The following is a 54,869-nucleotide window of genomic DNA, read 5'->3' on the forward strand; positions in this document are numbered from 1 at the left end:
CTTACTGAGTAGGTGCGTTATAGAGTCGAAATCTACATACACAAAACCGTTCGAATCCGAGGTTGGGAAAAGCGATTGGTAATGCAGGAAGCGGCATTTGGCAGGCTCTCGCTCTTGATATTTTTCATTGCATTCAGCTTGAGACATGTTTAAAACTAAGTTGGCTTGCTTTTCGTCCAGAAAACCCACAATAACAAAGTCTTGAAGTAGCTGCCAAGTTAAGGGCTTTGTATCATCTTCAGTGAGTTGTAGTACTTTATATAGAAAGCCTCTAAATCCTGCATAGTCGTCAAGGCACATAGTATGTGGGTGGAAGCCGGTAAGGGTCATATATGCATCGAACATTTGCAAGACTTGAAGCATGCTTCGTTTAATATCGATATCATCGGAATGGCGAAGAATGGGAAGATTTTCCGCTACCTCGGTTTGAATGCTGAAAAAACCCCGTAGTTGAATTCCGCCCAGAGTCAACATGGTTGCTACCTGTGGTTTAGGTAAAAACCTCAGTGTAGGTCGGCAGTCGGTGTAGTGCGAATGCCGGATCTTGAATGTTAAAAATCAACGTCTCTCGTAATGTCCGCTTTTGGGAACATTATGAGGATAAAAGGGCTTTGATGTTCCCAAATGGGGGCATTATATCGAGCATTCCTTTTTTGCTTTTCACCTTCGGGTGGGGCTGTCGTGAACCGACCTCTTATCAGAGCCAGGTTGCGGCCCGAGCGCTTCCATCCTCAGCGTCTGGCTCTGCGTGCTCGGCTTGCGATTCTGATATGAGCCATCAACCTGAATGGTCGAGCGGCTCTTAGGCATTCACAAAGCCTTAGCACCGAAGCCACCAGTAGTCTTCGAGCTCGCGGAGGGCGAAGACCTACCCTTCTAGGAAGGGCTGAATCGTGGGCACAAAAAATCGTGTTGAGGAGCGGCTTCTTTGAAGATGTGAGATTCGCAGGAGCCGGCATTAGCCGTGTTTGCTACAGCTAGCTCCTGAAAGGCATCTACACTCGATTTTCCAGCCGGTGACCGAGATCAGAACGATGCCCACCCTTCCTCCGCTCGGGGCCAGTGAAGAAGAATGGCGCGCCTTTGCCGAAGAACGCTGTGAGGAGCTCAAGCCTCATGTAGCGGAGTTCATCCTGGAGCGGTTCACGTATAAGCCCAGGTATGTCCAACAGCGGGTCTGGCGAACCTTCGCGACCGTGTCAGCCCTGAGCACGCAGTTCGACATCTACATCCGCATGTTTGTGAAGCCAAATGACTACTGGCCAAGGGAGTGCCTTGTCCTGGCTCGGATCGGCTTCACGAAGGAACGTGCTGGACATGGTCGAGCGCTAGTGCAGCGCCTGGTGGAGCTGGCTCCAACATTCGGCTATCGCTACCTCGCTATCGAGTCAGCCAATGCCAACGCATCAGCTTTCGCCGAGAGGCTGGGCTTCAGCCCTCGCGACAATGGCCGTCACTGGATAGGTATGGTCGACGCCGTGCAGGAAGCCTTGAATCGCTGATAGGTGGGACGTGGTCGGGCCAGCGGCTCAATGGTCTTTTTCAGTCAACTGCCCAAAGGCCCGCAGCTGGTAATCCGTCACTACTTGAAAACCATGCTCTGCCAGCATCCTGAGAAGCTCCAGCTCAGCCCCCACGACTCCGTCAGCCTGGGCCTGGTGATACCGCTTCAGTGCCTCGATGGCCTGGCTGTACAGAGGGTCATCAGGCAGCAACACTTTGCTGAGATCTTTCTTCATTACCCTCTCCAATTTTGCCGGGACGATCCCGCTTTCTCGGGTGTGCGGTTCGCGAGCTCAATCAGGTGGGCGTGATGCTCCCGGACAACCTTGTCCAACGTCTCCTGGTTTAGAAACCGTGGGCGTTGACGAACCATCTTGCGTTCGTAGGAGTTCGAAGCAGTCTTCGTTGGCTCTGGGCAGCTTTGTCGAGTCATTCCGAAGGATCTCAGGCAGATTGGTTGAGGCTAGGATACATCGACATCCCTTCACCATGGCTATCCCGCACTGTTCAGTGCCAGCATTGTGCGATCCAGAATCCGTAACCAGGGAAAGATAGTCGATGAAGAATGTGAGGATGGTACGCCACGGCGAGAGTGCTGCGAACGCAGGCCGGCCCACCAAGGATCACGCGAGTATCCCCCTCACAGCAAAAGGGCTGGAGCAAGCCCATATGGTCGCCCGGTCTTTCACGAACGCCCCAGGCCTAATCGTTGCTTCGCCGTTCCTTCGCGCCCAGGCAACCGCGCAGGTGACGGCAGCCCGATACCCTGCTGTCGCTTTCGAAACCTGGCCGATTCAGGAATACACGTACCTAGCGCCGGCACGTTGTGTTGATACAACCCTGGCGCAACGGCGTGGTTGGGTTGAGGCGTACTGGCAAAGAGCAGACCCCGCCTACCGTGATGGTGAGGGCGCAGAGTCGTTCCAGGAACTGGTAGGTAGAGCGCGGTCATTCCTTCACCGACTTGGTAAACATCCAGCTACTGACATAGCCGTGTTTTCGCATGGTCAGCTCATCAACACGGTGGCTTGGCTACTCGAGCATGAGCCACAGGAAATTGATGGCCTGGCGATGCAGGACTGGCGAGAGTATGAGATCGCCAATCACATTGAAAATGGTCAGGGCTTTTTCATTGCCTGGGAGTCGGGCAAATGGGGAACTGGCCAACGAAAGGGCTCCTCCTAAAGCGTTCTGCGTGTCGAGCGTCCACCAAACACGTAGAACGATGCCTATCAGTTGCAGGATGCACCAACCTTCGTGTTGAATTGCTTCACATCAACGACCTCGTCCTCGCACTTACCGTCGGTGATGCTTCCCCATCCGTTCTCGGAGGCCTGCTGCAATAGCAGTTCTTCGATGACAGAGTTTACCTCTGAGCACATCACAATTACAGGATGTTTTGAATGACAGACCAATCGATTTTGAACGAAAGTTTCTTCGAGCAAGGCTTTATATCCAGAAACATTGATGAAACAATCGCACGCATAACTTCAGAAAACGAAGAGTGGTTTACACTGCTGAGGGATATAAATAAACTTCTGCAGGCAGCTGTAGTGTCTGGCTTTGAAAAGCATCACGGTAGAACCATGGACTTAGAAGTTCTAGCCATGTTTTCGGCTTTGCGGTCTTTAAGTAATTTTCAATCGGTTTTCATAAACCTCGAGCGAGGTATGATTGTTGAAGCCAGGATTTTGATACGATGCCTTTTTGAAAATGCATTTTGCGTGGGTGCGTTAGCAGAAAGTCCTGAGAAATTTATCCCCTTGCTCCATAAAGATAACGTTGCTGCCAAGCGCGGCCAAGCCAAAGCCTTGAAGCAAGGTAACTACTCTCTAGATCAAGACGTTGCTGCGGCCATGGACGAGATCTTGGCTGGCGATAAAGGCCGCCACTTGAACTGGCAAGAAGTTGCAGAGATGTCTTCGCTTGGGCATCAATACTTATTTTATAAGCATCTTTCTGATGATGCGATGCATTATTCAGCTTCTTCGCTTAAGCGCTACATTGTGTCAAATAAGGAAACTAATAGCTGGAGCGGCTACAAATTTGGGCCAGGCAAGAAAGCGGAAGTCGCTCTGTCGGCTAACCTGGCTGCATCAGCAGCTTTAGGTATCCTGATTGGATTTCTTCAGGCGACCAAAGATTCTTCCCGCGACAAAGAGGCGAATGAGCTTCTGGATAGATTCGGATCACTCAGCTCCTTAAAGCCAGAGTGATCGATTTTCTATTTTTCTGGTTCTGGTTCTGGTTCTGGTTCTGGTTCGTAGGATGTTACGAATACCTTGATGCCTGATTCATTCCTCAAGACGGTGCCTCCATCTCTAAAGATCAGGGCATCGTCAATTTTTTCCAGCAGTTCTTCCTGCTTGTTTTGATTTGATTTATAAATTGTCCGCACCGATTTCCTATATGTGCCATCATATATATCACACATCAACGTTAAGTGCTCGCGCAATGCGTCTATTAAATCAACCTCTGTATGCTCCAAGGTTGTGTTGTTATAGTAGTCGCATCGCATTCCTGATAAAGTAATACGAACCGGAACGAAGCTTTCAGTTTGACCAGACTCTCTATTTGAATAGTCGACGCTGTGCGCTCCAAGTTTGTTTCTAGCCTCTCGCACCTTCAAGGCTGCAACCCTTCCTTCCAACTCTCGGATGTTAGGCACATTCGCGATTCTGTGGAGATTAAGCAAAGCTTGCTGCTGTATATATGTTGCATTCAATACACCATAAAGCCTGATGTATTTTTCGCCGAAATCATCATATTTTGTCGGCCCATCAACGCCATACTTACAGAAGTGCTCAATCCCTAGCAGGCTGTCATTTATTATATCCATGGATGAGCATATAAATCCCCAGTCTTCCGGTTTTGTAAGCTTTAGTGACGACTGGATAAAATCTACAAAGTCGCCACGTGCTGGCGTATGCCGCATTGCCTTTTCATTGATTAGCTCACGATACTCGTCGTTGTAGTGATGCAGGGCTTTAAAAAGCGGTTCAAGCATTTTTGTGCTCCATTTTATAAAAGGGTCAGATTACACTACGTTTCAGGGGCGACCAACATAATTACCAACCGTCGAAGGAGAGTGCATTGATTGAGCCGAAGCTATAGGAGCTAGTTTTTATGCGATGGGTTGGCAACCAGGCTGTTTTCCAGGAGCAAAAGACACGTCACGATGAGTCCATTCCTCTACCTGAAAGCTGCCAAGGCGTGATCGCCAAGTATGCGCGGGCCAGTAAGCTCTCCGAAGGAGACCTACTCTTCCACTCTCACAAAGATCGAAAGCGCCCTATGCCACCGACAGCTCTGAGCTGAATGCTGACCGCCTTGGCCCACAAAGCAGACGTCAAGCTTGAGCGTGTAACGGCTACCCAGATTCGACACACCGTGTTCAAGATTGGCATTCCGAGATGACAGGACATCGTTCACGTACCACCGCGTTGGACTACATAGTCAAGGATGGGGACAGGATCAAGCCGACTGAAAAGAGCCGCGCGCCTAGAGGTGAATCCATCTATCAGTGGACTGACTGCCCAAGCGTGCCGGCCTTGTGCAATTGGTAGTCGATGACGGTCTGGTACAGGTGATCAGCCTCCAGGCGGAGCCTTTCTACCTCGTCGGCTGGTTTCCCCTCGTCCACGGCTTGGTGATGGGCACGTATCGCTTGGAGAGTTTGCTGCAATAGCAGCTCTCCTGCCTCAGCCATTCCCAAGATCGTCCTCTTCACTTCGAGCCCTGCCGGCTCGCACGGTGTGCTTCCAAGTGCGCCATTTCAGCGCCCCAGGTCAGAACGAATTTCTCGAAATCGTGGAAGTACGGCCCTGCAGCCACGCGGGTAGAGCCAATGCTCGCAGCCGCAAATCGCTGCCGCCAAGGCTCGGGAATGCTGTCTTCAATAACCAGGCGAACGCCGTTATGGGACTGCGTTGTGATGGAATCGACGAGCTCCTGGCTCGAGAGCTCATTACCGCTCATTAATGCCTTCAGGGCCTGGTCAACCTCATCGATCTCCAACAGCGGGAGTTCAGCGCGAGAGTCTCCAGGCTGCAGATCAGCAAGCGCCCACAAGGCTCTGCGCTTCGCGATTTCCAGGCTGCGCAGCTGGTGATGAGTCACCACGTCTCGCCCCTCCTTCTGTTATCAAAAACATCTCACGCGGCCATCTGACCTTTCCGAATAGGCGTGGTAGCTAGAGCTCGATCATCTTGCTCTCGATCTCCTGCCAGAAGTGTTCGGGCATGTTGTTGCCGATGTTGAAATCCACTGGTACGCCGATCAGTACCTGGAGCTCATCTTCAAGGTCGGCGATGTCGAAAAGCGAGATTGTGCCGGTCTTGCTGGAGGGAATGGTGGCGAGGATGTCGAGGTCGCTACCTTCTTGATCATCACCTCGCACAGTCGAGCCAAACAGCTGTGGGGATACGAAGCCGTAGGATTCGACCAGGCGCTTTATGGCTCCTTCTTTGCCACGGATCGCATCGCTAGGCTTCATGGGGTTTACTGGCCTTCGAGCGCGCCTCAAGCTGAAGTTCTTCACTCAGCTTTTGCAGATGAAGCTGATGCTCGCGAGCAACGCTATCAAGCGTTTCCTGATTCAAGAATACAGGGCGACGGCGAGCCATCTTTTGATCATAAGCGTCAGGAGAAGCTTTTTCCGGATCGGTTCGAGCACAACGAGTCACCTTGTCCACCTATCGGTTTGTCAGCTGTTGTCACAAGTGGATTGTAGGAGGCAAAGTGCAAGTTTTGCACCTTGCATGTTGGCGACCGATCTCCAAGGCCGGTTGCTAATGGCCTTTCGCTGCCGGCCCGCCAAGGGCTTGGAGCTGGTAATCAGTGACGGCTTGAAAGCGATGTTCGGCCATCAGCTTGAGGCGCTCCAGCTCCGCTCCAACTACCCCTTCAGCCTGGGCTTGGTGGTACAGCTTCAGCGCTTCCACAGCCTCGCTGTACAGGGGGTGGTCAGGCATGAGCACCTTGCTCAGATCTCTTTTCACGATCACTCCCTTTCGCCATAGCTAGCCGCCATAGTCGCCTCCATGGCTACATCGTTCAAGGTCGGTGATGTTAGCTCTCCGGCTCGTTGATCAAAGGCAGCTCGCTCGGGCCTTGACCTGCTAGTTCTTCGACTTCGGCTGCATCACGAATCCTCTATGTGATGCCATGTGCAGGCCGGTCTCGTATCGATGTTTCAGTTTCGTCGAGCAACACAAGTCCCTTATCAGCCCTCGGCGCAGAACGCAGGCCGGCGAATCCTTCAAGCGCTAACGCCGCGCATCTTCCCACCTGAAACTTGGCCAGCTTCTCCCTGATAGCCATTGACTCAATGAGCTTACCGCTCAGCCGAAAAAACCAAAGACAGCAAGTCGAGCGCCAAAAAACGCTTGAAAACGACAATCTTGCGGGGTTAGTCTGCGGAAACCGGAAAACAATAGCCCAACGGGAGTCAAAAAATGAAGATCAGTCTGTTGCAAGAAGGCGAAACCATCCAAGGCGTCAGCGTTCCGCAGCGTTATCAGGAAATGATCGCCGAAGCCTGTCTCGCTGATAAGCTCGGTTTCTACGCCTGGGGCACCTCTGAGCAGCACTTCAACCCACCGAAATTTACTGTCTCCGCGCCTGAGGTGCTGTACGCAGCTATCGCCGCACAGACCAAGGACATCAAATTGCGCACCATGTGTGCAGTGATGCTGCAGTGGAACCACCCAATCCTCGTCGCTGAACGAACCTCGACCTTGGACATTGTCTCCAATGGCCGAGCAGAAATCGCCACTGCGCGTTCGAACAACCTGGTGACTCTCGAAGCCTTCGGCGTCGACCCGAGCACTACTCGTGCGCAGTGGGAAGATGGTATGGAAGTGCTCATCAAAGCCTTCGCAGACGAAACGCTGCAGCATGAAGGCCCAATCTGGAGTATTCCACCCCGCACCATTGTTCCACGCCCGGTTCAGACCCCGCATCCACCAATCTACGTATCGGCCTCCAGCGTGCAGACGCATAGCAATGCCGGCGAGCGTGGGATTGGCGTGCTCAGTTTCGAAAACTACTTCGGCTTCGATTACCTCCAAGAGTGCATCGACGCCTATCGTGCGGGCCTAGCCACGCACAAGAGCTCCGTACCGCGCCGTACCGAGCAAGCAGGCCTCTACGTCGCCACTGCGTTCTGCGATACCACTCGAGCTCGAGCAATTGATATCGCTCGCGACGTCACCACCAGCTACTTCAAATTCATCATCGACCTCTACGCCCCGCTCGGCAAAAAAGGGTCGTATGAGTATCTGGATGGTCGAATGCTTCGCCTGCTCGATCACGAGGGCGACATGGACTTCCTCGTTTCGGAAACACCGTCCGTGATGGTCGGCGATCCAGACGACTTCATTAAGCGCATTCGCAAGCTACAGCAGATGGGCATCGACGAGATCCTGCTCCGAATCGATGGTATCCCTCACGAAGACATCATGCGCTCCATCGAGCTGATCGGTCGTGAAGTTATGCCTGTCATCAATGGGGGTGCCAAATGAGCCAGGTGCAGATGAAAGCGCCTCTCGAGGCGCCAGAGATCGACGTGCAGATCTTCAAAGAGGCTATGGCCGACTTCCCAGCAGCAGTCACGATCATCACTACCTGGGACAATGAGGGCCGCCCTGTTGGGGCGACTCTCTCGGCGGTCTCATCCCTGTCGGCGTCTCCTCCCATGATGCTGGCCTGCTTTGATCGCAAATCCAAAACCCTCGAATGCCTCACTCAGGGCAAGCCTTTCCTGATCCATGTGCTTGGTGAAGGCCAAGAACATTTGGCGATGCTGTTCGCAGGAAAGTGCGCCGACAAGTTTGAGGGCATCGAGTGGAAGCGCGGAAAGCTCGGCCTTCCCACGATTTGTAATGCAGCATGCGCTCTGGCCTGTGAGGTAGCAGAGGTTCTGCCGGGTGGCGACCACCTCATCGTAACCGGGCATATCCGCCACATCGACCACAACAACCAGCAGACACCGCTTCTCTACCATCGCAGGAAAATGTTCGCCGTACCCGCTGCTGGAGCGCCTGTATGAAGCAGGTGGTGGTGGTTTACGGAACTCCTGCGGATACCCAAGCGTTCGAACGTCACTACCGGGAAGTGCATGTGCCGCTCGTGAAGCAAATGCCGAACCTCGCGAAGTTCGAAGCCAGCATTACCAGCACTGCAACCGCCCAAAAAGACTGGCATGCGATTGCGGTACTGAGTTTCCGTAATCAGGAAGAAATGGACGCATCGCTGAGCTCCCATGCTGGTGTTGCAGCCGTGGAGGACGTATCGAACTTCGCCAGCGGTGGCTGCCAGATCTACACCTGCGAATTCGAAAGCTTTTAAGAATAACTAGAGCGAGGCCTTGCTATGAATCTACCACTGGATCCTTTGAAGCACCTGAGCGCGAATGTTCAGGCCTTTCTGAAGCAACCAATGAAACTGATGATCGACAATCAGTTCGTAGAAGCTTGCGAAGGTAAGGTGTTCCCAACGTATGACCCGGCTACCAGTCAGCTGATCGCGAATGTGTCCGAAGCTGGAATCGCCGATGTGGAGGTGGCGGTCGCTTCTGCCAACCGTGCGCTGGTCGGGCCGTGGGCGAAAATGCTGCCATCTGAACGTGAGGCTGTGATTCGCAGGCTCGCCGACCTCATAGAAAAGCACGGCGATGATTTGGCCCAAATTGAGAGCCTGGATAGCGGCAAGCCTGCTGCGCAGATTCGAGCTGTGGACATCGAGCTGTCCATCGGGGCGCTTCGCTACAACGCCGGCTGGCCGACGAAGCTCCATGGCCAGACGATCCCGGTGAGCGCGCCAGATATGCACGTCTACACTCGCCGAGAGCCTCTCGGGGTCATCGCTGCAATCGTGCCGTGGAACTTCCCGCTCTGCCAGGCTTGCTTCAAACTTGCACCCGCACTGGCTGCTGGTTGCACTGTCGTGCTGAAGCCTGCAGAGCAAACGCCTCTCTCGGCGCTGTATCTCGCCAAGCTGGCAATTGAGGCGGGTCTGCCTTCTGGAGTTCTGAATGTCCTCCCAGGCTTTGGCAAGGTTGCCGGCCAGGCTCTAGTCGAACACCCAGGCATCGCGAAAATCGCTTTCACTGGCTCCGAGGCAGTTGGCAAACACATTGTCCGAACTGCGGCCAGCGACCTCAAACACGTCTCCATGGAGCTTGGGGGCAAGAACCCGAACGTAATCTTCGCCGACGCCGATCTCGATCAAGCTGCCGCAACCGCAGCAATGGCCATCTTCTTCTACTCAGGCCAAGTCTGCGCTGCGGGTTCCCGCTTGATGGTGGAGCGCAAGGTTTACGAACGCGTCCTGGAAACGGTAATGGGGGAAACCGCAAGGCTGAAAGTTGGCCACGGTCTCTCGCCAGACACCTCTCTGGGCCCACTGATCTCTGCAGATCAGTTCGCCAGGGTCAGCGGATTTGTCGAGCGCGCCAAAGCTGATGGGATCGAATGCGTCATGGGTGGCAAAAAAGCGGGTGGGGCTCTCTCTGATGGCCACTTCCTTGAGCCAACGATCCTGTTGAATGCGTCTGACAATCAGGAAGTGGTAGCCGATGAAATTTTCGGCCCCGTCCTGGTAGTTCAAACATTCGAATCGATTGACGAGCTCACCACCCGAGCGAACAACACCGGCTTTGGTCTGTCAGCTGGCGTGTGGACACGCGACGTAGGCAAGGCACATAAGGTAGCCGCAGCACTCCAGGCTGGTACAGTGTGGATCAATACTTACGGAAACTTCGATTGCGCTGCACCATGGGGTGGCTACAAGCAGTCCGGGTATGGTCGTGACAATGGCGCTGAAGGCATCGAAAAATTCCTTCAGACCAAGACAGTCTGGACGAACTGCAACTGATCCTCGAGTGACGCCGTCTACATGATGGCGTCAGCTCAGCGTAACCGTCCGGCCAACTCACCTTCCTGACCCCGACGCCAAAGGCGATGGTGTCCACCTAATTTAAGTGGACACCATTTCTAGCCTTTTAAGCGGGTCTTTCCATGCAGTCACAACGCCGTTCCTATTCAAAATCCTTCAAGGCCCAAGTTGTCCAAGAGTGCGCCCAGCCCGGCGCATCGATTGCCAGCGTCGCGCAGAAGCACAGCCTTAACGCGAACCTCGTACATAAATGGATTAGGGTACTCACGAACAAAACTATGGCGCTGCAACCTGCTTTCATTCCAGTGCCCTTGCCGCTAGCCGGAGGACATTCGCAGGCAGCTTCATCAAGTATCTGCATTGAAATCCAGCACCCGCGTGGCACCGTCAAAGTGAACTGGCCGACCGAAAGCGCTGTCGCCTGTGCCACCTTTCTGCGAGACCTGTTGGAATGATTCGGATCGATGCCATCTGGCTTGCCACCGAGCCTATGGACATGCGCGCCGGTACCGAGACCGCGCTGGCCAGGGTGATCGCGGTGTTCGGTGTGGCGAAGCCGCACTGCGCATACCTCTTCGCTAATCGCCGTGCCAACCGAATGAAAGTCTTGGTGCATGACGGTGTGGGCATTTGGCTGGCAGCGCGACGATTGAACCAAGGCAAGTTTCATTGGCCCGGCATCCGTCACGGATCGGAAGTCGAACTCGATAACGAGCAACTTCAAGCCTTGGTACTGGGTTTGCCGTGGCAGCGGGTCGGCGCAGGCAGCGCGATCACAGTGCTTTAGCCCCTGCCATTAGCCCGTCGGTTTATCGCTGTTGACGACCTGCTCTGACACAATCAGCGGCATGACTTCCTCGCCCAATCTCGACCAGATGACACCGGAACAGCTGCGCGGCTTGGCCGAACAGGCTATGCAGTTGCTGTCCCAGGTCGACTCCATGAGCCAGAAAATCCAACGCCTCGAAACGGTCAACGAGCAACTGGCTCATGAAATCGCCATCCTCAAGCGACACAAGTTCGCCAAGCGCAGCGAGCAACTGAGCCCCGACCAAGGCAGTCTGCTTGATGATCTGCTCGATACCGATATCGCAGCTATCGAAGCCGAGCTGAAGGCAGCCAATCCGCCGGCCGCACCGGCCGAGCCACGTCATAAGCCCAAGCGTGCACCACTGCCGCCGCAGTTTCCGCGAACCGTGATCCGTCACGAACCAGAGAATACTCAGTGCGTGTGCGGCTGCCAGCTTCAGCGAATCGGCGAAGACGTCAGCGAGAAGCTCGATTACACTCCGGGCGTGTTCACAGTTGAGCGGCATGTGCGTGGAAAATGGACGTGCCGTCAGTGTGAAACACTGATCCAGGCGCCTGTACCGGCCCAAGTGATCGACAAGGGCATCCCGACCGCAGGCCTTTTGGCCCACGTGATGGTGGCGAAGTTCGCCGACCATTTACCGCTGTACCGGCAGGAGAAGATTTTTGGTCGGGCCGGACTGCCCATCGCCCGTTCGACACTGGCGCAATGGATCGGACAGACCGGTGTGCAGCTCCAGCCTCTGGTCGATGCGCTGCGTGAGCATGTGTTGGCCCAGGGCGTGATCCACGCCGATGAGACCCCGGTTCAGATGCTCGCACCAGGCGAAAAGAAAACCCACCGCGCTTACGTGTGGGCCTATAGCACCACGCCTTTCTCGGCCCTAAAGGCCGTGGTCTACGACTTCAGCCCCAGCCGTGCCGGCGAACATGCGCGTAACTTCCTGGGCACGTGGAACGGTAAGCTGGTCTGCGATGACTTCGCCGGCTACAAGGCCAGCTTCGAGCTGGGCATCACCGAAATCGGCTGCATGGCCCATGCACGCCGCAAATTCTTCGACCTGCATGCAGCCAATAAAAGCCAGTTGGCGGAGCAGGCGCTTCACTCGATTGGCGGGTTGTATGAAGTCGAGCGACACGCCAAGGAAATGAGCGACGAAGCCCGCTGGCGATTACGTCAGGAAACAGCGGTGCCCATCGCTGAAAAACTGCATGAGTGGATGTTGGCCCAACGCGAACTTGTGCCCGAGGGTTCGGCCACGGCCAAGGCCCTGGATTACAGCCTTAAACGCTGGGTAGCGCTGACGCGCTACCTGGAAGATGGTGCTGTGCCCATCGACAATAACCAGATCGAGAATTTGATCCGGCCGTGGGCGCTTGGGCGCTCGAACTGGTTATTTGCCGGGTCGCTGCGCAGTGGAAAAAGGGCGGCGGCAATCATGAGCCTGATCCAGTCGGCGCGTATGAATGGGCACGATCCGTATGCCTATCTCAAGGATGTACTGATGCGGCTTCCGACACAGCGGGCGAGCGAAATCACGCAATTACTCCCGCAGCATTGGATGCTTGCCTGAGGCAGGCTAAGTGGACTTCGCCAAATAGTCAGCTCAAAGGCTGATTGGCATCAACAATTCGGAAGCGACTTTTCTCAGCATGTAGGTTTCGCGCAGAATTGACTGCCCCATCGAAGACTCGTGACGCTGCATGACGGCTTCATTGTGTGCGATGGCTTCATGCAGGTTGATCCAGACAGGCCGCATACCATTAGCGATTTCGTGGCTTTCCATTCTCACCGGCTCTAGCTGGGGCGCTACTTCGCATTGATAAAAATGCGAGGTCATGTGCATCAGATCGTACTGTGGCTTTTGGTAGGGCCGGTACTCCTCGATGTAACCGTAGTGCTGGAGCACCTGTATTTCACGAGCACCAGTCTCTTCCTCAAGCTCACGCTTCAGGCCTGCGACAATGTCCTCGTCACCATCAAGGCCGCCTCCAGGAAAGCTGAAATCGTTATAGCGCTCGGTGAACAGCAACAGGATCTGTTCACCCCGCATCACGATGCCGCGAGCTGCATGTCGACGGAATACTCTGCCCTGCTTGGATTTCAGCTCGGGGTGAACAATTTCAGTTATGAGTTGCATGTGGTCTCGTAGCGGCAAGATCAGTTAGTCATCGTCCAGGGTGGCCACGGTATTTCCTCAGTTCTGGAAATACTGTGGCCAGTGGAACTGGCTCAGCGAAGCAGCAATAAGGGTACAGTGGATGTACGCAGCATCGTCGTGGTCGTGCTGCCTATCAGAAACTGCCTGATGCGTGAGTGCCCGTACGCCCCCATGACCAAGAGGTCAATGCCGTGCTCTGCCTGATACGCATGCAGTGTGGACTCTACTTCGCCTGGGCGGATCTCGGAATGCACCAGCGAGCCGGAAGACGCAAGCGTGGTTCGTGCCTTCTCCAGCGCGTTCTGGTTGTCTTCAGAATCCGTTCCAACCATGACGATATGAATTGGCAGGCCTTCGCACAGCGGGCTTGAAGCAAGCATCTGTAAGGTCTTGTGGCCTGTTGCGCTGCCGTCAAATGCCACCATGACCGTTTCAGGTTTCCTGAAATGGCTGGTTGTAATCAGGGTGGGGCGGTGGATAGTTCGGACTATCGCTTCAATCTGGCTGCCAAGACTTTGGGCACTGCGCGTGCTGTCCTCACCGACTCTTCCAATCACCAGTAACCGAATATCGTCTTGGAGATCGCTCAGGCTCTCGACGAGATGGCCATGGCGCTGCTTCATATCAGGTGACATGGCGCCAGAGTGAACTGTTCGCTCGCGAGCTTTTTCAAGCATGTGCTGCCCATGCTCCAACGCCAGTTTTGCCCGCTGCGCATCCAGCATGGCCAACTCTTCCAGCAGATGTTCTCTGCTACCGAGACCGATATTGCCGCTGAGGTCAGCGGATGCAGGATATTTCTCCTTATCCAGCACATGAAGCAAGGTCAGGGGAGCGCTGAGTCGTTGCGAGGCCCATGCTGCGTAATCGCAGACCGCCAATGAGGATTGTGAGTTATCAATGCATGCCATTACGCGGGTCATTGTCGTTCTCCTTAGTGGCTCATGAGCTTGTCGATGGCACCGGGTTTGTCATGCACGCCGAAGCGGTCAACGATTGTCGCGCTGGCTTCATTGAGACCGAGCACTTCAACCTCAGCGCCTTCGCGTCGGAACTTGATCACGACCTTATCCAGCGCTGCGACGGCGGTGATATCCCAGAAATGCGCCTGTGTGAGATCGATGGTGACCTTGTTGAGCGCCTCCTTGAAGTCAAAAACCTCAGTGAACTTGTCCGCAGAGCTAAAGAACACCTGGCCCACGACGCGGTAAGTCCGATGCGATTTCGTCTCTTCAAGAGTGCTCTTGATATCCAGGTAGTGCCCGACCTTGTTTGCGAAGAACAGGGAGGCCAGCAGCACACCTACCAGTACGCCGTAAGCCAGATTGTGAGTGGCCACGACGACCACGACGGTCGCCACCATGACGAGGTTGGTCGACAGCGGATGCTCTTTCAGATTACGCAAGGAATCCCAGCTAAAGGTGCCGATGGACACCATGATCATCACAGCCACGAGTGCCGCCATAGGGATTTTGGAGAGCCACTCGCCAAGAAATACCACCATCAGCAGCAGGAAAACGCCGGCACACAATGTCGAGAGACGGGTGCGGCCACCAGATTTCACGTTGATGATCGACTGGCCGATCATGGCGCAACCTGCCATGCCGCCAAGCATGCCGGCAGCGATGTTGGCCACACCCTGGCCTTTGCACTCGCGGTTTTTGTTGCTGGTGGTGTCGGTAAGGTCGTCGACGATGGTCGCGGTCATCATTGATTCGAGTAGACCCACTACTGCCAACGCAGCCGAGTACGGGAAAATGATGCGCAGGGTTTCAAAATTCAGCGGAACTTCAGGCCAGAGGAAGATCGGGAGCGTATCAGGCAGTTGGCCCATGTCACCGACGGTGCGGATATCCAAACCGAGGTAAATGGCGATGGCAGTCAGCGTCAGAATGCACACCAATGGAGAGGGAATCACCTTGCCGATTTTCGGTACATACGGGAACAGGTAGATGATTCCCAGGCCCGCAGCGGTCATGGCATAGACATGCCAGGTGACATTGGTCAGCTCAGGCAATTGCGCCATAAAAATCAGAATCGCTAATGCGTTTACGAAGCCGGTGACTACCGAGCGTGAAACAAAGCGCATCAACGAGCCGAGCTTCAGGTAGCCGGCAAGGATTTGAAGTACGCCACATAGTAGCGTCGCGGCCAGCAGGTACTGGAGTCCATGCTCTTTTACCAGCGTAACCATCAGCAGTGCCATGGCGCCTGTCGCCGCCGAGATCATTCCGGGGCGCCCGCCGACAAAGGCGATGACAGCACAGATACAGAAGGAGGCGTAGAGACCGACTTTGGGATCTACCCCGGCGATGATGGAAAAGGCGATGGCTTCCGGGATCAGCGCGAGTGCGACCACCAGCCCCGCGAGCACGTCGGCACGGACGTTGGAAAACCACGTTTGTCTAAGTTTTTGCAGCATATAAATATCCAAGGCAAAGCATCGCGCACGCCAAGGGAGTGGCGAGCGAATCGATACAAATTCAAATTTTGAGGATTTTTTGCTGTGTGCTTAAGGTGTAAAACCAGGCGTACAGCAGTGAGCACCCGCGAGCGAGGCTAGCGGAAGCAGGTTGTTGCGAGGGGGCGTAGCGCTAAGGCGGCGTAGGCTGCCAGTAGATCGTTTGGAGTACAGTCATGCTGATGTTCCTGTAGCTCAAGGGGTATGCGGAGCCGAAGTATACAATGAAGCCATCGTCGATTGCGACCCGCTGGCAGGCTCTGCATGACCTACGTCAGATACAGGCTTATTCAATGGGTATACCTGCGGGCAAGGCTTTGTTTTCCACCCGTTCTTGTCCGAGCTGGTCTGTGTGCTGAGGGGTGAGTTGGCCAGACGGTTACAGCTCAGCTTCGTTGGGCACCGCTTCATCCTCTTTAGCCGACTACCAGGTCGGCTTTTTTTCAGGAGCGGCCAGGGCCCAAGCGCTTATAGAGCAGATCGATGTATGGGAAACTCTCAATGCGCTCGATCCCTTCAACCATCCGAAGCTTGTCATCGATCAGGTCGAAAAGCGCGATCCTAGATTCGCATACCACCTCGACAAACAGGTCGAATCGACCGGCGCATATGGTGATGTAAGACACCTTCTCAAAGCCGCGCAGACGGTCAGCTACGTCCTTTACCCGAACACCTGGACGTACAGTCACCGCTACCCAAGCAAGAGCTCGATTTTCCAAGTTCATTGGGCTAGTGATGGCCATAATGTTGAGCAGCCCAGATTCGAGCAAAGCATTCAAACGCCCCCGCACCTGGGACTCGGAAATATCTAAAGCGTTTGCGATGTTTTTCAATGGCGCCCGACCATCAAAGCTCAGTTCATGGACGATCTTCCTGTCCACATCGTCCATTTCCTTGCTCAAAACTCCCTGCGACTGAGCCGCAGGAGCGCGACCGAAGAACTGCGCTCTCTGGTAGAACACGCTGTAGTAAGGAAAAACCTCGATCCCTTTGACCCCCTTCAGTACAGCGACCTCATGATTGAGGACGTACTGCATGCGGGCCATGTCAGAGCAAATGATCTCCACGAAGAGCGAGAAACGACCAGTCGTGGTGACGACATAATCGACATCAGCGAGGCCTATCAGAGATTCCGCAACGTCGGAAACTGGGGAGCTGAGATCAAGGGTAATGCCCACCAAAGCCCCTGCTTGATAGCCCAGGGAAGCAGGGTCTGTCAGAGCAACGATCTGGATAACATTCTGCTCAAGGAGCTGGTGCACTCTGTTACGCACGGTGCGCTCAGAAATATCTAGCTCGCGTGCTATGGCCACAAAAGGTCGACGACCATCCTCTTGGAGGTGGGCAATAATCTCCCGGTCGGTAGCTGACAAGGGCTGCTCTGAAAGCGGGCCATGGCCATTCGGATGGAGGCGAGTTACAGCGGGCGCTTCTTTCAGATCAGCTGTATTCATGTCGATGCGGTCAAGGAGGCGAATCGTCGTATTATCCACCCCCTCCCAGTTTGGGCAAGCGTTAAACTACACCTTCAGCCGGTAAGATCTCGACAACTTCCAGGTCATACCCTGCCAAACCGATGAACTTAGCGGGAGAGCCCATGTTCCGAATTTTCTTTACCCCCAGATCCTGCAAAATCTGAGCCCCCGTGCCTAGCTCAGCATAAGTGCGGGAATGAGCCCGCTGGCATTTACGACTAGGCGTGGTTAATTGAGGCACACGCTCAAGCAAAGCTTGAGACGTTTCATGTGTGGCGAGTATCACCACTACACCATGCCCTACCGAAGCGACTTTCTCCAAAGCCCCCCATAGCGTCCAGCTACTGGGGATGGTGCATTCGGCTCCAACCAGGTCGCATAGAGGATCTATGGCATGCACTCTTACCAAAGTGGGTTCATCGCCATGTAATCGCCCCATGACCATGGCCATGTGAACACCACCCTCTATGACGTCCTCATAGGTCACCAAGCGAAAGATGCCATGTACCGTTGGTAATTCCCGCTCGCCGATACGCACAACCGTGCGCTCTGTCGTCAGGCGGTGATGGATCAGGTCAGCGATAGTTCCGATTTTGATGCCATGCCTCTCGGCGAATGCTTCAAGATCACCTCGGCGCGCCATGCTCCCATCATCGTTCATCACTTCCACAATTACGGAGGCAGGCGTCAGTCCGGCCAAGCGCGCAAGGTCACACCCCGCCTCGGTATGGCCAGCCCTTGTAAGCACACCTCCCTCACGGGCTCGTAAAGGAAAAATATGGCCAGGCTGGACTAGATCATCAGCGGTAGAGTCAGGATGCACAGCAGTCAAAACGGTGTGAGCTCGATCTGCTGCCGAGATACCCGTCGTGACACCGTGGGCGGCCTCAATCGAGACTGTAAAAGCGGTCGTGAAGGCGCCCCGATTACTGGGCACCATCTGCTCCAGGCCCAAGCGGACACAATGATCATCAGTCAGAGTAAGGCAGATGAGACCTCGCGCTTCTCGTGCCATGAAATTGATGATGTCCGGAGTACATTTTTCAGCAGCGATCAGCAGATCACCTTCGTTTTCCCGGTCTTCGTCATCCACCAGAAGGACAAGCTTGCCCTGACGAAAGTCATCGATGATTTCTTCGATTGTGTTGAAAGGCATATTGTTATTGGTCGCCTAAGAGTGGAGTACGGAGTTAACGAAGGCAGGCTTCAAATGAGCTGCGTAGCGCTTCAGATTCAAGATTGCGGCCAATGAAGACGAGCTTGCTAACACGTGGCTCGCCGTCAGCCCAAAGCCGCTGGACATCACCGTCAGCCATCGCCTGAACACCTTGAAATACGAAGCGGCGCGGCTCATTGGTAAAAGCCAAAATCCCTTTGTATCGAAGAAGGTCTTCACCGTACTCGCGCTGCAGGGTCTGGATGAACCCCATGAATCGGTCTGGTACAACTTCCTTCTCAGTCGTCAGAGAAACGCTCACAACTTCGTCATCATGACGGTGGAGAAGAATGGGCTTTGACTGCCCCCCATTTTCCAATCGAAGAGTCTCCAGGGTAAAAGACCCACGCCCGGTGAGTATGGAGACGTCCAGATCACAATGGCGTGTTCGGAAGTGTTCGGCTTGGGGGCTCAATCTGCGCAAGAGACCTTCGACGGCGTCAGCCTGGCTTCCGGTAAGCGTCTCGACTTTGTTCAGCAAGACCGTATCCGCAAACGCCAGTTGCTGGACGATCTCGGGGTGCCGCTTCCAGTAGCTTTCGATGTGTGCTCCATCGACAACACACACCACTGAATCCAATACCAGGTCGTCGTTCAAATCATCATCGAGCATGAAGGTTTGAGCTATTGGTGCTGGGTTGGCCAATCCTGTTGTCTCGATGACGAGGGCATCGAACCCACCCTTCTCGAGCAGGATTTCTAGACTGTGCAAAAGATCGCCGCGAACAGAACAGCACAGGCATCCATTGCTGAGCTGAATGACCTGCTCATCTCTGTTCTCAATCAGCTCTGAGTCGATCCCAAGCTCTGCAAATTCGTTGACGATGACTGCATAGCGCCTACCGCCAGGTGCGGTAAGCATCCGCCTGAGAAGCGTTGTCTTTCCGGCCCCCAAGTACCCGGTTAGCACAGTGACTGGGATTTTCATAGCGATGACTCCGACGGCAGATCCTGACATCTACTCCGCTCAAACAGCCGTTGAGCGACCCGTGGAAAAAGGCGTTGACAACCAATTTCTTTGCTGATTATGTATCAATTCGCTAAGAAAAAAAACAAAAGCGGAATCCCGCAGGTCGGAAATCACGTTTTCCGTAGCTAGCGAGTCTGGTGCGACGGCCAATCCGTCCTCCAGCATCCTGAGGCTCCGCGCTGGAGAAGCAACGATGATCGAAAGAGATGCGCCATCCGAGAGAATTCTCCTCGGCGGCAAGGTGATTACCATGAGCCAGGATGCTGACCAGCATGCTCAAGGTATCGTCATTCGAGGCGACCGAATTGTGAGGCTGATCCGACGCGATCAGGTTGAGCAGTTCCGCACCCCCTCCACCGTCATCACCGACCTTGGTGATCGAACCCTGATGCCAGGATTCGTGGACGTCCACGCCCATGCTGAAGTGGTATGCCGCACAACGTTCAACACCATCGATTGTCGAGCACCGGAGTGCTCTTCAATTGAAGATGTGTCCGCCTTGCTCGCCAAAGCCCGAGACGAGAAAGCCCCTGGGGAATGGATTGTCGGCCAAGGAAACCTGTTCTTTGACCGCAAGCTGCGGGAGGGACGACTCCCCACCAGAGAAGAGCTCGATTCGGTAAGCCTTGAACATCCGATAGCCATCCGCGCCGGCGGACACATCACCGTGCTGAACAGCAAAGCCCTTGAAGTCGCGGGTATAGATCGCGATTACGTACCACCAGAGTTCAGTGTCACGGGGCTTCCTATCGTTGAACGCGATGAAAACGGCGACCCAACCGGAGTGGTCAAGGAGATGGACACGTTGCTTCCTCTCCCAGGTTGCGACCGTTCAACCCTGAAAAGCGCCTTGAAAGCGGGCCTTTTCGAGTATTTTACGCGATTCGGTGTGACCACGATTGGCGAAATCTCGGAGACCGTCGAAGGCATCCAGTGCATGGACGAGATGGCATGTGAAGGTACTCTGCCGGTCGCTATGAGGGTCTACATTTGGGCGCCAGGCACTATGGAGCTGGATGAGGCATGCAACTGGCAGGAAAAAATCCAGCTCAATGCCTCTGAGCATATGATCCGCATGCAGGGGATAAAGCTGTTTGCCGATGGGGGGTTCTCCGCGAAAAGCGCTGCGGTGAGTTGCCCTTATCTGGGCCTGAATGGCCAGTGCGGAGAGATCGCATTCCCCAAATACTTTTTCCGCCGAGCTTACGAACAGTCTCAGAAAAGCGGGCTTCAACTTGCAGTCCACGCTAACGGTGACCGTGCCCAGGAGTGGCTCTGTGAACTCGTTGAGTCGATGGGCGGGGCCAGTAGTGGCCGTACCCGCATGCGTATCGAGCACGCTGGCAATTTCATGCCCCGCCAAAAGACCATGGAAGCGTGGGCTGCAGCGGGCATCATCCCTGTCCCTCAGCCGGTGTTCATCTATACCTTCGGTGAATACTTCCCCGATTACCTCGGAGACACAGGACGCATCGGTCGTTTCCCATTCAAAGACCTCCTTGCCCAAGGTTGGAAGCTTTCCGGCAGTTCGGACGTCTGGATCGGTTCTGAACGTGAAGCGACGAACCCCCTCTTCAGTGTCTGGTGCTGCGTAAAGCGTCAAACCTACTCTGGCAGCTTCATCGATCCCGAGCAGGCGATCACCTTGGAGCAGGCACTGCGCATGCATACCCTGGATGCAGCAGCCACAATGGGAGAAGAAGACATTCGAGGCAGCATCACTCCTGGGAAGCTCGCCGATATCATTGCACTGGACAGAGACCCATTTGCTGTACCAGTTGATGAACTTAGAAATATAAAAGTGGAATACGTACTCACACAAGGACGTGCGGCTCTTAACCTTACCTGTTAACTGCCAATTCAGCCGGTTGTCAAAGACCGGCCCTCACAAGAAAAGGTTGCAGGAGATAATAAAATGCGTGCTTTACCGCTCGAACTTGAACAAAGAATAGCTCTGCTCGAAGAAGAACAAAATCAAGGAGCTGATTTTGACACCGCAACATGGTTCTGGCTCATTATTCTGGGGGTTATTATCCCAGTCGCCGTGGCTGTATGGGGGTGGGCATGACTAAGCACAATGTGGCCGAAGCCGTTGCCGACACCTCGGCCTGGCCTCTGCTTCCAGCAGAACGTGTTTGGGGAAGCTGGCAACTCCTCATCGCCCTTACAACGGCAGGAGCTGCTACCTGGTGTTACATCATTGGTGAGTACGTAGGTTATTACCTTAATTTCCGTCAAGGATTTGCGGCCCTTACTGCAGGATGTATGTTCGGGATGCTGATCACCGTATTGGCAGCATTGCCCATTTGCTGCCGTTTCGGTGTTGACTCCATTGCCTCGAGCAAGCCTGCTTTTGGCACCAAGGGGTGGGTTATCCCCGCAAGCTTACAATTCCTATCCATCCTTGGCTGGAACTGTCTGCTGCTAATTTTCTTCGGAAAATCCACAGCCCAATTCTTAGTCGCCGTTGGCCTCACTACCCCCGCACACAGTGGTATCGTTGAGCCGTGCGCTACGCTCTTCGCTTGCGTCTTGGTAATGCTACTGCTACTCAGAGGTTCTGGCGGTGTAGATCGAGTTGCGAAAATTTTGGTAGCCCATGTTTTCGTTGGCCTCTGGATGCTGTACATCATCGTGAACGAGCGCTGGGACGATTTGGCGATGGCAAAGCCAGCGCAGGCCTCGGCTGACCCTGTATGGAATTTCGTGACGGGCCTGGAACTAGGCATCGCAGCATCGCTGTCTTGGTGGCCATACATAGGGGCGATGTCCCGAATGGTTCCTAACGGCAAAAAAGCCGCTGTGCCGGCGATGCTAGGGCTGGGTGGTTCAGTCGCAGCGTTGAGTTTGATTGGGGTGGCAGGTGTTCTGGTTCTGAAAGTTTCAGACCCATCAGAATGGCTTCGAACGGTAGGCGGGCCGACCTACGCCATTATCTCGTTGGCCTTCGTCACTGCAGCAAACCTGGGCACAGCAGTAGCCGGTATCTACTGCTCCGCTCTGGGCTTGCGCCACTACAAAGTATTCGAAGAGATTTCGTGGAAGGTACTCCTGGTTATAATCATCACGCCTATCGCGATTATTGGTCTGGCAATACCGAACCTGTTCTTCAATAACTTCTCTGCGTTCCTCGGCTTTATTGGAGTTGGCTTCGCTCCGCTTTGTGGCATTCAGATTACTGATTACTATCTCTTGAGGAGAGGGAAAATCAATGTGCGGGGTCTGTTTGACGAAAGCGAGCCAATCTATCGTTATTGGAAAGGCGTGAACCCGGCAGCAGTCTTGGCTATGGTTGCTGGTGTTGCATCTTATATTTACGTTCTAAACCCACTGACCTTTGCTTCCAACGCTCCATACCCGTTGATACCTGCTTCCATTTTGGCGGCGGTGGTAGCGAGCGTAGTATTCCTGCTCGTTACTCGACTCGTAGTGATTCCGTCTGGTAAAGGTGGCTACCCAAAGACTGAAAAGGTCTATCAGCCTGAAGAGCACAGTACCCCACCTATCTGAAACAAGCCCGCCAGCTAAATCTGGCGGGCATCACCTTTAATGAATCCAGGTATCGGAATGACCACACTGACAACAGAACTTTTAGACGACATCGTTGCCGCCTTCAACGAGCATGACGCCGAGAAAGTCGTTAGCTTTTTTCACACAGAAGGTGAGCTGATAAGCGCGAGCGGTGGCAATGGCCGAGGCACTCTCACGAAGGGCAGAGACGCCATTAGGGAGGCCCTCAAGGCAAGGTTCACCGCCAGCCCTGATATCCAGTGGATGGAAGGCATGAGCTGGATCGCTGCAAATCAAGCGGTGACTGAATTTCGAGTGGTCGCGACCTTGCCAGATGGTGGGAAACTGGACGTTCTGGGGTGCGACGTCTGGGAGTTTTCCGGAGATAAAATTCTCCGCAAAAACACCTACTACAAACAGTAGATCTGGTGGCCAAGCTCTACCTACTAATGAGCAGACCAGTTACGCCCTCTGGCAACCCGGATCACGAGTAGAAAAAAACGCCAGGGTTGGCGGTTTTTCAAAGTCTTGCTCGGGGTTGCCGGCTGTCCATGACGGGGTTTAGAGTGTCGTGAAGAGGTCTTTTCCTCAGAGAGGTATCGGTGCCGGATACGTACCAGATGAGGCTAACTAGAGGGCCGTCATCACGTCAAGGCGCTGTGCTTACTGCAGCCACGATTCCACGGTCTCAGCGCCATGCTCAGCTTTCCATGCCTTCAGAACGGCGTGGTTGCCGCCTTTAGTCTGCACGACTTCACCGTTGTGCGGGTTTTTGTAGACCTTCACTTCACGCGGCTTGCGAGTCGACTTCTCTTGGGCCTGGGGGGCCTGACGGCGAGTGCCTGCTTGTGGGTCAAGAATGTTGACTACCTCGCGGAGGCTGTAGCCGTACTCACCAAGCAATGCACGGAGTTTGTCTTCAAACTCCATTTCAGCCTGGATAGCGCCGTCACTTTTCATGGCTTCCAACTCAGCGAGTTGCTGGGCAAGCTGCTGCTCAAGGCGACGGAATTCTGCGAGACGAGACATTGTTAGCTTCCTAAATGGTCGGTCGTGCAAGAGTACATTCTGACCACACCGACCGCTACTCAGAAACGAGCGAAGCAATAATGCTATGTGCCGAGCAAAGCGTGCTGACCCACGCTGTGCCCACCCGTTTTCCTGGGGAGCTACAGAACGAGCAGGTCTTCAGCGATAGCTCGATGGCCACATCAACGGCGCCTCGGCAGTACGCGTCCCCGCCATCGTAGAAAAGTGCAGCTCGCCTAATTTGGATTTGATCTGCGAGACGGTAACGGGCATCACCTCTGGGTGCCGAACCAAGTGAACCTGCAATGTGTCGCAAAGCGCGAGGAGGATGTTCTTCCCACCTGGGCCACAGCAAATCTCATCGACGCCAAGATCAGAGAACATCTGAGGGTAGCGCTGACGAAACTCCCCAATATCGATCTCGGGAAGGGCTTCCGGGGACTGACTCATAGTGCTCAAGGCTTTCCAGAAGGAGTAGAGGCCCCGGCCATGGTGTGATTTGCGATCAAAATGGCAAGCAGAGCGCGCCGGCCAGGGATGGCCGAGAGGCGTGAGGATGGACGCCCCCAACGGGGCCGAGACCGGCAAAGCCGGGCTCGGTTTACGACAGCCGGCCCCAGAGGGGCACGCCCAGGACTTAGCGGTGCATTTTGCTGAGCCGCTCGACCAGTCTAGCGGGTGGGTACAGCTCAGCGTGACCAAGCTCGATTTTATAAATCACTGGAGACGGTTGGGTGTTGGCATATAGCGATCACCTGCCAAACGCCGAAACTCTTGAAGGCTTCGCCGCCCCCCATCTTTCCTAAACGTAGCCACCACGTACCTGGAGTTAAGGGTCGTGATAACCCAGAACCTCCCTTCTTTGGCCACAGACTGAATGTCAGATGTGCGGATCAGGTGGCCGTCTGCGAACCTACCAGTCGGGTGCTCAAGTAGGTGGCCAAATACAATGCCCACGGCGCTGCACGCGTGAATCTGGACGTTTACAAGATAGGCAGTTACCAGGGACTCATAGTCCTGGTTCACCGCTCGAGCAATCCGTAGCAGATCGAAGTCGCTAAAGCGCTTCACATGGAAGTCGACCGCGACAGTGTTGATATCTGTCACGAGTGAGAACTCCGAGGTTCAGCCCCGGCATTCGGCTTTGTGGCACGACGTCGGTACAGCTCCTTCACGCCGGTCAGGGACTCGACATCAAGCCTAGGCTCGTGCGTATCGACGTATACGGCGCCGCTCTCGACCTCAAGCACACAGATGGGCACTTCTGCACGGTCGTAGCCCATCGACAACGACTTGAGCTTCTCCATCTTCCAACCAGTGCCCTTGTTCATCCAGCCGGGAGTCATGACTTGAACATCCTGTACCACCAGGCACTCGTTCTGAGCCAACAGCAACTCCATGAGTCGCGGCTCATCGTTGAGCATCTCTTCATAGTCGACGAACCGATCCTCGTGCTGGCGCTTGAGGCTGACGTGATACCAGTGCGTCGCCAGGGATCGGGTGACTGCATGAAAGTGAGCGAGGCCATCCCCAAACATACCCACGGGGCCAGCCTGGTCTTGCGTGCTAATGCGGAACATCGTGAATCTCATCTGGGCAAGTCCGCCAGGCGGAGCTTGCGGGTCAAAATAATCCGAATATTGTCTTGAGCGAGGCAGTTTGCTCGCGACCTTGGCCGATCAACACATACACCGTGTTCCGTGTCTCAAACATGCATACGCCGTCATAGGTCTTGCACAGCGTCGACCGCACCCATCCGCCAGGCGGGAACCGCCCCTGGCTGTCGTAGGTGACGCAATGGGAGTACAGGAACATCGGCTGCAGGCCTGCAGATCGAACCCTCGCGAGCGACTCAGGCGGCTCATCGACGTGGAAAAGAAGCCAGTCCTCAACAAGGCAGTACGGTCTACGGGGGAAGCGTTCGGCGAGCAGTGCCTCAATCTCAGGTCGAGACAGGGATGTGCCAGCGGAAGAGATTTTTCCTTCCTGGAGCAACTCGTGCTCAACAGAGCTATCAGTCACCAAGTACCTCGGTATCCAAAACGACGAGGTGATGTGCGAACGGGATCGTAGCGGCAGATCGCCATTCGACTCACTCGAACCAATATATCTGTTTGAGCGAGTCGAGGCAAACGAGGCATACCGTCTCATTTTGCGGAGGCAGAAATGCCGCTACGCCATTCTCTCGCCGCCGTGCTTCAGTCGCTGCGAACGCAGCAAGGCCTGTCTCAGCAGGAGATCTCCGGCCTGGTTCGTCAACAAACGATCAGCGAGCTGGAAGCTGCTCGCTTCACGGCCACCATTGATACCGTGAGGGATCTGGCCATTTCGTTGAACATCAGCCCAGCCACCCTGTTCGCCATGGTGATTGCTGCTGAGAATCAGCAGACAACACACCAGGTGCTGATCGACGCAATTGTGGAAGCGGAGGCCTTGGGCAGAGCCAACGAGATCATGGAACGACGGCCTCGCGAGATTGAGCATCCACGAGTCACGGCTGCCAGAGAGAAGTGGAAGGCAGTTCAAGCGCTGAAAAAAGACGGCCTCACCCAGGCTGAGGTGTCCCGTGCTCTGGGGTACTCGAAGGGCACTGTGTGGCGGCTTTGGGAGCGGGAGCCAGGCAGCTGCGGCTGAGAGGCTCAGGGCGATACGAGAGCTGAAGGAGGCCGGCCTCTCTCTGGCCGAGGTCTTCAAGAAGCGGGTTGCCGAGTAGCACGGTTGGGCGTGGCACGCAGGTTAGTAATAACCGAGCGCTCTTGTTGGAGCACTATTCATTACACGGCATCTTAGGGAGAAATCACGACGCGGCGGCTGATGCGGCTACGGAGAGGGCGTCTCCACGAAATCCTTGTCTTTGCCCGTAAAGAACATCATGGCCGTTCGGGACTGCAAGCAGTTTTCCGCTTCCTCACTGAACAGTGATCGTTCAACAGGATCAGCCCAAATTTGAGCCACCCCCTCTTTGCGGAATACCTCCAACGGGAGAGGAATCGACGCATACGGATTGTGATAGATCCTCAGCCCATCGGTGATCTTTTCCGAGCATTCATCGCCCTTAGAAACAACGTGCTCCAAGCCGCTCGGTGATGACCAGATCGAACGAATGATCGCAGTCGGGCAACCGGACATCGCATCTACTTTCCCCCAAGTGCCCAGGTGGCTGAACACCACTGCGCTGATGTGGCTGAAGCGCGGACAGTCGAAGAAACCCAGCTCGATCTCTGCGCCATTGTCTTTTTGCACGCTCCCCAAGGTTTTCCCTTCAAGACCATTGGGGAAGCGCCCAGGATTGGCTATGTATTCGGACTCATCCACGTAGTAGTCGAACAGCAAGGCTTCGATTGGTCGAAAAGCTTGCAGTTGAAAACCGGGTTGCTCAAACGGGGCAAGGGCGAGGACAAAGGGTCGGTCTTTGACATGGTCATGGTGGGCATATTTGTCATCGAATTTTCGCGACTTGCTCATAAAGGCATTAGCCAAGCGAATGATGGCAACCCGATTGAGTTCGTTGAAATCGACGTCCTTGTAAAACTCGGGCGTCATTCCCAACCCCCATTCGGGCGTTGCGTCAGCGGCATGGTTGGCCGTGGTAGCCTCGACGGTGAACGTCACTTCACCCGCTGTGAGCAGAAAGTCGGGTGCAGGGTGAGTCCAGTCAAATGAGAAGCCATAGTCGCGAAAAGTCGCGTGAAGGTAGATCTCCCAGAAGCTTGAGTTGAAGGTCGTCTGAAACTCCTTCACAAACTTATTATCCCTGTCGGGGAACCCCTCAAGCCAACGCAGAAGCTCCTCTCTCTGATAGTGCCGGCCTTTACGCCCGTCGGTGATCGTTTTGAAATGAGGATGGAGCTTGTCGGTATGGTAGAGAGGCGTAAGCAAGTCCACTGGAGCCACCGTCGCTGCAGAATGATGACATAAGGTAGTGCCTGTCATCGTATCTAGGAAGGGCTAGACCTAGAGCATGTCAGCGTGATGCAGAGGCCCCAACCATTGCGCTTCACGCCCGTCGTAAATTTCCCCACCTGCCCGGCAAAAAAAAGTCAGTTGGCCGAACAAGCGCTCGATCAGCGTGGGTTATAACCACTACGGGCCAGGGCATCCTGCAGCTTTCCGACAGCAGCTCGGATTGAATAGGCTTCGTGATCATCTATTGCGCACCCACGAAACTCGCTCCAGTGGGCCCGCTTAAAGAATTGGGCAAGTGCCATAGTCTCTCCGTGGCTCAACTCGGCGTCCGCCTGGCAGCCATCGATCTCGAAAATCACTCTGACATTGCTGTACTGGGTCAGCTTGCTCATGGGGGTGCTCCTCTTGGGGCATTTTGGCGGATTGTGGACGAATTGCTTCATTTGTTCTCGTGACGCTATCACCTGATCACGAATCTCTTCGGGATCGATGGCCATGCCACCTCCAGGTGTCGTTCTCAGCGTCTTCAATGAGTTCACCGCGTCGATGAACGCCCGCTCTCTGGCTTTCTCAAGCTCAGAGCGATTATCTCCAATGGCGTGGTTCCACAGGCGTCTGACGAAGCTTACGGCAGCCCGCCTCGAGCAACGGTACATAGATTTTGCTATCACAATTCGCGCTCGCGCCGGCGAGTGGCTGCATTCGACCTATCCATCCAGTCGTCATGCTCCTCATCATCAATAAGCGTCGACAAAGCGTTAAGAAGACGATCTCGGATTACACGCTGCTGTTCCCAGAGTGAATCCAGGTCGGGAGCATCACTCATCGCGTCAATCGCTTCCTCGACCGCCTCCAGTTCGTCAGCACGAGCTTTCTCAAATTCTGAATTCATCTGGCACATCTCCTATCCACCCATTCGGCCTTGCAGCTGCTGAATCTCATCCTGGAGAACCACGATTGTGTGCTCCAGCTTGCGGATGTTGACTCGCATTTGATTGATGACCCTCAGGGCTTCCTGATGATCGTCCATGTACATATCGCGAGCCTTCTCCGTCTCCCTGAGGTTGTTGAGCAATTCGGTGTTGGCAGCTCGAGCGTCTTGAACCTGGGTGAACCAATAGACGATCTCAACCCTGCTGAGCTCCAGCAACTCCTCAGGTGTGCGCGTCTGAGCTTTCGCGGCTGCCTCGTCGTTTTTTTGCTGAGCACGCTCGGCCTTGATTTCTTGCAGACGCTCAAGCGGCCAGACGCGATGGTAGATGGTGTTCCGATGTACTCCAGCCAGCTTGGCCAACTGGGTTGCGTTGGCCGAGATTGAAGAGTCTTTTTCCATTTTCTTCAGTGCAGCATCAAGCGCCAACGTAACAGCCTCGAAGTTCTCCTCATTCTTGGCGTCATAGGCGGCTGTACTCACACAGATACCTCAATGCCGAGTTGCGTGAGCACGCCTTTGGCCTCGGCTATCACGAGCTTCATTTGCTCGATGGACAAGGCAACGTCATCCAGATCTCTCAGTTCTGCAAAGGCCGCAGCCGGATCCGTTTCGTAGCGCCTGAGCGCCAGGGTGTTTTGAACATAGATCTCTTGCCACTTGGGTGCATTGGCCTCTGTCACCACCGCGTTCTGGCACCGGTTGGGGTTGCACCGCAGTGAGCCGATGCAGGGAATGGACGGATCATCCAGATCCGTCGCATTGCCGTAGCAATATCCTTGACCGACGTTGATGACCGCGAAATTAAGCTCAACCATCCGCTCAAAAATTTCGTCGTTCGAATAGCCTGCCTCGAGATAGCCCCTGAAGTATTTCTTGAGCCGAGCACGGTGCGCGGGTGCATTGTCGCCGGCATAACCCCCGTCGGGGTCTAAGGAATTCATGATGAACTCCTTCTCGGCATCCCTTCGACCGGGGGCATCTGAGCCACCACCTGAACTTAGGGCTTCACCGATGCCGCCGTAGTCAATCGTAACGGTGCCGACCCGGTTGTGACGCCTATCTTGGCCGATGGTACTGGCATGGTGACCAAAGTGCTTAAGCTGGTAGGAAATGAACGGCAGTCCTACAGCAGCCCTGAACATCTGGTTGGAGAGTGAGTGCCTCAGTGTGTAGGGCGATACATCCAGCTCTTCGAGTTCGTCGAAGGTCACGGTGTTGGCCAAGAAAGTACAGAGTTGATGGGTTAACCCAGACCCGCTCAACGAGTTGGCCTCATGTTGCATGCCTGGCTTCACGGTGTTCATGTTGGCGAACAGGTAGGGGTTCTGCTTGAACCGGTTCAGGATCCGCAGCACTTGGACTGCATCCTTGACGATTGGGATCGCAACCCACTTGTCATCGAAAAGCTTCCTGAGGACTTCCTGATGTTTGATGACACCGCTGATGATGAGGTCGTGCCCGAATTCATCAACTGTCAGGCAGCTATCAACCAGACAACCGGCTAGCTCTGATGGCCTCATTCCAGTGTACTGACCAATGATGTAGCAGGCGCTGTTGTTGATGTGGGTGAGGTACTCATACAGCTCGTTGTCCATTGGAGCTCGTGTCAATTTACACAGCGCTTCCTTGTCCTTCAGCATCCCAGGGTTTTGGGGTGACCAGTATTCAGGCTCCAGCTTGTAGAGGAAGGGCTTGATCTGGAGGCCCGTGTAGCCCCTTGAGGTCATCCGGTATGCAACGTAGATGTCGTAATTTCTCCGCGTGATATTGGCGCTCCTGGCCTTCTGATATTCAGCCAAATCGAGCCGGCTCAGCGTGTACTGATCGCAGATGTCTTCCTTCAGCGCTCTGAGGAAATCGACAACGGCGAACGAGCCCTCACGGGAGCACTTTTCGAAAATATGATTACTGAACCATTTTTTTCTGGTGCGGTTTTTTTTGTTGGTAAAGCTGTTGTACTTCCACTTCAAGGCCTCCAGATCCACATAGGCCAAAGGCTTAGAAAATAGGTTTTCGACCAGGAAGTGAGATCGTAATACCTGGAAACCTTGAAGGGTTGGCCCCCTGAAGGCTCGGTCAAAGTGTTCAGCCCCCGCCCGATAGTCTTGTTCGGTGAAGTCGGCCAAGCTGAAGTGCGATCTTTCGAAGAAGTGATCCCCATGTTCCGCTCGCTTACGAGCACACATTTGATCGATAAACGGAATCACGGATTTGAACATGTCCAAGACTGAGTGAGGTTTGCGGCTCTTAGATTTTCGACTGAAGTGAAGAGCCCCTGGAATCTCCAGCACGCACAGCATGGCCATCTTCAGCTCGAACAGGATAGTGCTGTTAAGGCTCTCATAGACCCCGAAATCGATGCGCGATTTGGCGCCCTGGATGTCCCTCGCAAGTGCGTGAGGCTCACCGTTGAAATCCCAGAGCATATCCTTTACGAGGCTCAATTTGCTGGCTGGGAGGTTCATCAGTGCTGCGAGCAGCTCAAGTGCGTTCACCCCATCGTTGGAGTGGGAGGTGACTGCGATGAGCTCGTTGCCCAAGTAGCCCAAGAACCGCTCGCGCACGGCTTTGATTTTGTAAATGAGGCTATCGAACCCGAGGATCACAGGGAGACCGTCTCAATCAGAGGGCTAGGGATGATGTGCTCTGCCAGACGACGAGCCTCATCCAGTTGCTCCGCTGTGAAGCCGTGGTCAGACGGCGTGAGGATACTTTCCAGTACCTCAAGGTTCTCGCGGATGACAGCGCCATAGGGTGTTTCTGCCACGTTGCTTGTGGACATAATCGAGGTGTAGTCCCACTGCATGGCAAAAAGGTCGGGCAGATTCGACACAGTGATGATGGAGTTGCTACAGGACAGGCACTTGTTGAGCAGCGAGCACTTACTGCCTTTTTTGTAGCTCGGCAGCCTTTTAATTTCATCAGGAGGGTTAAGCGCATCCTTGCAACTGACGAGGCCCGTCCGAATGATGATCGGCGATGAGGTTGCCGCAGGGGGAGTTGGCTTGACCTGCTGGCTATCGCGAATAATCGTGCCTTTGTGAATTTGGGTGAGCGCTTTGGTGTTGACCTCACGAGCTGTTTTGTTGAATTCGAGCTTGTCGAGATAGCTCTGGGTGGCTTGTATCGACTTGTGCCCAAGTATTACCTGGATTTCCCTGACCGATAGGCCTAGCGCTACGAGGTCGGCCACGAGGCTCGGGCGCAGTCGAGAAGCCGAGATATTCAGCGGCTGCCCGTCCTCAGTTTTGAGGTCGTGATCCATGGCTAACTGGTTCATCACATTGTTGATGACAGTTGAGTCCTCGAACGACTTCACCTTCCGGAATTCGGATTGCTTCTGCGACTCGTAGATGAACAGCCTCTCTTTGATTGGCCCTTCAGCGCGCTCGCGAATGTGGTGGGTCAGGTAGATGACCTCGTCGAAGATCTTCTTGATCTCAATGCTTTGTGCCCGTGAGTACCATGTCCAATCCGCGTGCATCATGTCGAGATGAAGAACCTTCCCCCCACCTGAGCGCACTTTCCAGTAACGCAGGTATGGGCGATGGGTCACCTCGTGGCGCTCGACGAAATCATCGATGTCCAAGCTTTTGAGAGAGTCCGCGTTCAACCCCGTCACCTGCGCAAGGCGTGTGATGTATGGCGCCAGCATCCTCGAGGTAACATGGTAAATAACACCCCAGCTGGCATACGTCTCAGCGATTCCTAGCCCGCCGATCTTCAGCAACCGCACAAAGGCTTGCTCATATTTGTCATCAGGATCAGCCGACCACCGGCTAATCATCCTGCCGTTGAGCTTGTTCTCAAATATCCAGCGAGCGTTCTCTAAGGTGGCCATACCTCTCACAAGGTATCCGTCCTCACCCAACGGATCACTGCCACCATGGAAGGGTACATAGTCCTTTGCTAGCTCGTTAGTCTGTAGCCGCTCCATGTCACAAGCTTGCTGGATCGCCGTTCGTGCGTACTTCGGGTATGGGCGATATTCATCCGTCTCTCGAGCGGTGTTGAATCCTTCCACATCAATAAATGATGTGAGGCCCATTCCGCGAATCTTCACTGCTCGCTTGAGCATCGAACGGACTGCCGACAAGACACCCTGTGAGTAGAGTGACGTAAGTATGTTGGCCTCCATTTGATCGGTGAGGTACTTCCTGAAACGCGTCAGGTAGTGTGCTGTAACGTACTCCCGAGGATCCTCATTTCCCGTGAAGCCAACCTCACTCAGATGCAGGGTCACCAGTCGGAAACCATCACTATAATTCTGCTGGCCGGATGCGGATTTCGACTTCAGCGACGCCGCAGCAAACATGTGCAGGAGCTTGCTGAAGGGCCTATTGGGATCCTCCACCAGGTCTTCGTACTTTGAGAGTCCGATGAGCCTGAGCTCAGCGAGCGCCTTAGTCAGGGAGTCCTTTGGCGCGGCCTGCTGTTTTTTAAGCTCGGCTTCGACCTCTCGTTCCTTACAGTTTTTGTAGTCTGCCTTGATGACGCCAAGCCGCGTGAGGTCAGTGAGGATGTCTTGGAAGGTCTGCTCAACGATGACGAATTTGGAGCGGGCCCACTTCAGGTTTTTCATCCCGTCGACCTGGAACAAGCTGGCCTTCGACGAGATGGTATTGCCGAATACTGGGACGTTTTGCTTCTCTGCCTCTGTCAGGCCTTCGTACCAGCAGAGAAGCTTCCGGCGCCACTCATTCGCGATTGAGGGCTGGTCGGGGATCACGATCTGCTCCTCGATCATCCGCTGGATGATCGAGTCGAGGATGTCTTCCCTCGCGTTGAAGGTGTTGCCGCTTGTCTCCAGTTCATCCTTGAGATACGTGTAGGCTGGGCTCAGCTTTCCTCTCTGCGAGAGCTGCACGTTCAGGAGGGATTGGCGACTGCTCTTGATCTGCGTGGCCCACGCCTCAATTGCCTCGGTGACTTCGGACTCTTTCCGCTTGGGACGCCTGGCTTGGTCGGAAGCCTCAGATTCGCTGCGAGATTGACCGTCTGCCTGATCCTCAGGCGGCTGATGAGTGGTGCTCATTCTAGGCTTGCTCCCGATCCAGGTGAACGCAGAAGGACGTGGTGATTCCTCCCGAGTGGTAACCAGAATGAATACCATGACGGTGCGTTGGTCAAGCCGTAGAAATGTATAAAAACCTTATGAATCAATGAGTTAAGAGTATGCTGCTGGCATACCCTTAACGCTAAGCGCTTGTCCTATCAGGCATTTTTCGTGGCTGAGATGGCGGAATGTGTCAAAAGCAATTCGCGAAATTTTTTTTATCTGAGGCAGGGCCGGAGGGGTTTACGAGGCGGATCATTTTTTATCTCCGGTCTTGATGCGAATGGTCGTCCTCTCGCGTAGAACGTGCATCTCTCCGCACTTGGTTTTGATGAGGGAATCTGGCGTGCAGAGCTTTTGGTAGATGTCATGAGGGATCTGCGCATACCCCTCAGTCGTGGTGGTATACGAGTGGCCATGCCCTATCGAAAGCATTCCCAGGCGCTGGAAATAATCCTCTCCAAGATCAGGGCTTGTGAGCAGAAGGTACGCAGAACCATGTCGGAACTTGTGTGCTGAGATCTTTCGCGTGATCTTGCGTGACTTTCGCGCCCGCTTGGAGAGGCGCTCAAACAGCTTTTCAACGCTCTTAGTGGTGTAAGGCTTCCCATGTGAGTTGAAGAAAGCAGGCGTCTCTTTCGGGTCTCTGATGCGCTGGCTATAGCGGTGGTACAGCGGCGTCTTGTGGTAGTTCTCGATGCGTTCCAGTGTCGTCCTGCTGACGAGCGTTATCCTTGGGACTATTTGATTTTTTTTGCCCTTGCTGCCTTGGACATGCAAGGGGCTGTAGTCCGCATTCACCGGTATGTTGCACTCAGCGGAAACGTACTGGAGCTTCTGGTACTCAAGCGCATCGCGAATGTGCTGAAGCGTTATGCGGGGAACCTCAGACTCTCGAATGCCCGAGTCGTAAATCAGCTGCAGCATGCACCTCTCACGTTCTGATTTTGTATGCAGGATCATCTGTTCAAGCTCAAGCATGCTGCATGGCTGAACGATTGCTTTGATATTCGCCTTACCTGTTCGAATCGGCCCGTGCTCATAAGGATTGTCAGTCCGGAGCGGAGGCTTACCATTCAGGCTGATGCACAGATGGTGGCTGAAGAAATGGTTGTAGGCGGCATCTCGGCCTTGCACCGTTTTGGGAGCAAGGCCCGCACCATCCAGGCGACCCAAGTACACCTCTAGGCTACCTAACCCGATACTCAGCAGGAGATCGTCTCGGCGGGAGTTCTCGTACTCGGGTTTGGTCTTCTGGTCTTGAAGTAGGTACGAAATACGCCTGGCATAGGACAGAACGGTTTTGTCTGCCTTTGAGACGTTCCGGTAGTTCCGGCACAGATAGGAGGACACCAGAGGGAGGAGCTGTTCATCGTCATCAATCAGCCCGCACCCAGTTACCTTCACGGATGGTTCACTGCCTTCTGGCTGAGCTAGGAACTGTTCTCGGTATTTGCCATTGGCAAGGATGGAATTGCTTAGGTCAAGATCTCTGTCTCGCACCGCAATCACTTTCATATTCTGAGGCCCTGCACATCGACTCAGGAAGGTCGGTGGGAAGTATGGCTCATGGCTCAGATTCTGGAGGGGGTGAAGCTAAGGGCTATCGGATTGTGCAGTTCAGTGTAGGGGGGTAGAAATCACCGCCTCGGCGGCGTGGTCGGTGCCGATCACCAGGCCCGCGCGTGCACCGGCGATGGTGTACTGGGCGACCATGCGGGTACGCGCCTTGACGTTGCCGACCACGAAGTCCACAAGCGTCGGCGAGCCGTTCTTCAACTCCACCACTTCAGCCGCCAGCGCCCGTACTGCCGGGGCGATATCTACGGTGTGCACTTCGTCGGCCTTGATCACTTCCAGGCACGCCTGGGCGTCATGCTCGTCATGCTGGACCTGGTAAGGCAGGCGCACGGCGATGAAGGTGTAGGCCTTGTCGCCGGTTTCGGCGCGCAGCTCGTTGATGGCGCGTTGGGCGAGCAGGGCGGCGGTCAGCGAGTCGACGCCGCCGCTGATGCCCAGCACCAGGGTCTTGAGCCGGGCGTTGGCCAGGCAATCCTTGATGAACGCCACGCGCCGGGCCACTTCGGCCTCGAGCGCGGCGGCGTCGGCGAACGGCGGCTGTACCTTCAGCGCCTGGGCAATCTCTTGCTGAACCGCTTGCATGGGTTACTCCTTGCTGGGGACTTTGAATACATGGCGCATGTAGGCGACGAAGTTCTCGTCGCGGCATTGGGTCTTGGCGGCTTCGTCCGAGATCTTCGCCACCGGCGCGCCGTTGCAGTCGGTCATTTTAAGCACGATGCTCATCGGGGCCACGCCCGGGATATCACAGGTCAGGTTGGTGCCGATGCCAAAGCTGACGTTGATGCGACCGCGCAGGGCACGGAAGATTTCCAGCGAGCGGGTCAGGTTGAGACCGTCGGAAAACACCAGGGTCTTGGTCATCGGGTCGATACCCAGTTTCTGGTAATGGGCAATGGCCTTTTCCGCCCAGGCCACCGGTTCGCCCGAGTCGTGGCGCAGGCCATCGAACAGCTTGGCGAAGTACAGGTCGAAATCGCCGAGGAAGGCATCCATGGTGATGCAATCGGTCAGGGCGATGCCGAGCAGGCCGCGGTACTCGCGCACCCAGCAGTCCAGCGCGGCGATCTGGCTGTCGATCAGTCGCGGGCCGAGTTGCTGGTGGGCCATGATCCATTCATGGGCCATGGTGCCCAGCGGCTTGATATCCAGTTTCCATGCCAGGTCGACGTTGCTGGTGCCGACAAAGCGGCCCGGGAAATCGTCGCGCAGCACACGCACCACTTCTTCCTGCACACGGCTGGAAAAGCGCCGGCGGGTGCCGAAGTCGGCCACTTGCAGTTCGGCCAGTTCCTCTTCGTTGGCATGCGCGCGCAGCCAGTCGAACTTGCGGTATAGCTGGTCGCGGGCCTCGGCCAGGCGCATGCGCGGGTGCAGATGGCGGTTGCGCACTTCGCTGATGATCGCCAGCAGCGGCACTTCGAACAGGATCACATTCAGCCACGGGCCTTTCAGGCGCAGGAACAGCTGGTCGTTTTCTATCCCCAGGCGTACGTAGCGCAGGTTGAAGCGGAACAGGCGCAGAAAGCGCAGGAAATCTGGCTTGAGAAAGCTGATGCGTTCGAGAAAGGCCAGCTGGCCGTCATCCAGGGTGAGGTCGCTGAGCAGTTCGAGCTGGTTGCGGATCTCGCCGAGGTAGGGGCGCAGGTCCTCGCCGTTGCGGCAGCGGAATTCCCATTCGACGTCGGCGTCCGGGTAGTTGTGCAGCACGCCCTGCATCATGGTGAGTTTGTAGAAGTCGGTGTCGAGCAGGTTGTGCACGATGCGCTCGGCGAATGCGCTCTCGCTCATCAATGGGGCTCCGGAAGCGGCGAATGGCGGACATTGTGCCAGCCTTTTCGGCCTTGTTGTGTCTGGGCTGGCCTCTTCGCGGGTGAACCCGCTCCCACAGGGCCGCGTATCTGCCAAAACAGAGGTGTTTTTTCGCGCACCAGCTAGCCTTGAAACGGTGCCGCCTGTAGCAGTCGCGCACCAGCTGTGTGCAGTTCGGTGACGTCCGCTGTTACAGGGCGGTTGCACGTAAACACTTGCCAGGGTTGCAATGATGGCACTCGAGGGTTGCTCCTTGTCTGTACGTGTGGTGGCGCCTGCCGCGTGGCAGACGGTTGCACGCTCAATAAAGAAAAGGCCGTCGGTCGCCTGCAGGCAACCTGCGCAGTGTGTTTTGCCGGAAGACAAAACCTATGGCACGGCCCTTGCTCTGAGCACAGGGCTGAGAAGTTGTAGTGCCAACCAAAAAAACTCTAGGAGCACCACCTCATGTCGCAGACGTTTTACAAGAAAGGTTTCCTGGCTCTGGCCGTAGCTACGGCACTGGGTGTTTCTTCGTATGTTCAGGCCGACGTCAAGATCGGTGTAGCGGGCCCGATGACTGGGGCTAACGCAGCGTTTGGCGAGCAGTACATGAAAGGTGCGCAGGCAGCGGCCGACAAGATCAACGCCGCCGGTGGCGTGAATGGCGAGAAAATCGTACTGGTCAAGGGCGATGACGCCTGCGAGCCGAAACAGGCCGTGGCCGTGGCCAACCGCCTGGTCGACCAGGACAAGGTGATCGGCGTGGTCGGCCACTTCTGTTCCTCCAACACCATCCCGGCCTCCGAGGTGTATGACGAGGCTGGCGTCATCGCCATCACCCCGGGCTCCACCAACCCACAGGTCACCGAGCGCGGCCTGGGCGCCATGTTCCGCATGTGCGGCCGTGACGACCAGCAGGGCATCGTCGCCGGCGACTACATCGTCGACGTGCTCAAGGGCAAGAAAGTTGCGGTGCTGCACGACAAGGACACCTACGGCCAGGGCCTGGCCGACGCGACCAAGGCACAGCTGGAGAAACGCGGCGTCAAGCCGGTGCTGTACGAAGGCCTGACCCGCGGCGAGAAGGACTTCAGCGCCGTCGTCACCAAGATCCGCTCCACCGGTGCCGACGTGGTCTACTTCGGCGGCCTGCACCCGGAAGCCGGCCCGCTGGTACGCCAGCTGCGCGAGCAGGGCCTGAAGGACGTCAAGTTCATGTCCGATGACGGCATCGTCACCGACGAACTGGTGTCCACCGCCGGCGGCGCGCAGTACGTCGATGGTGTGTACATGACCTTCGGCGCCGACCCGCGCCTGCTGCCGGACAGCAAGGCGGTGGTGGAGGAGTTCCGCAAGGCCGGTACCGAACCTGAAGGCTACACCCTGTACGCCTACGCCTCGCTGCAGGCCTTGGCTGCCGCGTTCAACGGCGCCAAGTCGAACAAGGGCGAAGCGGCTGCCGAGTGGCTCAAGGCCAACCCGGTGCAGACCGTCATGGGCGAGAAAAAGTGGGACAAGAAGGGTGACCTGACCGTGTCCGACTATGTGGTCTACCAGTGGGATGCCCAAGGCAAGTACCACCAGCTGGAAAAACAAAAATAACAACGGCCCACGGCCCGGGCGCGTCAGCCCCCGGGCCAAAGCCCCGCGGTACCTGTCTTTATCCGTAGATCTGCACAGTACTGCGCTGCGAGGGCCGCCTTGTCCCAGGCCCGCCGTGGTCGGCGCTCGTGCAATCTCAATCAGGTGAGATTGCGTTATGGATGGTATTTTCCTGCAGCAACTGGTCAACGGCCTGACCCTCGGGTCGGTCTATGGCCTGATCGCCATCGGCTACACAATGGTCTATGGCATCATCGGCATGATCAACTTCGCGCACGGCGAGGTGTATATGATTTCCGCGTACCTCGCGGCGATCAGCCTGGCATTGCTGGCTTATTTCGGTATCGAGTCGTTCCCCCTGTTGATGCTGGGCACCCTGTTGTTCACCATCGTCGTCACCGGCGTGTACGGCTTCACCATCGAACGCATCGCCTACAAACCCCTGCGCAACTCCACCCGCCTGGCACCGCTGATCAGTGCCATCGGCATCTCGCTGATCCTGCAGAACTACGCGCAGATCAGCCAGGGTGCCCGCCAGCAAGGCGTGCCAACCCTGCTGGAAGGTGCCTGGCGTGTCGAAGTGGGCACCGGCTTCGTGCAACTGACCTACACCAAGATCTTCATCCTGGTGGCAGCCTTCGTTGGCATGGGCCTGCTCACCTACGTGATCAAGTACACCAAGCTCGGCCGCATGTGCCGTGCCACCCAGCAAGACCGCAAGATGGCCTCGATCCTGGGCATCAACACCGACCGGGTGATCTCCTACGTGTTCGTCATCGGTGCGGTGATGGCCGCCCTGGCCGGCGTGCTGATCACCATGAACTACGGCACCTTCGACTTCTACGCCGGCTTCATCATCGGCATCAAGGCGTTCACCGCCGCGGTGCTCGGCGGTATCGGCTCGCTGCCTGGCGCCATGCTCGGCGGGATCATCCTGGGTATTTCCGAGTCGCTGTTCTCTGGCCTGATCAACTCCGACTACAAGGACGTGTTCAGCTTCTCGCTGCTGGTGATGATCCTTATCTTCCGCCCACAAGGCCTGCTGGGTCGCCCGCTCGTGGCTAAGGTGTGAACATGTCCATTGCCAAAACTGCCTCCGTTACTGAAACCAGAAGTTTCGACATCAAACGCAGCCTGCTGGAGACCATCGTCGCCGGCCTGCTGGCACTCATCGTGTTTGGCCCTGTGGTCGGCGTGGTGCTCGACGGCTACACCTTCAATGCCGAGCCGCGGCGTGTGGCCTGGCTGGTCGGCGGGGTGATGCTGGGGCGCTTCCTGCTCAGCCTGTACCTGCAGACAGCCGCCGGCTCGCGCATGCTCCAGGGCTTCGAAAGCGGTGGCTCGGGCGTGCATGTGCGCGCGCCGGACTACGTATCGCGGCTGCGCTATATCATCCCTGCGCTGGTGGTGATTGCCATCGTCTTCCCGATCTTCGCCAACAAGTACCTGCTGACCGTGGTCATCCTCGGCCTGATCTACGTGCTGCTGGGCCTGGGCCTGAACATCGTGGTCGGCCTGGCCGGCCTGCTCGACCTGGGCTACGTGGCGTTCTATGCCATTGGCGCGTACGGCCTGGCGCTGGGTTACCAGTACCTTGGCCTGGGCTTCTGGAGCGTGCTGCCATTGGCGGCCATCGCAGCGGCACTGGCGGGGTGCATACTCGGTTTCCCGGTGTTGCGGATGCACGGCGACTACCTGGCGATCGTGACCCTGGGCTTCGGCGAGATCATCCGCCTGGTGCTGAACAACTGGTTGTCGTTCACCGGCGGCCCGAACGGCATGCCGGCACCGGCGCCGACCTTCTTCGGCCTGGAGTTCGGCCGTAGGGCCAAGGACGGTGGGATACCGATCCACGAGTTCTTCGGCTTCGATTACAACGCCAACCTCAAGTTCGTGTTCATCTACGCGGTGCTGTTCGCCGTCGTGCTGGCCGTGCTGTACATCAAGCACCGCCTGACCCGCATGCCGGTCGGCCGTGCCTGGGAAGCGCTACGCGAAGACGAGATCGCCTGCCGCTCGATGGGCCTGAACCACGTGCTGGTCAAGCTTTCGGCGTTTACCCTGGGTGCCTCCACCGCCGGCCTGGCCGGGGTGTTCTTTGCCACCTACCAGGGCTTCGTCAACCCGTCGTCGTTCACCTTCTTCGAGTCGGCGCTGATCCTCGCCATCGTCGTGCTTGGTGGCATGGGCTCGACCGTGGGTGTGGTGATCGCGGCCTTCGTGCTGACCGTGGCGCCCGAGCTGCTGCGCAGCTTCTCCGAATACCGCGTGCTGCTGTTCGGTGTGCTGATGGTGCTGATGATGATCTGGCGACCGCGTGGGCTGATCCGCATCAGCCGTACCGGTGTGACCCCGCGTAAAGGAGTGGCGCCATGAGCGACGATATCATTCTCTCGGTCGACAACCTGATGATGCAGTTCGGTGGCATCAAGGCGCTCAGCGATGTCAGCCTGAAGGTCCGGCGCAACCAGATCTTCGCCCTGATCGGCCCCAACGGTGCGGGCAAGACCACCGTGTTCAACTGCCTGACCGGGTTCTACAAGGCCAGTGGCGGGCGCATCGAGCTGAACGTGCGCGGCAGCCACACCAATGTCATCCAGCTGCTCGGCGAGCGCTTCCAGGTGGCGGACTTCGTCTCGCCGGCGCGCTTTGCCAACCGCATGTACTACAAGATGTTCGGCGGTACTCACCTGGTCAACCGCGCCGGCCTGGCACGCACCTTCCAGAACATTCGCCTGTTCAAGGAAATGTCGGTGGTGGAGAACCTGCTGGTGGCCCAGCACATGTGGGTCAACCGCAACCTGCTGGCCGGGGTGCTCAACACCAAGGCCTACCGCAAGGCCGAGAGTGACGCACTGGACCACGCGTTCTACTGGCTGGAGGTGGTCGACCTGGTCGATTGCGCCAACCGCCTGGCTGGCGAGTTGTCGTACGGCCAGCAGCGCCGCCTGGAAATCGCCCGGGCCATGTGCACGCGGCCGAAGATCATCTGCCTGGACGAACCGGCGGCTGGCCTGAACCCACAGGAAACCGAAGCTCTCAGCCGCATGATCCGCGTGCTGCGCGACGAGCACGACATCACCGTGGTGCTGATCGAACACGACATGGGCATGGTCATGAGCATTTCCGACCATATCGTGGTGCTCGACCACGGCAACGTGATTGCCGAAGGTGCGCCGCAGGATATCCGCCACAACCCGACGGTGATCGCCGCCTACCTGGGTGCCGATGAAGAGGAACTGGTATGAGTGCACCCATTCTCGAACTGAAGGATCTGGACGTGTTCTACGGCCCGATCCAGGCGCTGAAAAAGGTCTCGATGCACATCAACGAGGGCGAGACGGTCAGCCTGATCGGCGCCAACGGTGCTGGCAAGTCGACCCTGCTGATGTCGATCTTCGGCCAGCCGCGGGCGGCGTCGGGGCATATCGTGTACCGCGGCACCGACATCACTCGCAAGTCGTCGCACTACATCGCTTCCAACGGCATCGCCCAGTCGCCGGAAGGGCGCCGGGTGTTCCCCGACATGACTGTCGAGGAGAACCTGATGATGGGTACCATCCCCATCGGTGACAAGCATGCCGACGAAGACATGCAGCGCATGTACGAGCTGTTCCCGCGCCTGAAAGAGCGGCGTAACCAGAGGGCCATGACCATGTCCGGTGGCGAGCAGCAGATGCTGGCCATTGCCCGCGCGCTGATGAGCCGGCCAAAGTTGTTGCTGCTGGATGAGCCATCGCTGGGGCTGGCGCCGATCGTGGTCAAGCAGATCTTCTCGACCTTGCGTGAATTGGCCAAGACCGGGATGACCATCTTCCTGGTGGAGCAGAACGCCAACCATGCGCTGAAACTGTCGGACCGGGCTTATGTGATGGTCAACGGGCAGATTCGCATGAGCGGCACGGGGCAGGAGCTGTTGGTCAACGAGGAAGTGCGCAACGCCTATCTCGGCGGGCATTGAGTTGCATTCGGGGGCCGCTTTGCGGCCTGTGGGAGCGGCCTTGCGTCGCGATGGGCCGCAAAGCGGCCCCCGAAGCCAATGTGGACAACCTTTTGAACACCTCTCCCAATTACCCCACAACCCCTCTACAAACCCTTGTTTCCACAGGACCATTTTTTTCCACGGATAATGTGGAACCGCCTGTGGAAAACATGGTGGCATCTCGCTCAAGCCCTTTGATACCAAGCCCTGCAGCTTCATGATCATTTTTTGATCACAGGTGACTTGTGGATGATTTTCCCAGGTTTTTCAAAGCCCTGCATTCATTCCAAGGCGCGCGCAAAACCTGTGGATAACCCTGTGAAAAAACCTTGGACAGACCGCTGCAGACAGCATGCTTGAAAGTCTTGCGCCATCACCGAAAAGATATCCACCGACCACAAGTCGCTGAAAGGGTTCCGCACCGTGGACAAGTTGCCCCCAATCCGTGGGGAAAGCCTTGTGGATAACATGCGCATAGCTGGTGCCGAGCCCTCTGCTGCAAGGGTTTGCCGCATATGATCAAAAAATGAACAGTGCCCCGGGCGGGTTGCTGCAAGCGCCCGGCGCGGGCATGCTGCAAGCCTGCCGATGACAATCCACCGTGAGGAACAGAGCATGACGTCCACCGTATTCATCACTGGCGCGACTTCCGGTTTCGGCGAGGCCACTGCCCGCCGCTTCGCCGAAGCCGGCTGGAAGCTGGTGCTCACTGGCCGCCGCAAGGAGCGCCTGGACGCCCTGTGCGCCGAACTGTCGGCCAAGACCGAAGTACATGGCCTGGTGCTCGACGTGCGTGACCGCAAGGCCATGGAGCAGGCCATCGCCAACTTGCCGGCCGGCTTCGACAAGCTGCGCGGCCTGGTCAACAACGCAGGCCTGGCGCTGGGTGTGGACGCGGCGCAGAACTGCAGCCTGGACGACTGGGAAACCATGGTCGACACCAACATCAAGGGCCTGATGTACACCACCCGCCTGCTGCTGCCACGGCTGATCGCCCATGGCCGTGGGGCGTCGATCCTCAACGTAGGTTCGGTGGCGGGCAACTACCCGTACCCGGGCAGCAACGTGTACGGCGGCACCAAGGCCTTCGTCGGCCAGTTCTCGTTGAGCCTGCGCTGCGACCTGCGGGGTACGGGCGTGCGCGTGAGCAACATCGAGCCGGGCCTGTGCGAGAGCGAGTTCTCGCTGGTGCGCTTCGGCGGTGACCAGGCCAAATACGACGCCACCTACGCCGGTGCCGAGCCGATCCAGCCGCAGGACATTGCCGAGACCATCTTCTGGATCCTCAACCAGCCGGCGCATATCAACATCAACAGCCTCGAGTTGATGCCGGTGAGCCAGGACTGGGCAGGGTTCTCGATCGACCGGTCGGTCAAAGACTGATCCGAGGGCCTCTTCGCGGGTAAACCCGCTCCCACAGGTACTGCACCGGTTTCAGAGCAGGCGCTATCCCTGTGGGAGCGGGTTCACCCGCGAATGCGTCAGCCCAGGCGCTGCAACCCTTCCAGGCAAGTCGCCAAGTGGTAGGGCGTAGTAGAAGGCATATCATGCCGGCTGACACTACCTTGCCCATCCCGGCACTCATACCAGCCCGCCTCACGCAGGAACCGCGCTTCCAGCGCCTGCAACTGCCCGGCCAGCTTCGCCTCGCCCCCTGTCCGCAACACCAGCGCCCGCAGGTATTCCGCCTGCGCCCAGATCCGCTGGGTGGCGTCGAGCACCTGGCCATCCACATCCAGCATCGCCAGTACCGCGGTGTCCTTCACCCCGTACTGCTCGGCGTAGCCGAAAGCCCGGTCGATGGACGCATGCAGCGGCGTATCACGCAGCAGTGGCGAGGTATGCAGCAGGTAGAACCACTCGAACTGGTGCCCTGGCTCGAACCAGTTATCCACAGTGCCGCGTGGCTTTTCCAGCATCAGGCCGTGGGCGGGGTCGATGAAGTGTTCCTGCAGCGCCTCGCACAGGTGCAGCAACGACTGCTGGGCATGCTCGTCGTCACGCACCGCCAGCACCTGCAGGAAGGCTTCGGCCAGGTGCATCTGTGGGTTTTGCAGCGGGCCGCTGCCAAGGTCGGCCCAGTCTTCAGCGAGGCTGGCTTCGTACAGGCCATCGTCGCGGGCGAACTGCTGGTCGATGATGTCCAGCGCGGCGTTCAGCGTGGACTCCACCAGGTTTTCACGCACCTTGCCCCAGTAATGTGCACAGGCGAAGACGATGAAGGCGTGAGTGTAGAGGTCCTTGCGCCGGTCCAGCGGTTTGCCCTGGGCGTCGATGCTGTAGAACCAGCCGCCGTGTTCGGCGTCGTGGAAGTGCTTCTGCAGCGAGCGGAACAAGGCGGCCGCACGCTCGGCTGCGCCCGGTTGCCCGATGCGGCTGCTGAACAGGTACAGCTGACGCGCGCAGGCCATGGCCCGGTAGCGCTGCACCGGCAATGGCTGGTGCTGGGCGTCCAGTGCCTCGTAGGGCAGGGCCATGTCGGCGTTCCAGCCCGGGCCTTGCCACAACGGCACGATGCGTTCGGCGAAGTGCTGGTTGAAGCGGGCCAGTTCGGGCAGGGTGGGGCGGGGGTCGGACATTTCGGCGCTCGTCGCTGTCGGGCAGGGCGCCATGGTAGCAGAACTGGGTTGTGGGTAGCCTGTGCCGGCCTCTTCGCGGGCACGCCCGCTCCCACAGGATCACCACAAGGTTCGAGCAATGCGGGGTACCTGTGGGAGCGGGCATGCCCGCGAAGAGGCCGGCACAGGCTACCGATCAGCCCGGGTTGCCCAACCCCTGCCAATGCCGCGCCCCCACGAAGATGAAGCGCAACTGCTGGGTGATCTTTTCCTGCGGCGTCAACGCCTGTGGATAACCCGCTTCGGGGCTGTCGATAAGCTCTGGCAGGGTGGCGAACACGGTTTTCACCACCAGGTCGGCCATCACCGCCAGCGCGGCGCTATCCAGGTGCTGCCAGCGCTTCATCCGCGCCAGGTCGGTGGCCAGGTCGTCGCTGATGTCCTGGCGCAGGCGGGCAATGGCTTGGCGTACGGCCTGCGAACCGCCGTACTGCTCACGGGCGAGGAACAGGAACTGCGCACGGTGGGCGGCAACCACGTCGAGGAAGATGCGCACCGAGGCGTCGGTGATGCCGCCCAGTTCGAATTCGTTCTGGCGCACCAGGCGGATGGTCTGGCGGAAGGTAGTGTCGACCTCGGCAACCAGGGCCAGGCCCAGGGCGTCCATGTCGGAAAAATGCCGGTAGAAGCCGGTGGGTACGATGCCGGCCGTCTTCGCCACTTCGCGCAGGCTGATACTGCCGAAACCACGGCCACTCTCCATGAGCTGGCAGGCGGCATCGAGCAGGGCCTGGCGGGTCTGTAGCTTCTGTTCGGCGCGCGGCAGCATGGTGCGGGCTTCTGTGGCGGTAAGGCTGGGCACTCTAGTTAAAAAAACAAAGCCCGGTCAATGGACCGGGCCTGGAGGGGAGCAAGTGTTGTGACAGAGGTTGTTCTTTTCGGCCATGGTGATCAGCTCACACGGCTGAGTTCAACCAGGCGATCGGAGCCACCTTCGGCAACGCGGCCACTACGTTCGATAAGGCGATCCGAGCCACCTTCGGCAACGCGGCCACTACGTTCGATCAGGCGATCGGAGCCACCTTCGGCAACGCGGCCACTACGTTCGATCAGGCGATCGGAGCCACCTTCGGCAACACGGCCACTACGTTCGATCAGGCGATCGGAGCCACCTTCGGCAACGGTTTTCAGCGGCTGGGCGATTTCGGCAGCGCTGGAGCGCGATTCGGCGGTCAGGTGTTGCTCGTCGGCTGGCAGGGCAAAAGCGTTGGCGGCCAGGATGGACAGGGTCAGGGTCAGCAGATGGCGTTTCATGATTTCGGTGCTCCTCTCGGGGGCTGGAAAGTGGGTACGGAGCCAATGCTACGCCGGGTAACGCCAGAGAGAAGTTCATACGGGTAATGGTAACAATCGACCGTATTGATAGAGGTTGCAACCTGCTCTAGAAAGCACTTTCCAGGCTGGAGGGTGGCAATTTGATGGCGATGTATGCGGGTAACACGTATGGCCTGGCGCGACGAATTGCTGAGCAAAAGGCCAGGAAAAACTTCGCTATCATGGCGCCATCGATAAAACCCCACGGGTTTTCATCAGTCCGAGATATTGAGTGCCACCGCTGCACCTGTTCTGTGCCATACCGCAAGGAGAATCACGCAATGACGCGTCCCGCCAGAATCCTCGTCTGGACCTTCACCAGCCTGCTGACCCTGCTGGCGATCCTGGTGGTGGTGATCGCCACCTTCGACTGGAACCGCGTCAAGCCCCTGCTCAACGAGAAAGTCTCCGAGGCCCTGCAGCGGCCCTTCGCGATCAATGGCAACCTTGCCGTGGACTGGCGCACCGAACCAGAAGAGGGGGGCTGGCGTGCCTGGGTGCCCTGGCCGCACTTTATTGCCGAAGACCTGACCCTGGGCAACCCCGAGTGGCTCAAGGAACCGAAGATGGTCGGCCTGGAGCGCGTGGCGTTCCGCCTGGCGCCGCTGCCGCTGCTGTTCCAGCAGATCAGCATCCCGCGCATCGACCTGACCAAGCCCACAGCCAGCCTCACCCGCCTGGCCGATGGCCGCGCCAACTGGGCCTTCGACTTCGGCCCCAAGGATGAAAACGCAGAGCCTTCCAAATGGCAGCTGGACATTGGCGCCATCGGCTTCGACCAGGGCAATGTCAGCTTCGATGACCAAACCCTGAAAACCAGCATGAAGGTGCAGATCGACCCGCTGGGCAAGCCTGTCCCGTTCAGCGACATCGTCGGCAAGGCCAGCGCCGAGAAGGCCGGTGCCGCGCAGGACTACGCCTTCGGGCTCAAGGCCCAGGGCCGCTACAAAGGCCAGCCGGTGTCCGGTACCGGCAAGATCGGCGGCCTGCTGGCCCTGCAGGACGCCAGCCAGCCGTTCCCGCTGCAGGCTGACGTGCGCATCGCCGACACCCATGTGGTGCTCGCCGGCACCCTGACCGACCCGCGCAACCTCGGCGCCCTCGACCTGCGCCTGCGCCTGTCCGGGGCCAGCCTGGGCAACCTCTACCCGCTGACCGGCGTAACCTTGCCCGACACCCCGGCCTATTCCACCGACGGCCACCTCAGCGCCAACCTGCACGCGGCGCAAGGGGCGACCTTCAACTACCAGGGCTTCAACGGCAAGATCGGTGACAGCGATATCCACGGCGACCTGGCCTTCGTTGCCAGCCAGCCACGGCCCAAGCTGTCCGGCAACCTGGTGTCCAACCAGTTGCTGTTCAAGGACCTGGCGCCGCTGATCGGCGCCGACTCCAACGCCGAGCAGAAGGCCCGCGGGGGTGCCAGCAAGCAGCCGGCGGGCAAGGTGCTGCCGGTGGAAGAGTTCCGCACCGAGCGCTGGCGTACGATGGACGCCGACGTCACCTTCGCCGGCAAGCGCATCGTGCACAGCGCGCAACTGCCGTTCAACGACCTGTCGGCCCACGTGATACTGGAGGACGGCCTGCTGCGCCTGGAGCCCCTGCGTTTTGGCGTGGCTGGCGGCAACCTCGCTTCCAGAATCCGCCTGGATGGCCGCAACGTACCGTTGCAGGGGCGTGCCCGGCTGACGGCGCGGGGCTTCAAGCTCAAGCAGTTGTTCCCATCCTTTGCGCCGATGCAGACCAGCTTCGGTGAGTTGAATGGCGATGCCGATATCACCGGCCGGGGCAACTCGGTAGCCGCCTTGCTGGGCACGGCCAATGGCGACCTGCGCATGTTGATCAACGATGGTGCCATCAGCCGCAGCCTGATGGAGATTGCCGGTTTGAACGTGGGCAACTATGTGGTCGGCAAGCTGTTTGGCGATGAGGATGTGAAGATCAACTGCGCGGCGGCTGACGTGGGCATCAAGGATGGCCTGGCGACCACGCGTCTGTTCATCTTCGATACCGAGAACGCGATCATCTACATCAACGGCACGGCCAATTTCGCCACGGAGCAGCTGGACCTGAAAATTACCCCTGAATCGAAAGGGTTGCGGCTGTTCTCGCTGCGCTCGCCGCTGTATGTGCGCGGGCCGTTCGCCAAGCCCAGTGCCGGGGTGCAGGCGGTGCCGCTGGCGTTGCGCGGGGCGGGGATGGTGGCGTTGGGTGTGGTGGCCGGGCCGGCGGCGGGGTTGCTGGCGCTGATTGCGCCTAGCAGCGGGGATGATCCCAACCAGTGCACGCCGCTGTTGCAGCAGATGAAGGCGGGCAAGGCGCCGGCGGTGGTGAAAGAGAGGAAATAGCAGGGGGCCGCTTCGCAGCCCATCGCGACACAAGGCCGCTCCTACAGGGAATCGCGCAAATCTGCCGAGACGCGATCCCTCTGTAGGAGCGGCCTTGTGTCGCGATGGGGCGCAAAGCGCCCCCAGCAATCACAAGCCTTGCAACAGGTCGGACATATCGTCCGCGTGCTCTTCTTCCTGCGCGAGGATGTCTTCAAAAATCCGCCGCGTAGTCGGATCTTTATCCCCAATGTACCGAATGATCTCGCGATAGCTATCGATGGCGATCCGCTCCGCCACCAGGTCTTCCAGCACCATCTCCTTCAATGAAGTGCCCGCCACATATTGGGCATGAGACCGCTTGCTCAGGTTGTCCGGGTTGAAATCCGGCTCTCCACCTAACTGCACGATCCGTTCGGCAAGCTTGTCGGCGTGCTCGGCTTCCTGGTTGGCATGCTCGAGGAATTCATCGGCAGCCACGCTGGCCTTGATGCCGCTGGCCATGAAGTAGTGACGCTTGTAGCGCAGCACGCAGACCAGTTCGGTGGCCAGTGAATCATTGAGCAGGCGCAGGATCTGTTGGCGATCAGCATCGTAACCCTCGGTCACCGCACCTTGCTCGACATGCTGGCGGGCACGTTCGCGCAGGGTTTGCACATCGGTCAGTTCAGTCGCATTCATGTTCATCTCCTGGAACAGCAGGGTGGTCATGGATATGGCCTGGAAGGCTCAGGCGCCGTGGACGGCGTCGCTGTCTTCTTCGCGTTGTTTGCAAGTCTTGAAGCCCTTGGCGTCGACATGGCCGGTGGCGTCGAAGCGCACGTAGTAGGGCTGCTGGTGGCCATCGTGGTTGAGGATGTAGTCGTTGCAGGTGCCGCCATGGGGGAGGTCGATCACGTTGGACGGGCTGCCGCCGATGGCGATGACTTTCTGCATGGTCATGCCTTTTTCCACCTGCTTGACCAGCGGCTCGTCGCGGTAGGTGACGTAGTCCACCGGGTTTTCCGGGCGGCTGCCGCAGGCGGCGAGGGTGGCGCTTGCCAGAAGGATTGCCAGGGTCTGCTTGTACATGGTCCCGCTCCTTGCAAAGGGTATGTGTGGTTTGGAACCGCAGCGCGCGCCGGGAGTTCGATTGCGATGGTCATCAAGGCCGCTGTAGTGTTGGCCGGTCGTCCACGGAAAGGGGCTGGGGCAATGCAGCAGGAATTGGCCACGCGATACCCGTTGGTGCTGGTGCCGGGCATGCTCGGTTTTGTCCGGGTAGTGCTCTACCCCTACTGGTTCGGCATCGTGCCGGCCCTGCGCAAGGGCGGGGCGCAGGTGTTCCCGGTGCAGGTTTCGCCACTGCATTCCAGCGAGGTGCGCGGCGAGCAGTTGCTGGCCATCATCGAAGACATCTGCCAGCGCACCGGAGCGGAAAAGGTCAACCTCATCGGCCACAGCCAGGGTGCCCTGAGCGCGCGCTACGCAGCTGCCAGGCGGCCCGGGCGGGTGGCTTCGGTCACTTCGGTGGCGGGGCCCAACCATGGCTCGGAACTGGCCGACTACCTGGAGCGTACGGCACCGGGCGATTCCCCGCAGGGGCGCATCCTGAAGGCTGTGCTGCATGGCTTGGCCGTGCTGCTGGTGTGGCTGGAAACCGGCTGGCGCCGCGACCCGCTGCCGGTGGATGTACACGCCTCGCACCAGTCGTTGACCAGCGCCGGGGTGGCGCTGTTCAACCAGGCTTATCCACAGGGGTTGCCAGACACCTGGGGTGGGGAAGGGGCCTATGAGGTCGATGGCGTGCGCTATTACTCCTGGTCAGGCACCTTGCAGCCCGGCCTGACCGACCAGCGGCGCAACCGTTTCGACGGCAGCAGCCACTTCTGCCGCCTGTTCGCGCGCAGTTTCGTCAAGGAAAAGGGCCATTGCGACGGTATGGTCGGGCGCTTCAGTTCGCACCTGGGGCAGGTGATCGGCGACGATTACCCGCTCGACCACCTGGATATCGTCAACCAGTCGCTTGGTGCGGTGGGCAAGGGTGCCGAACCGGTGCGGCTGTTCACCGAACATGCCGCCCGGCTCAAGGCGGCAGGGCTCTAACGACGGATCGGTGTGGTCCAGCGCTCGGCCAGCACCACGCCCGCCAGGGTCAGCAGGCCGCCGACCAGGTGATAGCGGGCCAGCTGCTCGTCGAGCACCACGGCGGCGATCAGTGCCGTGACCAGCGGCAGCAGGTTGAAGAACAGCGTGGTGCGGCTGGGCCCCAGGCGGTGCACGGCCTGCATCCACACCAGGGGCGCGATCATCGAGGCCAGCACGCAGGCGTACAGCACCAGGCCGATGTTGCGGCTGTTCAGGCCAGTCTTGTCCGACAGCACGAACAGCGGCAGCAGCACGACGATGGCTACCAGCACCTGCAGGTACAGCAGCTGCATCGGCGGCAGGCGCAGCTGCCATTTCTTCAGCAGGAAGCTGTACAGCGCGTAGGCCAGTGTGGCCACCAACATCAGCAGGTCGCCGCTGTTCAGGCCTTGTTGCAGCAGGCTGGCGGGGTGGCCGGCGCTGACCACTTCAAGCACGCCGAAAAATGACACCAGCGCGCCCAGCAGGGCGCCGTAGCTCAGGCGCTGGCCCAGCCAGGCGATGGACAGTGCCAGTGACATCAGTGGCATCAGCGAGAGGATGATGCCCATGTTGGTGGCGCTGGTGATGCCGGCGGCGAAGTAGGCCAGGCTCTGATACAGCGCCATGCCCAGCACGCCCAGCACGAAAACCTTGCCCAGGTGCGGGCGAATGGCCGCGCGATTGCGCCACACGGCGGGCAGCAGGAACGGGGTGAACAACAGCGCGGCCAGCAGCCAGCGGTAGAAGCCGATCTCGGCGGGGTGGATGGCGCCGGCGGACATCTTGGTGACCACGGTGTTGCCGGCCCATATCAGGATGGCGGTCAGGGGGAACAGGTAGTTCATGTAGCAGGTTACTCGTTTTGGACTGATTGGGGCTGCTTTGCAGCCCATCGCGACACAAGGCCGCTCCTACAGGTATCGCACAGGCCCGGAAGACAACGCGGGTCCCTGTAGGAGCGGCCTTGTGTCGCGATGGCCTGCGCAGCAGGCCCCGATGGCAGCCATTATCAACTGTCTGTCAACAAGCCTATACTCCTATCCAGACAACCCACCCCGCAAAGCAGACAGCATGCCGCGCAAATACCTCGACATTCCCCAGTTCACCCGCCTCCCGGCCCCGGTGTACTTCCGCCACGACGAGTTCGGTGCCGACACCCGCAGCGCCCTGCATCGCCACGCCTGGGGCCAGCTCAACTACACCGCCCACGGCGTGATGCACCTGGAGGTCGCCGGCCAGCACTTCCTGTCGCCGCCGCAATACGCCGTGTGGGTGCCGCCCGACACCGAGCATGGCTGCTACAACCCGCAGGCCATCGTCTACCGTTCGGTCTACCTGGACCGCAGCCTGTGCGCCGCACTGCCGCAGCAACCGTGCAGCCTGATGATCAGCGACATCCTCAAGGCGATCCTCGCCGACTTCGCCCGGCGCGACCTGCGGGTGGCCGAGGGCGAGCGCGACCAGCGCCTGGTGCAAGTGCTGCTCGACCAGCTGCTGCTGGCGCCCACCCAGGCCTGCTACCTGCCGTTTGCCCACAGCGAAGGCTTGCGCCAGGTGCTCGATGCCCTCGGTGCCGAGCCGGGCGACAACCGCCCGCTGGCCGACTGGGCCGCCAAAGTGCATGTCAGCGAACGTACCCTGGCCCGCCAGTTCCTGCGTGAACTGGGCATCAGTTTTGGCGAATGGCGCCTGCGCCTGCGCTTTCTGCGCGCCATCGAAGCGCTGGAGGCCGGCCAGCCGATCCAGGCCATCGCCTTCGACCTGGGCTACAGCAGCGCCTCGGCGTTCATCGCCATGTTCCAGCGCCAGGCCCAGTGCACGCCCGAGCAATACCGCCGCCAGGCACGGGCAGGGCGTTGAAATTCTTGGCTACACTCAGCTCGACCCCCGTGCATCGGGCGCGGAGCCAAGGAGACTACTCCATGAAAGTGCTGCAAATCCCCTTACTGGTATTGGCGGTGTTGTTCAGCGCCCAAGGCTTCGCCGCCAATACCGCGCAGCAGGAAAAGATGAAAACCTGCAACGCCGACGCCACCGCCAAGGCCCTCAAGGGCGATGAGCGCAAAGCCTTCATGAGCACCTGCCTGAAGAAGGATGTGCCGCAAACCCAGCAAGAAAAGATGAAAACCTGCAACGCCGACGCCACCACCAAGGCCCTGAAGGGTGACGAGCGCAAAGCGTTCATGAGCGACTGCCTGAAGAAGAAATGACCTGCGCCTATGCCTGCAGACGTAAGGCTGGCAGACTGCGGGTCTTTCCCGTTGTCTGCCGTTGAGGCTGTATGACCTTCACCCCCCGCCAGGTCACCCTGGCCAGCTGGATCATCGTGTTTGCCGGCCTGTTGCTGGCGTTGCCCCTGAAATTGCTGCCGAGCCTGCTGGCCGGCCTGCTGGTGTTCGAGCTGGTCAACATGCTCACGCCGCGGCTGCAGCCGCTGATTGCCGGGCAGCGTGCCCGCTGGCTGGCTGTAGCGCTGCTCGGCACGCTGGTGGTCAGCACCCTGACCCTGCTGTTTGCCGGTGCTTTCAGCTTTTTGCTGCACGAGGCGGAAAACCCCGGGGCTTCGCTGGACAAGTTCATGGCCCTGGTGGAGCGCGCCCGCGGGCAGCTGCCGCCGTTCATCGAAGGCTACCTGCCGGCCAGTGCGGCGGAGTTCAAGGTAGCCATCGGTGACTGGATCAAGAGCCACCTGAGCGACCTGCAGCTGGTGGGCAAGGGCATGGCGCACATGTTCGTCACCCTGTTGATCGGCATGATCCTGGGCGCCATCGTCGCCTTGCAGCGCATCCCCGACATCTCCCGGCGCAAGCCGCTGGCGGCGGCGCTGTTCGAGCGCCTGAGCCTGCTGGTGCAGGCGTTTCGCAACATCGTCTTCGCGCAGATCAAGATTTCGCTGCTCAACACCACCTTCACCGGCATCTTCCTGGCCGTGGTGCTGCCGATGTTCGACGTGCACCTGCCGCTGACCAAGACGCTGATCGTGCTGACCTTCCTGCTGGGCCTGCTGCCGGTGATCGGCAACCTGATGTCGAATACCCTGATCACCATCGTCGGCCTGTCGCTGTCGATCTGGGTGGCGGCGGCGGCGCTGGGTTACCTGATCGTCATCCACAAGGTCGAGTACTTCCTCAACGCGCGAATCGTGGGCGGGCAGATCAGTGCCAAGTCGTGGGAACTGCTGCTGGCGATGCTGGTGTTCGAAGCGGCGTTCGGGCTGCCGGGGGTGGTGGCGGGGCCGATCTACTATGCCTACCTGAAGAGTGAGCTGAAGCGGGCCGAACTGGTCTGAGATTGCTGGGGCCGCTTTGCGGCCCATCGCGACACAAGGCCGCTCCTACAGGGACCGCGTAATCAGATGAATGCGCGGTCCCTGTAGGAGCGGCCTTGTGTCGCGATGGGCTGCAAAGCAGCCCCAGAAGGGATCAGGCTACGCCGTAACGCTTGCGCGCCTCGATGGCCAGCCCGCTACCAATGCTGCCAAAGATGTTGCCTTCCACATGCCGCGCATTCGGCAGCATCGCCGACACGCTGTTGCGCAGCGCCGGAATCCCGCTGGAACCGCCGGTGAAGAACACCGTATCGACCTGGGTCTCGCTCACTCCAGCCTTGGCC

At 57.6% G+C, this 54,869-nt stretch carries 59 protein-coding genes and 1 pseudogene (2 of these 60 running past the window's edge); 26 read left to right on the forward strand and 34 right to left on the reverse strand.

From position 1 onward, the window contains the following. On the reverse strand, positions 1-474 hold the 5' portion of the coding sequence (locus ACGLHT_RS03595; RefSeq protein WP_054572145.1) for a hypothetical protein. Its footprint begins 345 nt before the window's first position; 474 of the gene's 819 nt are visible here — the first part of the coding sequence; the start codon lies at positions 472-474; its stop codon lies off the left edge, out of view. 560 nt (positions 475-1,034) lie between these two features. Here ACGLHT_RS03595 and ACGLHT_RS03600 point away from each other — a divergent pair. Further along, positions 1,035-1,502: a GNAT family N-acetyltransferase gene (locus ACGLHT_RS03600; protein ID WP_125920375.1), complete on the forward strand. Its 468-nt coding sequence runs from the start codon at positions 1,035-1,037 to the stop codon at positions 1,500-1,502. Between the two features lie 27 nt (positions 1,503-1,529). On the opposite strand, the gene ACGLHT_RS03605 is transcribed toward ACGLHT_RS03600, so the two are convergent. Continuing rightward, positions 1,530-1,739, reverse strand: coding sequence for a hypothetical protein (locus tag ACGLHT_RS03605; protein WP_054572143.1), 210 nt, complete (start codon positions 1,737-1,739; stop codon positions 1,530-1,532). A gap of 322 nt (positions 1,740-2,061) precedes the next feature. On the opposite strand from ACGLHT_RS03605, the gene ACGLHT_RS03610 reads away from it, so the two are divergent. Together ACGLHT_RS03610 and ACGLHT_RS03615 are read left to right on the forward strand one after the other, a co-directional pair. Next, positions 2,062-2,688 carry a histidine phosphatase family protein gene (locus ACGLHT_RS03610; protein WP_054572142.1) on the forward strand — a complete coding sequence of 209 codons (627 nt, stop codon included), beginning with the start codon at positions 2,062-2,064 and terminating at the stop codon, positions 2,686-2,688. A gap of 218 nt (positions 2,689-2,906) precedes the next feature. Continuing rightward, the gene (locus ACGLHT_RS03615; protein ID WP_061202557.1) at positions 2,907-3,719 is read left to right on the forward strand and encodes a DUF5677 domain-containing protein; all 813 of its coding nucleotides are present in this window, start codon (positions 2,907-2,909) and stop codon (positions 3,717-3,719) included. A gap of 8 nt (positions 3,720-3,727) precedes the next feature. Here ACGLHT_RS03615 and ACGLHT_RS03620 read toward each other — a convergent pair whose 3' ends face one another. The 5 genes from ACGLHT_RS03620 to ACGLHT_RS03640 form a co-directional block, all read right to left on the reverse strand. Beyond that, the gene (locus tag ACGLHT_RS03620; RefSeq protein WP_054572140.1) at positions 3,728-4,510 is read right to left on the reverse strand and encodes a hypothetical protein; all 783 of its coding nucleotides are present in this window, start codon (positions 4,508-4,510) and stop codon (positions 3,728-3,730) included. Between the two features lie 719 nt (positions 4,511-5,229). Further along, a complete protein-coding gene (locus ACGLHT_RS03625; RefSeq protein ID WP_054572138.1) occupies positions 5,230-5,625 on the reverse strand; it encodes a hypothetical protein in 396 nt (131 codons plus the stop codon). Between the two features lie 70 nt (positions 5,626-5,695). Next, on the reverse strand, positions 5,696-5,998 hold the full coding sequence (locus ACGLHT_RS03630; protein WP_054572137.1) for a nucleotidyltransferase family protein: 303 nt from the start codon (positions 5,996-5,998) through the stop codon (positions 5,696-5,698). After that, on the reverse strand, positions 5,988-6,197 hold the full coding sequence (locus ACGLHT_RS03635) for a hypothetical protein (protein ID WP_131812214.1): 210 nt from the start codon (positions 6,195-6,197) through the stop codon (positions 5,988-5,990). Before ACGLHT_RS03635 ends, ACGLHT_RS03630 begins: the two co-directional genes overlap by 11 nt. 96 nt (positions 6,198-6,293) lie before the next feature. Continuing rightward, positions 6,294-6,503, reverse strand: a complete 210-nt coding sequence (locus ACGLHT_RS03640) for a hypothetical protein (RefSeq protein WP_075047053.1) — start codon at positions 6,501-6,503, stop codon at positions 6,294-6,296. Between the two features lie 456 nt (positions 6,504-6,959). On the opposite strand from ACGLHT_RS03640, the gene ACGLHT_RS03645 reads away from it, so the two are divergent. From ACGLHT_RS03645 to tnpC, 7 genes are all read left to right on the forward strand, one after another. Beyond that, the gene (locus tag ACGLHT_RS03645) at positions 6,960-8,027 is read left to right on the forward strand and encodes an LLM class flavin-dependent oxidoreductase (protein WP_054572135.1); all 1,068 of its coding nucleotides are present in this window, start codon (positions 6,960-6,962) and stop codon (positions 8,025-8,027) included. Next, a complete protein-coding gene (locus ACGLHT_RS03650) occupies positions 8,024-8,554 on the forward strand; it encodes a flavin reductase family protein (protein WP_054572134.1) in 531 nt (176 codons plus the stop codon). Before ACGLHT_RS03645 ends, ACGLHT_RS03650 begins: the two co-directional genes overlap by 4 nt. Next, positions 8,551-8,853 carry an EthD family reductase gene (locus tag ACGLHT_RS03655; RefSeq protein WP_054572133.1) on the forward strand — a complete coding sequence of 101 codons (303 nt, stop codon included), beginning with the start codon at positions 8,551-8,553 and terminating at the stop codon, positions 8,851-8,853. The genes ACGLHT_RS03650 and ACGLHT_RS03655 overlap by 4 nt, the downstream gene beginning before the upstream one ends. 24 nt (positions 8,854-8,877) lie before the next feature. Continuing rightward, positions 8,878-10,380, forward strand: a complete 1,503-nt coding sequence (locus ACGLHT_RS03660; RefSeq protein WP_054572132.1) for an aldehyde dehydrogenase family protein — start codon at positions 8,878-8,880, stop codon at positions 10,378-10,380. A 143-nt stretch (positions 10,381-10,523) separates the two neighbouring features. Further along, complete coding sequence (gene tnpA / locus ACGLHT_RS03665) at positions 10,524-10,856, forward strand: IS66-like element accessory protein TnpA (protein WP_009684096.1); 333 nt, start codon at positions 10,524-10,526, stop codon at positions 10,854-10,856. Then, the gene (gene tnpB, locus ACGLHT_RS03670; RefSeq protein WP_009684097.1) at positions 10,853-11,188 is read left to right on the forward strand and encodes an IS66 family insertion sequence element accessory protein TnpB; all 336 of its coding nucleotides are present in this window, start codon (positions 10,853-10,855) and stop codon (positions 11,186-11,188) included. Before tnpA ends, tnpB begins: the two co-directional genes overlap by 4 nt. A gap of 61 nt (positions 11,189-11,249) precedes the next feature. Then, entirely contained in the window at positions 11,250-12,785 is a 1,536-nt protein-coding gene (tnpC, locus tag ACGLHT_RS03675; protein WP_009684098.1) for an IS66 family transposase, read from the forward strand. A gap of 33 nt (positions 12,786-12,818) precedes the next feature. Here tnpC and ACGLHT_RS03680 read toward each other — a convergent pair whose 3' ends face one another. The 6 genes from ACGLHT_RS03680 to ACGLHT_RS03705 form a co-directional block, all read right to left on the reverse strand. Further along, on the reverse strand, positions 12,819-13,352 hold the full coding sequence (locus ACGLHT_RS03680) for an NUDIX hydrolase (RefSeq protein ID WP_009684099.1): 534 nt from the start codon (positions 13,350-13,352) through the stop codon (positions 12,819-12,821). A gap of 92 nt (positions 13,353-13,444) precedes the next feature. Further along, positions 13,445-14,296 (reverse strand): universal stress protein, encoded by an 852-nt coding sequence (locus ACGLHT_RS03685; protein WP_012316922.1) that lies wholly within the window; start codon positions 14,294-14,296, stop codon positions 13,445-13,447. Between the two features lie 11 nt (positions 14,297-14,307). Then, the gene (locus ACGLHT_RS03690; RefSeq protein WP_009684101.1) at positions 14,308-15,795 is read right to left on the reverse strand and encodes a SulP family inorganic anion transporter; all 1,488 of its coding nucleotides are present in this window, start codon (positions 15,793-15,795) and stop codon (positions 14,308-14,310) included. Between the two features lie 482 nt (positions 15,796-16,277). Next, on the reverse strand, positions 16,278-17,327 hold the full coding sequence (locus ACGLHT_RS03695) for an Lrp/AsnC family transcriptional regulator (RefSeq protein ID WP_054572131.1): 1,050 nt from the start codon (positions 17,325-17,327) through the stop codon (positions 16,278-16,280). A 22-nt stretch (positions 17,328-17,349) separates the two neighbouring features. Further along, positions 17,350-18,465: a bifunctional 3,4-dihydroxy-2-butanone-4-phosphate synthase/GTP cyclohydrolase II gene (gene ribBA / locus ACGLHT_RS03700; protein ID WP_054572130.1), complete on the reverse strand. Its 1,116-nt coding sequence runs from the start codon at positions 18,463-18,465 to the stop codon at positions 17,350-17,352. Positions 18,466-18,499: 34 nt separating this feature from the next. Beyond that, entirely contained in the window at positions 18,500-19,453 is a 954-nt protein-coding gene (locus ACGLHT_RS03705; RefSeq protein WP_054572129.1) for a GTP-binding protein, read from the reverse strand. Between the two features lie 235 nt (positions 19,454-19,688). Here ACGLHT_RS03705 and ACGLHT_RS03710 point away from each other — a divergent pair, with 235 nt between their 5' ends. From ACGLHT_RS03710 to ACGLHT_RS03725, 4 genes are all read left to right on the forward strand, one after another. Then, entirely contained in the window at positions 19,689-21,347 is a 1,659-nt protein-coding gene (locus ACGLHT_RS03710) for an amidohydrolase (RefSeq protein WP_054572128.1), read from the forward strand. Between the two features lie 63 nt (positions 21,348-21,410). Then, entirely contained in the window at positions 21,411-21,563 is a 153-nt protein-coding gene (locus tag ACGLHT_RS03715; RefSeq protein ID WP_155738420.1) for a hypothetical protein, read from the forward strand. Beyond that, positions 21,560-23,005, forward strand: a complete 1,446-nt coding sequence (locus tag ACGLHT_RS03720; RefSeq protein ID WP_081013923.1) for a cytosine permease — start codon at positions 21,560-21,562, stop codon at positions 23,003-23,005. The genes ACGLHT_RS03715 and ACGLHT_RS03720 overlap by 4 nt, the downstream gene beginning before the upstream one ends. 57 nt (positions 23,006-23,062) lie before the next feature. Next, the gene (locus tag ACGLHT_RS03725; protein WP_054572126.1) at positions 23,063-23,428 is read left to right on the forward strand and encodes a nuclear transport factor 2 family protein; all 366 of its coding nucleotides are present in this window, start codon (positions 23,063-23,065) and stop codon (positions 23,426-23,428) included. Positions 23,429-23,668: 240 nt separating this feature from the next. Here ACGLHT_RS03725 and ACGLHT_RS03730 read toward each other — a convergent pair whose 3' ends face one another. From ACGLHT_RS03730 to ACGLHT_RS03750, 5 genes are all read right to left on the reverse strand, one after another. Then, positions 23,669-24,034: a histone-like nucleoid-structuring protein, MvaT/MvaU family gene (locus tag ACGLHT_RS03730; RefSeq protein WP_054572125.1), complete on the reverse strand. Its 366-nt coding sequence runs from the start codon at positions 24,032-24,034 to the stop codon at positions 23,669-23,671. Positions 24,035-24,193: 159 nt separating this feature from the next. Continuing rightward, on the reverse strand, positions 24,194-24,484 hold the full coding sequence (locus ACGLHT_RS03735) for a hypothetical protein (RefSeq protein WP_054572124.1): 291 nt from the start codon (positions 24,482-24,484) through the stop codon (positions 24,194-24,196). A 267-nt stretch (positions 24,485-24,751) separates the two neighbouring features. Beyond that, the gene (locus tag ACGLHT_RS03740; RefSeq protein WP_054572123.1) at positions 24,752-25,141 is read right to left on the reverse strand and encodes a hypothetical protein; all 390 of its coding nucleotides are present in this window, start codon (positions 25,139-25,141) and stop codon (positions 24,752-24,754) included. Then, positions 25,138-25,614 (reverse strand): hypothetical protein, encoded by a 477-nt coding sequence (locus tag ACGLHT_RS03745; RefSeq protein WP_054572122.1) that lies wholly within the window; start codon positions 25,612-25,614, stop codon positions 25,138-25,140. Before ACGLHT_RS03745 ends, ACGLHT_RS03740 begins: the two co-directional genes overlap by 4 nt. Before the next feature lie 43 nt (positions 25,615-25,657). Next, entirely contained in the window at positions 25,658-26,056 is a 399-nt protein-coding gene (locus ACGLHT_RS03750; RefSeq protein ID WP_054572121.1) for a DUF6957 family protein, read from the reverse strand. A gap of 144 nt (positions 26,057-26,200) precedes the next feature. Here ACGLHT_RS03750 and ACGLHT_RS03755 point away from each other — a divergent pair, with 144 nt between their 5' ends. Beyond that, the gene (locus ACGLHT_RS03755) at positions 26,201-26,668 is read left to right on the forward strand and encodes a helix-turn-helix domain-containing protein (RefSeq protein WP_054572120.1); all 468 of its coding nucleotides are present in this window, start codon (positions 26,201-26,203) and stop codon (positions 26,666-26,668) included. Between the two features lie 186 nt (positions 26,669-26,854). On the opposite strand, the gene ACGLHT_RS03760 is transcribed toward ACGLHT_RS03755, so the two are convergent. The 9 genes and pseudogenes from ACGLHT_RS03760 to pncB form a co-directional block, all read right to left on the reverse strand. Continuing rightward, entirely contained in the window at positions 26,855-27,919 is a 1,065-nt protein-coding gene (locus tag ACGLHT_RS03760) for a hypothetical protein (protein WP_054572119.1), read from the reverse strand. 179 nt (positions 27,920-28,098) lie between these two features. Further along, the gene (locus ACGLHT_RS03765) at positions 28,099-28,332 is read right to left on the reverse strand and encodes a hypothetical protein (protein WP_206605080.1); all 234 of its coding nucleotides are present in this window, start codon (positions 28,330-28,332) and stop codon (positions 28,099-28,101) included. Positions 28,333-28,607: 275 nt separating this feature from the next. Beyond that, positions 28,608-28,832 (reverse strand): hypothetical protein, encoded by a 225-nt coding sequence (locus ACGLHT_RS03770; protein WP_054572117.1) that lies wholly within the window; start codon positions 28,830-28,832, stop codon positions 28,608-28,610. A 12-nt stretch (positions 28,833-28,844) separates the two neighbouring features. Continuing rightward, complete coding sequence (locus tag ACGLHT_RS03775) at positions 28,845-29,354, reverse strand: hypothetical protein (protein WP_054572116.1); 510 nt, start codon at positions 29,352-29,354, stop codon at positions 28,845-28,847. Then, on the reverse strand, positions 29,351-31,480 hold the full coding sequence (locus ACGLHT_RS03780) for a hypothetical protein (RefSeq protein ID WP_087535083.1): 2,130 nt from the start codon (positions 31,478-31,480) through the stop codon (positions 29,351-29,353). The genes ACGLHT_RS03775 and ACGLHT_RS03780 overlap by 4 nt, the downstream gene beginning before the upstream one ends. Continuing rightward, a complete protein-coding gene (locus ACGLHT_RS03785; RefSeq protein WP_061202538.1) occupies positions 31,477-33,909 on the reverse strand; it encodes a site-specific integrase in 2,433 nt (810 codons plus the stop codon). The genes ACGLHT_RS03780 and ACGLHT_RS03785 overlap by 4 nt, the downstream gene beginning before the upstream one ends. Before the next feature lie 276 nt (positions 33,910-34,185). After that, positions 34,186-35,448, reverse strand: coding sequence for a tyrosine-type recombinase/integrase (locus ACGLHT_RS03790; protein ID WP_054572213.1), 1,263 nt, complete (start codon positions 35,446-35,448; stop codon positions 34,186-34,188). A 120-nt stretch (positions 35,449-35,568) separates the two neighbouring features. Further along, a pseudogene (gene nadE, locus ACGLHT_RS03795) lies at positions 35,569-36,093 on the reverse strand (NAD(+) synthase); the annotation flags it as partial. A 3-nt stretch (positions 36,094-36,096) separates the two neighbouring features. After that, on the reverse strand, positions 36,097-37,302 hold the full coding sequence (gene pncB, locus ACGLHT_RS03800; RefSeq protein WP_274120269.1) for a nicotinate phosphoribosyltransferase: 1,206 nt from the start codon (positions 37,300-37,302) through the stop codon (positions 36,097-36,099). Between the two features lie 468 nt (positions 37,303-37,770). On the opposite strand from pncB, the gene ACGLHT_RS03805 reads away from it, so the two are divergent. From ACGLHT_RS03805 to ACGLHT_RS03830, 6 genes are all read left to right on the forward strand, one after another. Continuing rightward, positions 37,771-38,907 (forward strand): branched-chain amino acid ABC transporter substrate-binding protein, encoded by a 1,137-nt coding sequence (locus ACGLHT_RS03805; protein ID WP_075046518.1) that lies wholly within the window; start codon positions 37,771-37,773, stop codon positions 38,905-38,907. A 157-nt stretch (positions 38,908-39,064) separates the two neighbouring features. Then, complete coding sequence (locus ACGLHT_RS03810) at positions 39,065-39,979, forward strand: branched-chain amino acid ABC transporter permease (RefSeq protein WP_013974411.1); 915 nt, start codon at positions 39,065-39,067, stop codon at positions 39,977-39,979. A gap of 2 nt (positions 39,980-39,981) precedes the next feature. Next, a complete protein-coding gene (gene livM / locus ACGLHT_RS03815) occupies positions 39,982-41,283 on the forward strand; it encodes a high-affinity branched-chain amino acid ABC transporter permease LivM (protein WP_274120270.1) in 1,302 nt (433 codons plus the stop codon). Beyond that, positions 41,280-42,155 (forward strand): ATP-binding cassette domain-containing protein, encoded by an 876-nt coding sequence (locus ACGLHT_RS03820; RefSeq protein WP_025340815.1) that lies wholly within the window; start codon positions 41,280-41,282, stop codon positions 42,153-42,155. The genes livM and ACGLHT_RS03820 overlap by 4 nt, the downstream gene beginning before the upstream one ends. Next, positions 42,152-42,868 (forward strand): ABC transporter ATP-binding protein, encoded by a 717-nt coding sequence (locus ACGLHT_RS03825; protein WP_015271986.1) that lies wholly within the window; start codon positions 42,152-42,154, stop codon positions 42,866-42,868. Before ACGLHT_RS03820 ends, ACGLHT_RS03825 begins: the two co-directional genes overlap by 4 nt. Before the next feature lie 636 nt (positions 42,869-43,504). Next, complete coding sequence (locus tag ACGLHT_RS03830) at positions 43,505-44,272, forward strand: SDR family oxidoreductase (protein WP_025340814.1); 768 nt, start codon at positions 43,505-43,507, stop codon at positions 44,270-44,272. A 98-nt stretch (positions 44,273-44,370) separates the two neighbouring features. Here the strand turns inward: ACGLHT_RS03830 and ACGLHT_RS03835 are convergent, their stop codons facing one another. From ACGLHT_RS03835 to ACGLHT_RS03845, 3 genes are all read right to left on the reverse strand, one after another. Beyond that, complete coding sequence (locus tag ACGLHT_RS03835) at positions 44,371-45,468, reverse strand: AGE family epimerase/isomerase (RefSeq protein ID WP_025340813.1); 1,098 nt, start codon at positions 45,466-45,468, stop codon at positions 44,371-44,373. A 175-nt stretch (positions 45,469-45,643) separates the two neighbouring features. Then, positions 45,644-46,276, reverse strand: coding sequence for an HTH-type transcriptional repressor FabR (fabR, locus tag ACGLHT_RS03840; RefSeq protein WP_015271984.1), 633 nt, complete (start codon positions 46,274-46,276; stop codon positions 45,644-45,646). Positions 46,277-46,398: 122 nt separating this feature from the next. Beyond that, positions 46,399-46,761: a hypothetical protein gene (locus tag ACGLHT_RS03845; protein WP_197898547.1), complete on the reverse strand. Its 363-nt coding sequence runs from the start codon at positions 46,759-46,761 to the stop codon at positions 46,399-46,401. 341 nt (positions 46,762-47,102) lie between these two features. On the opposite strand from ACGLHT_RS03845, the gene ACGLHT_RS03850 reads away from it, so the two are divergent. Next, entirely contained in the window at positions 47,103-49,169 is a 2,067-nt protein-coding gene (locus tag ACGLHT_RS03850; RefSeq protein ID WP_085704298.1) for an AsmA family protein, read from the forward strand. Between the two features lie 129 nt (positions 49,170-49,298). Here the strand turns inward: ACGLHT_RS03850 and ACGLHT_RS03855 are convergent, their stop codons facing one another. Together ACGLHT_RS03855 and osmE are read right to left on the reverse strand one after the other, a co-directional pair. Continuing rightward, a complete protein-coding gene (locus ACGLHT_RS03855; RefSeq protein WP_025340810.1) occupies positions 49,299-49,829 on the reverse strand; it encodes a bacterioferritin in 531 nt (176 codons plus the stop codon). A 48-nt stretch (positions 49,830-49,877) separates the two neighbouring features. Further along, complete coding sequence (osmE, locus tag ACGLHT_RS03860; protein WP_015271980.1) at positions 49,878-50,219, reverse strand: osmotically-inducible lipoprotein OsmE; 342 nt, start codon at positions 50,217-50,219, stop codon at positions 49,878-49,880. 123 nt (positions 50,220-50,342) lie between these two features. Here osmE and ACGLHT_RS03865 point away from each other — a divergent pair, with 123 nt between their 5' ends. Further along, positions 50,343-51,233 (forward strand): triacylglycerol lipase, encoded by an 891-nt coding sequence (locus ACGLHT_RS03865; RefSeq protein WP_274120272.1) that lies wholly within the window; start codon positions 50,343-50,345, stop codon positions 51,231-51,233. Here the strand turns inward: ACGLHT_RS03865 and ACGLHT_RS03870 are convergent. After that, complete coding sequence (locus tag ACGLHT_RS03870; protein WP_075046511.1) at positions 51,230-52,102, reverse strand: DMT family transporter; 873 nt, start codon at positions 52,100-52,102, stop codon at positions 51,230-51,232. The genes ACGLHT_RS03865 and ACGLHT_RS03870 overlap by 4 nt on opposite strands. 226 nt (positions 52,103-52,328) lie before the next feature. Between ACGLHT_RS03870 and ACGLHT_RS03875 the strand changes: the two genes are divergently transcribed. From ACGLHT_RS03875 to ACGLHT_RS03885, 3 genes are all read left to right on the forward strand, one after another. Then, positions 52,329-53,117 carry a helix-turn-helix domain-containing protein gene (locus ACGLHT_RS03875; protein ID WP_025340807.1) on the forward strand — a complete coding sequence of 263 codons (789 nt, stop codon included), beginning with the start codon at positions 52,329-52,331 and terminating at the stop codon, positions 53,115-53,117. A gap of 62 nt (positions 53,118-53,179) precedes the next feature. Then, entirely contained in the window at positions 53,180-53,467 is a 288-nt protein-coding gene (locus ACGLHT_RS03880; protein ID WP_003258250.1) for a PsiF family protein, read from the forward strand. A gap of 71 nt (positions 53,468-53,538) precedes the next feature. Continuing rightward, a complete protein-coding gene (locus ACGLHT_RS03885) occupies positions 53,539-54,546 on the forward strand; it encodes an AI-2E family transporter (RefSeq protein ID WP_025340806.1) in 1,008 nt (335 codons plus the stop codon). Positions 54,547-54,679: 133 nt separating this feature from the next. Here ACGLHT_RS03885 and ACGLHT_RS03890 read toward each other — a convergent pair whose 3' ends face one another. Next, positions 54,680-54,869, reverse strand: partial view of an Hsp70 family protein gene (locus ACGLHT_RS03890; protein ID WP_085587946.1) — the end only. Its footprint extends 1,082 nt past the window's final position; only the last 190 of its 1,272 coding nucleotides appear in the window; the start codon falls outside the window, past its right edge; the stop codon is at positions 54,680-54,682.

It is taken from the genome of Pseudomonas sp. PsB (genome assembly GCF_043658375.1).
Lineage (GTDB): Bacteria > Pseudomonadota > Gammaproteobacteria > Pseudomonadales > Pseudomonadaceae > Aquipseudomonas > Aquipseudomonas putida_Z.

What these genes read in the sequence shown, in the direction of transcription:
- ACGLHT_RS03745 (WP_054572122.1), bottom strand. Translation starts at nt 25,614, where the DNA reads ATGTTCCGCATTAGCACGCAAGACCAGGCTGGCCCCGTGGGTATGTTT.
- osmE (WP_015271980.1), bottom strand. Translation starts at nt 50,219, where the DNA reads ATGTACAAGCAGACCCTGGCAATCCTTCTGGCAAGCGCCACCCTCGCC.
- ACGLHT_RS03630 (WP_054572137.1), bottom strand. Translation starts at nt 5,998, where the DNA reads ATGAAGCCTAGCGATGCGATCCGTGGCAAAGAAGGAGCCATAAAGCGC.
- ACGLHT_RS03720 (WP_081013923.1), top strand. Translation starts at nt 21,560, where the DNA reads ATGACTAAGCACAATGTGGCCGAAGCCGTTGCCGACACCTCGGCCTGG.
- ACGLHT_RS03865 (WP_274120272.1), top strand. Translation starts at nt 50,343, where the DNA reads ATGCAGCAGGAATTGGCCACGCGATACCCGTTGGTGCTGGTGCCGGGC.
- livM (WP_274120270.1), top strand. Translation starts at nt 39,982, where the DNA reads ATGTCCATTGCCAAAACTGCCTCCGTTACTGAAACCAGAAGTTTCGAC.
- ACGLHT_RS03880 (WP_003258250.1), top strand. Translation starts at nt 53,180, where the DNA reads ATGAAAGTGCTGCAAATCCCCTTACTGGTATTGGCGGTGTTGTTCAGC.
- ACGLHT_RS03620 (WP_054572140.1), bottom strand. Translation starts at nt 4,510, where the DNA reads ATGCTTGAACCGCTTTTTAAAGCCCTGCATCACTACAACGACGAGTAT.
- ACGLHT_RS03820 (WP_025340815.1), top strand. Translation starts at nt 41,280, where the DNA reads ATGAGCGACGATATCATTCTCTCGGTCGACAACCTGATGATGCAGTTC.
- ACGLHT_RS03765 (WP_206605080.1), bottom strand. Translation starts at nt 28,332, where the DNA reads ATGAGCAAGCTGACCCAGTACAGCAATGTCAGAGTGATTTTCGAGATC.
- ACGLHT_RS03755 (WP_054572120.1), top strand. Translation starts at nt 26,201, where the DNA reads ATGCCGCTACGCCATTCTCTCGCCGCCGTGCTTCAGTCGCTGCGAACG.
- fabR (WP_015271984.1), bottom strand. Translation starts at nt 46,276, where the DNA reads ATGCTGCCGCGCGCCGAACAGAAGCTACAGACCCGCCAGGCCCTGCTC.
- ACGLHT_RS03705 (WP_054572129.1), bottom strand. Translation starts at nt 19,453, where the DNA reads ATGAAAATCCCAGTCACTGTGCTAACCGGGTACTTGGGGGCCGGAAAG.
- tnpC (WP_009684098.1), top strand. Translation starts at nt 11,250, where the DNA reads ATGACTTCCTCGCCCAATCTCGACCAGATGACACCGGAACAGCTGCGC.
- ACGLHT_RS03875 (WP_025340807.1), top strand. Translation starts at nt 52,329, where the DNA reads ATGCCGCGCAAATACCTCGACATTCCCCAGTTCACCCGCCTCCCGGCC.
- ACGLHT_RS03645 (WP_054572135.1), top strand. Translation starts at nt 6,960, where the DNA reads ATGAAGATCAGTCTGTTGCAAGAAGGCGAAACCATCCAAGGCGTCAGC.
- ACGLHT_RS03685 (WP_012316922.1), bottom strand. Translation starts at nt 14,296, where the DNA reads ATGACCCGCGTAATGGCATGCATTGATAACTCACAATCCTCATTGGCG.
- ACGLHT_RS03830 (WP_025340814.1), top strand. Translation starts at nt 43,505, where the DNA reads ATGACGTCCACCGTATTCATCACTGGCGCGACTTCCGGTTTCGGCGAG.
- ACGLHT_RS03615 (WP_061202557.1), top strand. Translation starts at nt 2,907, where the DNA reads ATGACAGACCAATCGATTTTGAACGAAAGTTTCTTCGAGCAAGGCTTT.
- ACGLHT_RS03845 (WP_197898547.1), bottom strand. Translation starts at nt 46,761, where the DNA reads ATGAAACGCCATCTGCTGACCCTGACCCTGTCCATCCTGGCCGCCAAC.
- ACGLHT_RS03855 (WP_025340810.1), bottom strand. Translation starts at nt 49,829, where the DNA reads ATGAATGCGACTGAACTGACCGATGTGCAAACCCTGCGCGAACGTGCC.
- ACGLHT_RS03735 (WP_054572124.1), bottom strand. Translation starts at nt 24,484, where the DNA reads ATGAGTCAGTCCCCGGAAGCCCTTCCCGAGATCGATATTGGGGAGTTT.
- ACGLHT_RS03655 (WP_054572133.1), top strand. Translation starts at nt 8,551, where the DNA reads ATGAAGCAGGTGGTGGTGGTTTACGGAACTCCTGCGGATACCCAAGCG.
- ACGLHT_RS03680 (WP_009684099.1), bottom strand. Translation starts at nt 13,352, where the DNA reads ATGCAACTCATAACTGAAATTGTTCACCCCGAGCTGAAATCCAAGCAG.
- ACGLHT_RS03850 (WP_085704298.1), top strand. Translation starts at nt 47,103, where the DNA reads ATGACGCGTCCCGCCAGAATCCTCGTCTGGACCTTCACCAGCCTGCTG.
- ACGLHT_RS03885 (WP_025340806.1), top strand. Translation starts at nt 53,539, where the DNA reads ATGACCTTCACCCCCCGCCAGGTCACCCTGGCCAGCTGGATCATCGTG.
- ACGLHT_RS03870 (WP_075046511.1), bottom strand. Translation starts at nt 52,102, where the DNA reads ATGAACTACCTGTTCCCCCTGACCGCCATCCTGATATGGGCCGGCAAC.
- ACGLHT_RS03790 (WP_054572213.1), bottom strand. Translation starts at nt 35,448, where the DNA reads ATGAAAGTGATTGCGGTGCGAGACAGAGATCTTGACCTAAGCAATTCC.
- tnpA (WP_009684096.1), top strand. Translation starts at nt 10,524, where the DNA reads ATGCAGTCACAACGCCGTTCCTATTCAAAATCCTTCAAGGCCCAAGTT.
- ACGLHT_RS03805 (WP_075046518.1), top strand. Translation starts at nt 37,771, where the DNA reads ATGTCGCAGACGTTTTACAAGAAAGGTTTCCTGGCTCTGGCCGTAGCT.
- ACGLHT_RS03715 (WP_155738420.1), top strand. Translation starts at nt 21,411, where the DNA reads ATGCGTGCTTTACCGCTCGAACTTGAACAAAGAATAGCTCTGCTCGAA.
- ACGLHT_RS03610 (WP_054572142.1), top strand. Translation starts at nt 2,062, where the DNA reads ATGAAGAATGTGAGGATGGTACGCCACGGCGAGAGTGCTGCGAACGCA.
- ACGLHT_RS03650 (WP_054572134.1), top strand. Translation starts at nt 8,024, where the DNA reads ATGAGCCAGGTGCAGATGAAAGCGCCTCTCGAGGCGCCAGAGATCGAC.
- ACGLHT_RS03725 (WP_054572126.1), top strand. Translation starts at nt 23,063, where the DNA reads ATGACCACACTGACAACAGAACTTTTAGACGACATCGTTGCCGCCTTC.
- ACGLHT_RS03605 (WP_054572143.1), bottom strand. Translation starts at nt 1,739, where the DNA reads ATGAAGAAAGATCTCAGCAAAGTGTTGCTGCCTGATGACCCTCTGTAC.
- ACGLHT_RS03600 (WP_125920375.1), top strand. Translation starts at nt 1,035, where the DNA reads ATGCCCACCCTTCCTCCGCTCGGGGCCAGTGAAGAAGAATGGCGCGCC.
- ACGLHT_RS03660 (WP_054572132.1), top strand. Translation starts at nt 8,878, where the DNA reads ATGAATCTACCACTGGATCCTTTGAAGCACCTGAGCGCGAATGTTCAG.
- ACGLHT_RS03770 (WP_054572117.1), bottom strand. Translation starts at nt 28,832, where the DNA reads ATGAATTCAGAATTTGAGAAAGCTCGTGCTGACGAACTGGAGGCGGTC.
- ACGLHT_RS03825 (WP_015271986.1), top strand. Translation starts at nt 42,152, where the DNA reads ATGAGTGCACCCATTCTCGAACTGAAGGATCTGGACGTGTTCTACGGC.
- pncB (WP_274120269.1), bottom strand. Translation starts at nt 37,302, where the DNA reads ATGAGCGAGAGCGCATTCGCCGAGCGCATCGTGCACAACCTGCTCGAC.
- ACGLHT_RS03810 (WP_013974411.1), top strand. Translation starts at nt 39,065, where the DNA reads ATGGATGGTATTTTCCTGCAGCAACTGGTCAACGGCCTGACCCTCGGG.
- tnpB (WP_009684097.1), top strand. Translation starts at nt 10,853, where the DNA reads ATGATTCGGATCGATGCCATCTGGCTTGCCACCGAGCCTATGGACATG.
- ACGLHT_RS03690 (WP_009684101.1), bottom strand. Translation starts at nt 15,795, where the DNA reads ATGCTGCAAAAACTTAGACAAACGTGGTTTTCCAACGTCCGTGCCGAC.
- ACGLHT_RS03835 (WP_025340813.1), bottom strand. Translation starts at nt 45,468, where the DNA reads ATGTCCGACCCCCGCCCCACCCTGCCCGAACTGGCCCGCTTCAACCAG.
- ACGLHT_RS03785 (WP_061202538.1), bottom strand. Translation starts at nt 33,909, where the DNA reads ATGAGCACCACTCATCAGCCGCCTGAGGATCAGGCAGACGGTCAATCT.
- ACGLHT_RS03710 (WP_054572128.1), top strand. Translation starts at nt 19,689, where the DNA reads ATGATCGAAAGAGATGCGCCATCCGAGAGAATTCTCCTCGGCGGCAAG.
- ACGLHT_RS03730 (WP_054572125.1), bottom strand. Translation starts at nt 24,034, where the DNA reads ATGTCTCGTCTCGCAGAATTCCGTCGCCTTGAGCAGCAGCTTGCCCAG.
- ribBA (WP_054572130.1), bottom strand. Translation starts at nt 18,465, where the DNA reads ATGCCTTTCAACACAATCGAAGAAATCATCGATGACTTTCGTCAGGGC.